This is a genomic window from Gardnerella sp. 2492 (genome assembly GCF_050320365.1).
Classification (GTDB): Bacteria; Actinomycetota; Actinomycetes; order Actinomycetales; family Bifidobacteriaceae; genus Bifidobacterium.
The window spans coordinates 1,326,444-1,384,114 of the sequence record NZ_CP186952.1 but is presented as its reverse complement, the minus strand read 5'-3'; the positions used below and the strand labels follow the sequence as shown (position 1 = coordinate 1,384,114).

Here is a 57,671-nt window from a genome sequence, read left to right as displayed (position 1 = left end):
ATCTGTGTTCACAGACGCAAGTGAACTGGCAAATTTGATTGCAGATTCCGCAGAATCCACAATCGATACCACAATGATGCCGGTAGCTACATCCCTACCATGCATGACCGTTACGGGTGCAATTGGGTGTTAGCAGCTACTGATTAAGGAGGCAAAAATGAAACTTACCAAAGCTATTACCGCATTGTGTTCCATTGCACTAGTTTTTAGTGGCTCAGCAGTTGCTACTGCAGATGAGCAGAAAACTCCAGTAATAAATCGCATAGAAAATATCCCTCTCTCATTTAACCGAATTACAGACAACCCATCCCAAATCCCTGCTTTCGCAGGAGGTGACCTAAAAGGAATAAAAACTAGTTCAGTTACTATCCCTAATAAAGGAACAGTAACTGTAACAATCAACTACGAGACAGGAACAGTTATTGCTTCTAACTATGACGGAACGATAAAAGTTTTTTCAGGTGAAGAGCTAGTAAGTCAACTATCCAATACAATGAAAAATCTTGACGATGAACAACGCTCCTACCTCCTAGCTAGTGCACAATCTAGGATTTCGAAATCAGATGTGTGCCCTTATCTAGTTAGCGCAGTTGGGACTTTACATGCTAGCGCTTGGCAATTTGCATTAGCGCTTGTTGGAGTAAATCCGGCAATAGCCGTATTAGTAGCCCTAGGAGAAGGCTTCTTTTGGACATGGGTTTCTACCCACTGTTAAGCAGGAGGAACAGGAATGCCTACTTGGTTAGTGTTTCTTATAGTGTCTCTTACTAGTTTTACTATTGGAGGAATACTAGGACACCGAACGCTCAAGCGTGATTACGACAAAGAAAACGAGCGTGTGAATAAATCTCTGTAAATAAGATTTCCTGTGATATAATTTTCTGCTAATGAGCCCAGATGCTTACTATTCCAACTACTTAGCAGTTATTTATTATATAATTCATGTGAAATTGCATGTCAAGAGCAGGCAGGTGTTTCCTGTCTGCTCTTTTGCTTGGTATTTTCAAGTTATTCAGGTAGCCTATCCTCATACATGAGCGTTAATTCGCCATAAACTTGACCCCAGTTTCTAAGTGGCATAGTCCATTTTTTCGTAGCTTCAAAAGTAGATAGATGCAAAGCCTTCAATAACGCTTGTGAGCTTGGAAAAACGCTCCTTTGGCGATTTAATTTGCGATAAGTTGCATTAAGACTTTCAATTGCATTCGTAGTATAGATAACCTTACGAACATCAGCTGAAAACTTAAAGATAGGCGTTATAACATCCCAATCTCTTTCCCAGCGTTTCATGGCATTGGGATATTTAGTCGACCACTTTTCTGTCACATAATCTCGATTTTTGCGCCCCTGTTCTTCGTTTGCCGCATTGTAGATTGTCTTTAGATCTTTAGAAAATTCTTTTCTGTCCTTATCTGCCACATATTTCAGAGTGTTTCGGACTTGATGAGCTATACAACGTTGGTATTCAGTGTTAGGAAAAGCTGTAGATATAGCTTCACGAATGCCGGCCAGTCCGTCAGCACATATGATCATCACGTCTTTTACGCCCCGATTTTTTAGGCTGTTCAAGACCGATAACCAGTACTTTGCACTCTCATTTTCACCAACTTCTATGCTTAGAACATCTTTCTTGCCATTACAGCCGATGCCTAAAATGACGTAGGCTGCAAGTTTGCGTATTATTCCATTTTCTCGTACAGAATAGTGAATTGCATCAATAAAAAATACCGGATAAATCTCATCTAATGGTCGATTTTGCCATTCTTCTATTTGTGGTAGCAGCTTGTCCGTTACGTCAGATATGAAACCTTCTGATACTTCAAATCCATAAATATCCATCAATGTATCTGAAATTTGCCTTGTTGTCATCCCTTTGGCATACATTGAGATGATTTTTTGATCAATTTCTGATATGTCTTTTTGGCGTTTCTTTACTAACTGTGGCTCAAATGTGGATTTACGATCCTGCGGAACTTCTATGCACATGGAACCATAGCTTGTGTTTACTGTCTTTTCTTTGTAGCCGTTTCGATAATCTTCTGAGTTGCTACGTTCCGATTTCTCGTATCCTAGATGATTATCCATTTCAGCTTCCAGCATCTCTTTTGATTGTTCCGCCTAATAGATCTTTTAGTGCATCTTGAATATCTTTTGCCGTTTTAATTTCGTATTCTTGGAGAAGTCCTTGGATGATTTTCCGCTTCCCTTCAGTCATTTTCACTTTGTGGATGTTTTCTTTTTTGCTTCTTGCCATTTTTTCGGCCTCCTTTAATTAGTTTATATCGCAGGAGTACCTATTGGAATCTTTCATCTGCTTTTTACAGAAATTATTTCACATACTCAAGAAAACGTTTAACTTATCTTTAACAGCATGACAAAAACGAATCGTTTAGGGTCTGCTGTTTCAGGAGAGATCCTAGTTTCATCTTCCGTGTCCTCTGTGCGGGTTGGTGGTACGGTTTTGGTTTAGTATTTTCGCACTTCTTCTAAGTTCCTCGGCGCGTTCTTTTATCTGACTGCCTATATCTTCACGCGTTTTGGCTGTGCTTGTGTTTGTAGTAGTTTTGCTACTTTTTCTGCTAGCCGTGTTTGCATCGAGAGTGTACAATATTTTGTGTAAACACAAAAAAGAGTATAAAAAAAGAAGCCACTAGTTGTATAATTAATCTACCAAAACAAATTAACAAAGGAGTGACTTCTAAATGGATTTTAACACAGAATTGACAAAAAGACTATTACAAGGTGACAATATTAATCACTTATTAAAAGAAGCGATTGAAAATGGGATTAATCAATTACTTCAAGTTGAATTAACAGAGCATTTAAACTACCCTAAACATTCTGTAGAGGGATATAACACCGGAAATTCAAGAAATGGTGGCTATAATCGTAAAATTTATTCAGAATATGGTATTTTAAATATCCATATTCCACGAGATCGTAACGGAGAATTCGAGCAAAAAATTATTAAAGCTTATAAAAGAAATTCCGAAAAATTAGAAGAGGTTATTATTAAACTTTATTCTAAAGGCTTTACTAACCGTGAAATTGCAGAGTGTATCGAAGATATTTACGGTCATCACTATAGCCCTACTACCGTAACAAATATTACAAAACAAGTTGAAGACTCTGTTAAAGAATTTCATCAAAGAAAAGTTCAATCTCGTTATGCAGTGATTTATGCTGATGCAACGTATGTTCATTTAAGAAGAGCTACTGTTCAAAAGGAAGCTGTTCACTTTTTAGTAGGAATTACTCCAGAAGGCAGTAAAGAAATTCTTGATTATGCAATCTATCCTACTGAATCTGCTGAACACTATAAAGAAATGTTGGAATCATTGAAACAAAGAGGATTACAAGAAGTTTTACTATTTATTACAGATGGACTTAGTGGGGTTAAGACTGCTCTTTTAAGCGTGTTTCCTAACGCAAAATATCAAACTTGTTGGGTTCATTTAATCCGACAATTACAAAAGAAGGTAAGAGTTGAAGATAAAAGAGAATTAGTAGATTCACTTAAGAAAGTTTATCAATCAAACAATAAAGAAGATGCAGAGAAAAAATTAAACGAATTTCTAGAAAACATACACAAACGTTATCCTAAAGTCTGTGCAAGTATTGATTCAGTTTATGACGATTTATTAGTCTTTTTTGACTTCCCTAAACAAATTCGTCAAAGTATTTATACGACTAATTTAATTGAAAGTCTCAATAAGCAACTAAAAAAACGATTAAAAGCAAAGGAACAGTTTCCAGCAGAGGATAGTTTAAATCGTTATCTAGGAGTATTTTGTATTGAACAAAATGAATTATCTAAAGAAAGAATTCATAGAGGATTTGGATTAGCGTCTTATGACCTGCACGAAAAATTCGAAATCCAATAATATTTGCTTTTCGTAGAAAAGCAAATATTATTGGATTGATAGCTTGATTGACAACTAGTGGAGTTTACACAAAATTCTTGACACTGCCTTTGCATCTTAAACACATACTCAGTTTCTCCCTCATACGGTACAGGAAAGTTTCTAAACTCCTATTTCCTAACTTCTAGCTGGGTGCAAAGTGTGTGCACTTTTTAACGTTAACATCCTGTGCACTCGACCCTAGAACGTTGATATGTTCCCTCAAACAGCAAAATCGCACTCAAAAACCGCAAGAACCCAGCCTAAAGCCGCCATACGCTAAACCTTTTAACGATAACCCTCGCTAAGCCTTGCTACACAAGGGCAAAAATGCACCCACCTAATCAGCCCTTGACATCAATACGACAGTCTCCACGTGATGGGTGTTGGGATATATGTCAAATGCGCGTAAAGATTGAACGCTGTAACCAAGCTCCTTAAACGTGCCAACATCGCGAGCAAGACTAGTAGGATCGCAAGCGACATACACAACGCTTCTTGCTCCAGACTTCGCAATCTGTTTACAAACTTGAGCTTTAGCACCAGCGCGCGGAGGATCTAACACAACAACATCTGGATGCGCAAATCGACGCACAATCTTAGACGACTTACTCGCCTTAAACACCTGCGATTCAAGCGTTTGCGCAACATCGCCTTCAAGCGCTTCAACAACATCCCTGCTAAGACCTGCGCGCCCAATGTTTCGCCTTGCATTCTTTACAGCAATCGGCGCGCCCTCAATGCTAAGAACGCGAGCTGGCTCTGCAGAACCAAAAGCGCCAGAACCATCAACATCTCCGCCAACATTAGCCAAAGTCGCAAGCGGAATCGTAAACAAACCCGAACCAGAATACAAATCCCACAAAACAGTATTCTTAGTGCGACCACCAAGCGCAGAACGAACTAATCCCAAAACATAGTTCACTAAATGCTCTGGAGCTGCACGATGAATCTGCCAAAAACCGCGCGCATCAACATCGTAATCAAAAGTACGCATACGAGACGAATCACCATCAACCGCAACGCGCACGCGCTCACGCAACAAAGCCGAGCCTGCAATCAGCTCATCATTTACTATAAGCGCATAATTTTCGCCAATCGCACTAAGAAGCGCAGACTTATCATTAAAATCCAAACCCTCAACTCGAGGCTCTGGAACAGCAAGGCGAATTTGCGCATTTGGCGAGAAAGAACGATTCCACAAATCCAAAGAATCCGCAACTGCTAAAACAGAGCGCGATGCAAGTGGCATAGTATCAATCGCAATGCGATCATGCGACTCGCGCTTACGCATAGACAATCGCCCTTCATCATCCGCAACCAACTCCATGCGCGTACGCCAATTAAATCCGTTAAGCTCCTCATCCCCCGGAATGCGCTCAACGCTAACATCGCTATCCACAAGATCCATATGCGCTAAACGCTGGAATTGATTGGCAATCACGGAAGCCTTCCAACGAATCTGCCCAGGCAAAGAAACGTGAATTAAATCTGCGCCACCAACTCCGCCGCCCTGAGCCAAAGGGCCAGCAAGCTTCCATTGCGGCTCCACACGATCCGCGCTAGGCTCCAAAACTTCCACAACTTCGCCAGTGAAAAAGTGCGCTTTTGCACGCATCGGCTCATCCATGCGCACAACAACCAGCTCACCAGGTAACGCAAATCGCACGAATACAACACGTCCGTCAAGATGACCTACGCATCTACCTTGATCCGCATATCTCTCGATTCGCATCGTCACTTGCATAAACTACCCCTTAATTTTGCGTTTTGTTAAGCTGATTCTCTAACGCTTATTTTAGTTAATCTGATTTACTTCGCTAGAATTTACTTCGCTCTGCTCTACTTCACTCTGCTCTACTTCACGATTTTTATGATGAAGTCGCATAAACGGCGTTGCAATAATCAAGTAAGAAACCCAGATCGCGAGCGCCCAGAACGGCAATCCCATAATCAAACGTACAGTACCAAGCCACACAACGTGATTCGTTAAGTATAATGGCACTTGCAAAACTAGTCTCAGCGCAAAAACACCAATCCACAATGCTGTAACATACATGTACGCTCGTTTAAGTGGCTTATAATCAAGCCATTCGTGAAGCCACTTGCCAAAATTTTCCGTAGGAATTTTACGAATCGATTCGATTACAAGACCCAACGCCGGCACACGAACAATCAGCGAAATCGCAAGAAGTACACCGTAAACAGCGTTTGTAATAAAGCCCATCATGTAGTAGTCGCGTGCTTGATGACTAGTCCAAGCCCAAATAAGACAAATACCAACTGAAACAAGTCCGCTTAACGCGCCCATAATCGATTGGCGTTGAATAAGTCGCGCCACCACTTGCAAAACTGCAAGAGTAGCCGATGCAATAACTGTTGTTTGCACATTGTGCGTTACAACAAAGCAGACAACAAACAGCAAACCTGGCAGCATTGATTCGATCACGCCTCGAACGCCGCCCATGGATTCGATTACAGAAAACTCATTATCTTTTGCTCCGATAGAAGCTAGAGAAGCCAATCCTGAGCGTTTTTTGGTTTGCTCAGAATTTGTATTTTGAGACTTTCGCAATTTTTGAGACTCTTGCGACTCTTGCGAAGATTCTTTTTGAGATTTCTGTAAAGACTCTGATGAATCCATGCACTTAACTTTCTACTATTTCAACTGCTACTTGTTAGAAATTTACTATCTCTTTACTGATGCACTACCAGCATTGACAGCTTCGCAAATATATTAAATTTACTGCTATATACTGCTAAATTTACTGCTATCGCACTTCAGAGAACATTGGACCACGACTCAAAGTAGTTTTTACATCCACTTGTTGGTCATATCCCAAAGGTCTATCATCTTTCTTTAACGCATCGGAAGTGTTTACTTCAGAATCATTATCTCCTGCATCTTCTGATTTTTGAGCTTCTTCTGCGTTCTGCTGCGCAACTTTTTCTTCTTTAGTAACAGGATCATGCATAGGTATTAAATCGCGTGGAGCCAATGGCTCATCACCTCGACGCACAATAATGGAAGCAAACCAGGAATTAAGTTGAAGAACTTCCTTATTATCTTCCATTGATTCAGTTGCTGCAGGACCAGAGAAAACGCCACGAAGCATCCAACGAGGACCGTCTACACCTACTATGCGAGTATTAACGATTTTATCCCCCACCTTAATAGGTAGAATCAGCTCAGTTCCAAAAACACCCTGCTTTTCTTTAGCTTGCTCATTTCCAGAAAGCAAATCCGCGCGCACATCATCCCAAATTCCAGCAGATTTTGGAGCAGCAAAAGCTTCAAATTCTACGCTTGAAGATCCATAAGTAACAGTAGCGCCTAAAACTTGGTTGTTTTCATTACTCTTTTTTATACGCAACTCAATGCCGTTGAAATACGGGATTTCAATTGAACCAAAATCAAGATAATCATCATCTTTTGGAGCGTTCTCATCTTCGCAATCCCATGGACCTATTTTAATATTCGCATTACTATTAGCTTTATTATTTTCTTCAGAAATCGCAAGAGTTGCGTCTTCGTCTACGCCTTTTCCATATTCAGTTTTTTCTACTGACTTAAGTTTATCCTTATTCTCATTTTTTGCTACTTTATCTGTAGCAGCATGCGAACCATGCTTTGCGCTGAACCATCCCATTGTTCCTCATTTCTTTTACGCTATAAGCTCTTATCTTTTTATAATCTCGTTATAGATAAGAAACATTCGTTCTCTTATAGCTCATCCTGTCACGATACTCAACGTTTCAAGACTACCACTCGTATCACACTATATGCGAATGTACGAGATGATTAATTACTGTTGATACTCGTATTAGCTTACGTAATTTCTATACTTAATATATACATTTACTTTGCGATACTAATAGTGAAATAATTTATATAAAACTGCATTTAATTTATTTTTTAGTATCTTCATTGTATTAGACAGAATATTTTATACTTAACGGAGCGTGATCAGACCATCGCGCATCGTAACTTTCAGCACGATCAATTACGAATCCGCACGCACTTTCCGCGATTTCAGGAGTTGCGAACTGGTAGTCTAATCTCCAGCCAACGTTATTATCGAAAGCCTTGCCGCGCTGACTCCACCAAGTGTACGGTCCTTGAATATCTCCTGCAAGCATGCGCATAACGTCAACAAACTCGTACTCGTTAATCCATTTGTCCATATACGCACGCTCTTCTGGCAAGAATCCTGCACTTTTTTCATTAGCCTTCGCGTTTTTAATATCTAACGGCGTGTGAGCAATATTAAAGTCGCCGCACAAAATCGCTTGATTTCCGCCACTTGCCGCATAGTCTCGAAGCTCCCCCAAACGTATAAGCATTGTGTCTAAAAAGCGGAATTTTTGCTGCATTTTTTGCGGATCATCTACATTTCCAGCATGAACATACACAGAGGCAATAGTAATTTCATACCCTTCAGGGGTACGCACGTCAGTTTCAACCCATCGCCCAGAATCAACATCCTCACTTAAGCCAGGCAAACCGTAGCGTTTTTCAACTACAGGAAGAGACGTAACTAACGCTACTCCAGCTCGACCTTTCACACGGCAAACTTCATTTGTATAAGTAAAATTATCGCTTTCTGTAGGATTTTCTATATTTTCAGACGCGCGATATCCCATTTCTATTTTTGTCATAATTGGGTCGATTGCATCCTGCGGAGCGCGCACTTCTTGCATACACCAAACGTCTGGAGTATGCGCGTCAGACCAGTCAAGCATACCTTTGCGCTCAGCTGCACGAATACCGTTTAAATTCGAGGTCGTAATTGTAATCATGAACCCAACTCTAATATGCGCACAACACAAATATAAAAGAATACAATTTAGTAAATAAATCAACTGTTATATAAAACTCTTAGAACGCATTGACCCCCACTATGCAATGCACAGCAGGGGTCAAGCGGTATGTCCTTAAGAATGTTAAATCGACGAAATTAACGAGCGTAGTATTCGACGACGTACTGGATGTTGACTTCAACTGGAATCTGATCGACTTCCGGCTTACGAGTCAAGGTAGCCTTCAAGGAGGCAAGATTCACATCGAGATAACCAGGAACTGCTGGCAAAACGTCACGATGAACGCCTTCAGCAGCCATCTGGAATGGTACCATGGTCTGGCTCTTAGCACGAACCTGAATGGTCTGTCCTGGCTTTACGCGGTAAGATGGACGATCTACAAGATTGCCATCAACCAAAATGTGGCGATGTACAACAAACTGACGAGCCTGAGCGGTAGTGCGAGCAAATCCTGCACGCAAAACCAAAGCATCAAGACGAGTTTCCAAATCGGTGAGCATTGCATCACCGGTCTGACCTGCAGTGTGCGTACCCTTCTCGTAAGCTGCACGAAGCTGCTTCTCAGAAAGGCCGTACTGTGCGCGCAGACGCTGCTTCTCACGAAGACGTACTGCATAATCGGACTCTGTGCGACGACGAGTACGTCCATGCTCACCTGGAGCATATGGGCGCTTCTCGAAAATGCGCTGAGCCTTTGGGGTCAGAGCGATGCCGAGGGCGCGAGAAAGACGCACCTGACGGCGAGAACGCTGAATATTAGTCATTGCTAATCCTTTATATTCTGTCGTTATCTGAACGGAACGCGAGCAAATGCAAAATCGTAATAGATTATAGATTCCTCACGCTGAGCCGGCCTCTCCAGTGCTTCCTCGTGTACCAACACACGAACGCGAAAAACTAAGTATTACAAAACACTTACTCTACGCGCCGACCCACTGATGGGCTAAGGCTCCAGATGATGCATACGAAAGTAGGCATCGTTTCTGATTCTACACTTCGGCCAGAATAAAATAGATATTTATACTCTAACTATTTGATTTCGCAAATAAGCAAAATCAGAAAATAAGAAGACTATAAACTTAAACTTCCTTCTCGCATAGTGTATACACAGTCAGCACAATTCGCAGCATCAATATCATGCGTAACCATAAGCACAGCGGAACCTTTTAAAGCAGCTTCTTGAAGAATCTTGATAACAACTTTTGTATTATCACTATCTAAATCACCTGTAGGCTCATCTAATATGAGTAATTTTGGATTATTAATAATTGCGCGAGCAATCATAACTCGACGCATTTCTCCTCCGGAAAGTTCTTTAGGATAGCACCAAAGTAAGTCTGCTACATTAAGTCTTTTTAGTAGTGCACTTACTTTATCTATTATTTCTTCTTCAGATTTTACCGCGCTTTTAGCAATCTGTAACGAAAGTAGTATGTTATCGCAGACTGTAAGACTTGGAAGAAGCGTAGCACTTTGTGTTACAAAACCAATATTTTCAGCACGCAATTTAGAAACTTCATCATCTTTTAAATTAGGAGACGAAATTTCAAATCCGCAAACATTTATACTTCCTCTTGTAGGTTTTAATAAACCAGCAATAAGATTAAGCAGCGTAGATTTTCCATTACCAGATCTTCCAACAATAGCCGCAAAATCTCCTGATTTAAGTGAAAAAGTTACGTCATTTACTGCAGCAAATTTGCGTTTTCTGCGCATAAACTCTCTAGTAACATTCTTTACTTTCAAAACTTCTTCACACATAAATCACTCGCCTTCTCTAAGCGTAATATACGTTTCGTTCATAGCAATTCGCAATGTTGTGAACAAAGAAGCCGCAAAAACAGTTACGAGAGATAACGCAATACTTAAAATAAGCAAAGTGATAATAGGCAGTGCAGTTATTTCAAGATATGGAAGCTGCAACTGTTGTGAGATCAAAGTACTATATGGGAAAAGTATTAAAGAAGCACAAGATACTCCTATAATTCCGCCTGCAAATCCTACTACTGTAGACTCTCTAATTACCATAGTTAGTAACATTCTACGAGTTAGTCCTAGTATGCGAAGAGAAGCAAACTCTTTTTTACGCTCGTTCACAGCGGAAGAAAATACTGCTATTAGCACTAATATTCCAACAACCCAAAATACGATAACTAAAATTGATACGGTTCGTATGAACACCCCAATATTTGCTTGAGTTGTTGCTGTTATGCCTCCAGGAAAAACTGTACCTATACTTGGCAATCCTGTTGCTTTTTTAATATTTTCTGCTACTTGCTTAGGAGTATAACCTTTTTTCACTTTGACTAATACTGCTGAAATAACTTTTCGCACGTATTGCTTTGGTATAGCAGTGTGACCAACTTTGGCTGAATACTCAACTACTTGCGGTATGCTCTGTCTACTTACAAACACTGAGTTATCTAAACTCGTTCCAGTTTTTGCAAGCTGAGCAGAAACAGGCCAACTATGCCCAAATAAGCGTATTTTGTGATCGTATGATACTACTACATTAGCTCCAGCAATCATCTCACCTTGCTGCAAAGTCTTTTTGTGTTGAGAGTAAATCCATGGGCCGATTACAAAATCTGAATTTGGATCAAATCCTATGATTTGCAACTTTTCTGCACAGCATCCTGCAGATAGTGAGGAAATATATGTTTGTCCGCTAGCTTTTTGTACACCTTCAGCTTTACGAACCATGTTTTCAATGTTGTTCGTAAAATAAAATGTGCTAGATCCGCCATTGGTTAGTAGCGCTTCTGCTTTCAGATTTGTCCCATGTGGAATTACCATAATATCCGCACCGAGACGTTCTTTCATGCTATTTAAACCTTGTGAAAGGTTCATAGAAAGTAATGAGCCGCCGAAAAATATTGCCGCAAGGCATGCTGTAACTATTATTAGAGCAGCAGTTTTAAGTGGCTTGCTTGCAAGATTTTTAAGCGGCAGCTTTCGTAATGTAACAGTTCGCATAATATTCGTTTATAGTTAGCGATATATGTTGCAATCGCTGTAATGGTTGTAATTATTACAACCATTACAGGATGAAATTTTTAGCGGTCAGTAGACTTCAAATCAAGGTATACTGCAACTGCTGCAAATACTGCAGCTAGAACTGCTAAGAGAATTAATGTTGGTCGGGTTACAGAATTGCAAGGCATCATTGGGTTCTTGCATACACCAATTAAGCATGTAGGAACTGCCATAACAAGTAATGCGTTAATTATAACGGCAATATTTAAGCCTATACGTACGCTTTCTTTTACTAATAGAGAAATCAATCCAAGAACTGCAATAACAATTCCAATACCTAGTGCTGCTCTTCCCGTGTAGTGGCATGCCATAGGTTGCATCATCATGGACATTTTGTGCATACCGCCAGATTGGCATGGTTTTGCGAATGTCAATGGCGATATAGCAATAAGAATTCCCAAAATAATCTCTGGAACTGATGCAAATAACTTGTTTTTCATAATAAATACCTCATTAAATGTATGTTATTAATTTTTTTGTGCCACATTTTCTTTAATGCCACACGTCCTACAGCACTCGTTTTGCAAGCGCCAAGTCTTCGTTAAATCTTTATTTTGTGCATACGAAAACCAATAACAATTCAGTACTCGTCATAGCTTCCCCCATAAAACTTTCTGAAGTTATGTTTTCGTTTACTTTTACATTTTTTCTTATAGTGCGATATAAAACAAGTCTTGAATATTTTGTTTTCGTGTATATAATTGCGGCGATAATTATAACAATATTACGAATAATAATTTATGCAATTTTTAATAATTGCAAATTATTTTATGTATAAGTAGCATAAAATAAAATATTTTACAATTTCTCTATAGGCGCAATACGAAGCATTAAGCGTTTCACGCCATCGGAACCAAAATCAACAGTAATAATAGAGTTACGTCCTTTATCTTGAGTTGCAAGAACTGTTCCTAATCCGTAAGTATCATGTGTGATTTTGTCTCCGATTTGAAAATCTTGAATGTTGAGATTGTTGTCTTTATCCACGGAACCAGTACCTTTAGAAGAAGATAGAGAAGAAAATGCAGAACTTGACTTTTTGCCAGATTTTTCTGCAGATATTGCGGTAATTTTGCGCGTTTTTACTTCACTAGATTTAGACCACTTAGATCTAGAACCGTAAGAAGAACCGTAGGAAGAGCCGTAAGAAGAGCCGTAAGAAGAACCGTAAGATTTATTGTAGTTATTAGACTTTCTAGAACCGTACGATTTACTAGAACTGTACGAACTTCCGCCGAAAGTTGTTTTTTTGCCAAAAGCATCACTAAAATCATCATCCCAGCTATCAAAATCACTATCAAAATCATCGCTGAAATCGTCATCAAAATCGCTATGCTTACGCAAACGACCACCTAAACGCTCAACATCCGATTCACGACGCTTCCAATCAATCAAATTATCTGGGATTTCATCCAAAAATTGGCTTGGCAACATATCTTGAGCTTGACCCCATTGAGATCTTACAGAAGCGCGAGTTACATATAATTTCTGCTTCGCGCGCGTAATACCAACGTACGCAAGCCTACGCTCTTCACAAAGCTCATCTTCGTCATCCAATGCACGAGAATGCGGAAAAGTACCCTGCTCCATTCCAGTTAAAAACACAACCGGATATTCCAAACCTTTAGCAGTATGCAAAGTCATCAAAGTAACTTTACCAGTATTCTCATTCTCACCAGGCAATTGATCAGAATCAGCTACGAGAGCAGTAGTTTCAAGGAATCCAGCAACATTAGCATCCGGAGTATTTTGTTCATATTCAGCAGCAACAGACTGCAACTGCGACAAATTATCAACTCTTGAAGCATCCTGAGGATCTTCAGAACGTTGCAAATCCGCTAATAAACCACTTTCTTGTAAAATACTTGCTATTACTTCAGAAGGCTTAGAATAATTGTCTTGCATACATAACATCAGATTATGCATTAACTCACGAAACTCTTTGAGTTTGCTTAGAGTTCTAGTTGATACTCCTTCAATTGATTCCAAATGTTCTAAAGCCTGCCAGAAGCTCACTTCATGACTTTGCGCATACATAGTAAGAATAGATTCTGCGCGAGGACCAAGTCCGCGTTTTGGAACGTTCAAAATTCGGCGCATATTAACGTCATCATCCGGATTTGCCATAGACTGCAAGTATGCGAGCGCATCCTTTACTTCGCGACGTTCGTAAAACTTAGTTCCACCAACCAGCTGATACGGCAATCCTGCCTTAACAAGTGCGTCTTCTAACGAACGCGACTGCGCATTAGCACGATACATAATTGCCATATCAGAGTACGCAATGCCTTCCTCTCCTGCTAATCGCGCTATTTCCTTAGCAACCCAAGCTGCTTCTTGTTGAGCGTTGTCAGCTGCGTAACCAGTAATTGCAGACCCCTCGCCTAACGCTGTCCACAATTTTTTAGGCTTTCGAGACTTGTTGTGAGAAATAACAGCATTTGCAGCATCCAAAATTGTTTGAGTAGATCGATAATTTTGCTCAAGCATAATAGTTTTGGCGTTAGGAAAATCTTTCTCAAAATCTTGAATATTGCGGATATCTGCTCCACGAAAAGCGTAAATTGACTGGTCTGAGTCTCCTACGACTGTGATAGAAGCGGGTGCATCAATATTATCTTGCGACATCACTTGCTGTTTTACGTCAACTCCAGCAAGCTCTCGAATAAGCTCATATTGAGCATGATTAGTATCCTGATATTCGTCTACTAAAATATAGCGGAACTTATGACGATAATATTTAGCAGCTTCTGGCACTTCGCGCATGAGTTGCACAGTTCGCATAATTAAATCATCAAAATCAACAGCATTTGCTTGAGCTAAGCGATGCTGATACTCTGCGTAAATTGTGGCATAAACAGCATCATAATTACCAGCGTGCGCAATTTGTTGACCTGCAACACCTGGCTTGTAATCGTTTGCATACATATCAAGCTGCTCGCGCCAACTAATTAAACTATTTTTGCAATCTGAAATTTTGCTTAAAATATTGCGAGGAGTAAAACGTTTAATATCAACGTTTAACTCTGTGGCAATAATTTTTACTAAACGCTCGCAATCTGCAGTATCGTAAATAGAAAAGCCTGGTTTTAAGCCAATATTTTCGCCTGATTTTCGTAATATTTTTACGCATGCAGAGTGAAATGTTGAAACCCACATTGTGTTAGCGCAGTTTCCGATAAGATTTGCTAATCGTTCACGCATTTCTAAAGCTGCTTTGTTTGTAAATGTAATTGCAAGAATTTGGCTTGGCCACACGCCTTCTTTGCTTAGAATCCAGGCGATTCTGCGCGTAAGAACTCGTGTTTTTCCACTTCCTGCACCTGCTCCGATTAGTAAAGCTGGACCATCGTACTTAACTGCCTGTAATTGTTGAGGGTTTAATCCATTAAGTAGAGTGCTTTCATCTGCAGTAATATTTGGAAGATCATAGTAATGCGAAGTTGTTTCTGTAGGAGCAGTAGACGCAGCCTGAGCAGGACTTTCATCGTAAACTATGTTTTGATTATTTGCTAAGCTTTCCGCACTATTCTTAGCACTAGCAGAAATATTGGATTCATCATCTACAGGATTACCCAATAAATCACTAACATAGCCATAATTACTCATACTGCACTCTCCATTACCACTTAAAGCAAAACTCTCCCCCACATTCTGCTTTTACACGCATTTAATATGGTTTACCACATGGCTGAGTCGTTTCTATAAAATTGTGTCATAAGTCTGGGTAAGCTTAAGCATACTGCAAATTAAACATGTTACAGCAAAGTTTAAATAGCGAAACTGTATATGCTAAGAAAGGGCACATTGTGCAAGAACTAGAAGAACGCATTCGCAAAGACGGTATCGTAAAACCTGGCAATGTCTTAAAAGTGGACGCTTTTTTGAACCATCAATGCGACGTGACTTTGTTTGATCACATGGGTGCTTCCTGGGCTGAACATTTTAAAAATGCAAATATTACAAAAATTCTAACTATTGAAGCGTCTGGAATTGGTATTGCATGCGTAGTAGCAAGGCATTTTGGTAATGTTTCTGTAGTTTTTGCTAAAAAAGCTCAGTCTATAAATCTTGACGGTGACCAATATGTTTCTACTGTTTTCTCGTTCACAAAGCAGCGCGAGTTTCCTGTAATAGTGTCTCGCAAATATTTGAGTTCTGAAGATCGTGTACTAATTTTGGATGATTTTTTGGCTAACGGAAACGCTTTGCAAGGTTTAATAGATATTTGTAAACATGCTGGCGCTACTGTAGCAGGAATTGGAATCGCAATAGAAAAGGGCTTCCAGGGCGGCGGTGACGTTTTGCGCAAAGCTGGATATGATTTGGATTCTCTTGCTATTGTTGATTCAATGAACCCAGCAGACGGATCTATTTCCTTCCGTGAACAATGAAATCAGCACACACAAAAGCAATAAAAGCAGTAAAAACAGTAAAAGCTTGGAGCACAATTTTAAATACAGCGTGGAAAATTATGTTCGCAAGTACACAAGCGCAAAATGAGAATTTATTATAAAAATTTAATATAAAAACTTATTATAAAAAATATTGAAAATGTGAAAAAAACGAGAAGAATTTTTGTAGATTCTCGTTTTTACTGAAGAATACGATAGAGTAGTTCGGTTGGCATACTGCAATACACATTGCAATAAACAATTGATTAGGTGGCTAAACATATGACTGAAGTGGTGATTGCGAGCGCTGCACGTACACCTATTGGTAAATTCGGCGGCAGCTTATCTTCGCTTTCCTCAGTTGATTTAGGAACTATCGCAGCTAAAGCTGCAATAGAACGCGCTGGACTAACTGGCAGCGACGTAGATCAAGCTATTTTTGGAAACGTATTGCAGGCTGGTAGTGGGCAAAATGTAGCTAGGCAAATCGCATTACGTGCAGGTTTAGACACTTCCAGCTGTGCTATGACAATTAACGAAGTATGTGGATCTGGATTAAAAGCAGTACGCTTAGCACAAGCTGCAATAGTAATGGGCGATGCGCAAGTAGTAGTAGCTGGCGGCACAGAAAGCATGAGCAACGTTCCATTTTACGCAAACAACGCGCGATTTAATGGACACAAATACGGAAATTTTGCGCTTGTTGACGGCTTACAACGCGACGGCTTAAACGACGCTTTTACAGGTGACGCAATGGGAGTTACTGCAGAAAACGTTGCAGCGAAATTTGGTATTACTCGCAAAGCGCAAGATATTTTCGCACTAAAATCTCACCAAAAAGCTGTAGCAGCATGGGAAAAAGGCGAATTTAATGCAGAAATCGTTCCAGTAAAATTGGATGACGGCACAATCGTATCTAAAGATGAACATCCAAGAGCTGACACGTCTTTAGAACGTTTAGCAAAACTTCGTACACTTTTTAAAACTTCAGATGAATCAGATAATTCTCACGTATCAACAGTAACAGCTGGAAATGCAAGCGGAATAAACGACGGTGCCGCAGCACTCGTGCTAATGAGCAAAGACTACGCTACTGAACACAAAATCGAGTATCTTGCAGAAATAGTGGGATTTGCAGAAGGCGGAATCGACCCAGATTTAATGGGTTATGCTCCGAAACACGTTATGGAACGAATGCTAAATTCTACTGAAAGTAACGTTAAAAACATTGATTTATTTGAGATCAATGAAGCATTCGCCGCACAAAGTATTGCAGTTTCTGAACAACTTCATATTGACGAATCAAAACTAAACGTTAGAGGCGGCGCAATCGCATTAGGACATCCACTTGGAGCTAGCGGAGCAAGAATCTTAACTACGCTAATATATGCTTTACGCGATCGAAAGCAGCAAAATGGCGTTGCTGCATTATGCGTAGGCGGCGGAATTGGAGTCGCAATGCAAATTAGGATGAACAACCTTCAGCAACATGCGTAGTCAACACAAATCATTGGGGTGATTTCAAATGACTGCTTTTCGTGAATTAAGCGTAGAACAGCGCATAAAAACTTTACAAAATGAAGGAAAAATAAACGAAACTGAAGCAGATTTGTTGCTTAAACAGCTTGCGCAAAGTTCTGACGCTACAATTCCAGCAGACGTTGCGAATCATATGATTGAAAATCAGATTGGAAAGTACACTCTTCCAGTTGGCATTGTGCGTGGGCTGATTGTAAACGGCGAAAAACGCGACATTCTTGTGGCTACAGAAGAGCCGTCCGTAATTGCGGCTGCATGCAACGGAGCGCGGATTGCTGCAACAAACGTTGTGGAGCAGAATGCTGCAACAAGCGTTGTGGAGCAGAATGCTGTAACAAGCGTTAAAAACTGCGTTATTGCAAACGAAGCAGAATGCGGAAATTTTGAAGCAGAATGCGGGATTAACGAAACAGAATGCGGGATTATTGCGCACTCACCACAATACGTAACAACTGCACAAATAATTTTTGAAGACGCGGATTCAAGCGTGGCAGCGCGTTTGAATGAAATTGTTGAAGATAATGAAAAGGTAGAAGATCTGCTACGCATTGCAAACGAATCACACCCATCAATGGTTAAAAGGGGTGGCGGCGCGCGAAAATGCCGCGATTCAGCTTTTAACGGCTTCGCCAAACTGGAAATTGACGTAGACACATGCGATGCAATGGGAGCAAACACCGTGAACACTATGGGCGAAGCCGTAAAAGCCCAGCTGGAAAGCTGGCTCGGCGTAGAGGCGCTTGCGGCGATTCTTACCAACACAAGCCGCGTTGCTACCACGGCACAAGTGCGCATACCTGTTGAAGCGCTAGCATCCAGGCGGCTTGAAGAATCTGAACGCGAGGATGAAGGGAAGCGCCTCGCACGCCGAATCGCGGCATTAAGCGCGCTAGCCGCCAGCGATCCGGCACGCGCCGCCACGCACAACAAAGGAATCCTAAACGGCATTTTAGGAGCCGCGCTCGCGTCAGGAAATGATACGCGAGCGCTAGAAGCCGCAGCGCATGCGTGGGCGGCGCGTACCGGTCGCTACCTACCACTATCAACTTGGAAAATCGAAACACTAAACGAACAAACCATACTCAGTGGTCGTATTGAAATTCCGCTACAAATAGGCATTGTTGGCGGATCAATCTCCTCTCTTCCAATGGCAAAACTCGCGATCAAAATAGGCAAATATAAGAACGCAAACGATTTTAGAAACACTCTTGCAGCACTCGGCTTAGTACAAAATCTCGCGGCTCTTCTAGCACTAGCAGGCCCCGGTATTCAAGCAGGTCACATGAAGCTGCAGTCGTCAAATCTTGCTATAGCTGCAGGAGCAAAAGACGCAGAAATAGCTGAAATTTCACATAATATTCTGCAACTTGATCCTGCAGAACGAACTATACAAAATGCCGTGCAACTGCTTAAAAAATTACGAGAATCAAAACAAAATTAAGAAACTTGATAAAAACTTGATGGAAATTTGAGGAAAATGAATACTACAAATAATACTGAAACGTCACCACTTACAGAAGTCGATTCACCACTTACAGTCGGCATAGATCACATCTCTTTTGCAACACCTCATTACTACCTTAATCTTGCAGAACTAGCAGAACACCGAGGAATTGACCCTAATAAATTCACAATCGGTATCGGTCAAAGCGAGCAGGCAGTTCCACCAAATCATCAAGACATCGTAACTCTCGCAGCTCAAGCCGCACTCCCCCTTATGCCTCATATCGACAGCAATCGCCTAAAAATGCTAATCGTCGGCACAGAAAGCGGTATAGATGCAAGCAAATCTAGTGCTTTGTACGTTCATAAACTGCTAAAACTTACGCCTTGGGTTCGTTGCATTGAAGTAAAAGAAGCATGTTACGGCGGTACTGCAGCTCTTATGATGGCCTGCGACTACGTGCGCGCACATGCCGATTTGCAACCGCAAGTACTTGTTATAGCATCCGATATTGCACGCTACGGACTTTCTACTCCTGGCGAAGTAACTCAGGGCGCTGGAGCTGTGGCAATGCTGATAAGCGCAAATCCACATGTGCTAGAAATTAACGACGATAGCGTTGTAAAATCTGCTGATATTCAAGACTTTTGGAGACCTGTTTATCAGGATACTGCTCTTGCTCGCGGAAAATTCTCAACCGAACAGTACATACAGTTCTTCTGCGACGTGTGGCAAAAGTACTCTGCACAAAATAATTGCGATTTCAACGATTTTGCAGCTATGTGCTTCCACTTGCCATATACAAAAATGGGTTTGAAAGCTCTTAACACAGCTATGGATTCTTGCAATTTCGGTAGCGTTTATGAAGCATCACGCGAGCGCTTGCTTTCGAATTACGAAACTAGTACGAAATACAGTCGTCGTGTTGGAAATATTTATACTGGTTCCTTGTATTTAGGTTTGCTATCTTTGCTTGAGTTAGATGGAAAATACGGTTGCGATAATGAAACTAACTCGCTTAAAGAAGGCGATAAGATTGGCCTATTTTCTTACGGTTCCGGCGCTGTTGGCGAGTTCTTTAGCGGCAAACTTGTGCCAGGATTTAGGGATTCACTTTTAACTAAAGAACATGCGAATATGCTTGATTCACGCAAACGCTTAAGTGTTGATGAGTATGAAGATATGTTTTCTAGCGTTGCACCTTACACTCCGGAAGATTTCGTAAGTAGCAAATCTTACCGCGAATGTGCACACTTCTTCTTAGACGGCATCTCATCTCAAGAGCGCCACTACTATGCTCGCTAATCTGCAGATAGTAATTTATTTTCTATGTGTTGATTGCTTTCAGATAAAGCTTTGCTAAGAGCGCAATCAACCCTCTACAAATATCTAACAAAATCAAACATTAACAAATCAAAAATTGCACAAAAACACTCACAAAAACGAAGAATTACAACCAGTTTTACGCCGATTTCAAACAGAACATTTATATAACAGAAAATTTAAATAGTCGTACATGCCGCACATTAAAATGAACACCGTTAATTCAATAACGAAGGTCTTATCGTAATAATTTGCATAAAAATCGCAAGATTACGTATTTGTCAATTTGCAAATTTTGCGCATGAAGATCTTTACTCAAGGGAGAACCCACATGACAGTCAAGATTGGTATTAACGGTTTCGGTCGTATCGGTCGTCTCGCATTCCGTCGTATTTTTGAGCTTCAAGCTCGTGGCGGCCAGGCCGGTGATATCGAAGTCGCAGCCATCAACGATCTGACCACTCCTTCCATGCTTGCTTACTTGCTTAAGTACGACAGCACGCATGGCACTTTCCGCCACGATGACGGCACTCCAGTTGAGGTAACCTCCACCGAAGATGCCATCGTAGTAGATGGCAAGACCTATAAGGTTTACGCAGAAAAAGACGCAAACAATATTCCATGGGTTAAGAACGATGGTGTTGAATTCGTACTCGAATGCACCGGCTTCTACACTTCTGCTGAAAAGTCCCAGGCTCACTTGAACGCTGGAGCTAAGAAGGTTCTTATCTCTGCTCCTGCTAAGGACGAGACCACCCCAACCGTTGTGTTCGGCGTAAATCACGAAATCTTGAAGGCCTCTGACAACATTGTGTCCGCAGGCTCCTGCACAACCAATTCCATGGCCGCCATGGTAAAGCTCTTGCAGGATAACTGGGGCATCAAGTCCGGCTTCATGACTACCATCCACGCTTACACCGGAACTCAGATGATTCTCGATGGCCCACGCGGCTCCAAGCCACGCAACAACCGTTCTGCAGCTTGCAACACCATCGAGCACTCCACCGGTGCTGCTAAGGCAATCGGCAAGGTTGTTCCAGAAGTTAACGGTAAACTTCAGGGTCACGCACAGCGTATTCAGGTTCCAGATGGCTCCGTTACCGAGTTGACAACCGTTCTTGAGAAGCCAGCTACCGCTGAAGAAATCAACGAAGCTTTCAAGAAGGCATTTGAGAACTGCGAATACTTCGGCTACAACGCTGACAGCATCGTGTCTTCTGACATCATCGGCGACACCCACGGTGGCGTTTTTGATCCAACTCAGACCGATGTGAACACTGTTGATGGTGTAACTTTGGCTCGTACCGTCACCTTCTATGACAACGAGTACGGTTTCACTTCTAACATGATTCGCACTCTCCTTTACTTCGCTGAAATCTCTGAGTGATTTCTAAGAAGAAAGTCAGAATCAATCTGATTTTTGCGAAAATTTAATTAAACCCCTTGTTGCGCTTAAGCTAGCATCTAAAATAACGGATACTAATAAGCTAAGCGTTCAAGGGGTTTATTTTTAGACTTTCAGATTTTATGTACTTTAAGTCAACAGTCGGTATAGCATATCATGTAATGAAATATAAGCATCATAAAAGTAGCAAAAGTCAGGGGAAATCAAAATGAGTAAAAAACATGCAGCAACAGGTAAAGCAACTCCAGCTATTGCACAACTAGAAAATGCAGGCATCACATTCCGAATAGCAGAATATGATCACGATGCCGATCATATGGATGAAGGCTACGGAATTGAAGCAGCAGAAAAACTTGGTGTAAGCGCAGCTCAAGTATGCAAAACACTTATGGTAGACACCGGAGAAAAACGAGTAGTCGGAATCGTACCTGTAAACGGAAGACTTAATATGAAAGCAATTGCTGGCGCTGTTCACGCGAAAAAAGCAAGCATGACAAGCCCAGAAGTTGCGCAACGAGAAAGCGGTTACGTAGTTGGAGGCATCTCCCCATTTGGGCAGCGAACTCAGCATGAAACTGTACTAGACTCAAGCGTTATGCAGTTTAGTGAGATTCTTGTATCTGGAGGTAAGCGCGGACTTGACGTTGTATTAAATCCTCAAGATATAGTATCGCTGCTAAATGCAACTGTTGCAGACATCGCAGCGTAATCGTAAAAATACAAACTAACGTCTCGGCAACGTGAGATAATCCCTAAGGTTGTTAATTCATCGTTAAGGAGTTCCATTATGGGTATGCGTGGACGTAAGCGCAAGGCGCGTCGCAAAAAGGCAGCAAATCACGGCAAAAGACCAAATGCCTGAGTTGTAGATTTGCCTATACATACTGTAAAGCCCGCTTTTACTGCGGGCTTTTTATTTTATACACAATTTTATATTAGGCTGAATCGTAGGCTGCTTGAGACATTAACGCAGAACGCAATCTGCACGAGTGTCCCAAAACAAGCAGAATGAGACACTAACGCAGAACGCAAACTGCACGAGTGTCCCAAAACAAGCAGAATGAGACACTAACGCAGAACGCAAACTGCAGCCACGTTCTATTTTTAATCCATAAGCCGCATTCCAATAATTAGCAATTAGTTTAATTATCGGAATTATAATCAGCTAACTCATTTTTAAGCTGTGTACGAGCGCGACTTAAACGGCTCATAACAGTACCAATCTTCACTCCCTGCTCTTTAGCGATCTGCTTATAAGATTTGCCATTAATTACAGCCTCAATAAAAACTTCTCTACGCTCCTTTGGCAAAGTTTTCAGCGCTGCCATAATTTCTTTAGGAGCAAATCTCTCCAAATATTCTTGTTCTGCAGAAAGCAAACCACTTGGAGCATGATTCGAAGCCTCATAAATATCCCAATCGTTATACTCACCAGTAGCATCATTTGCTCGCTGAGGACGACGCTTCGCCTTGGCATACTGATTAAAATACAAGTTACGCTCAATCCTACTAATCCACGCCCCAAAGTTGGTGCCAGGTTGGAAAGTAGAAAACGACTTAAACGCACGCTCAAAAGTATCTTGTACTAAATCTTGCGCATCTTGAGTATTATTCGTTAATCTTTTTGCTTGAGAATAAAGAGAATCAACTTGATCTGCAGAAAGCTGCTCAAATTGCTCATAAAGACTCTGCTGAGACGCAGTTCTACTTGCTACAGACATACGCAATTCGCGTAAGTTTCCCACATTTGCAGAATCATGTTGCTCACTCATAAAAACTATGATACTCGAAAAGCACCATACTTAATTAAGTTCACTATTGCAGATATTTGTAAATACTATTTACAAATACTATTTACAAATACATTTAACAGACTATTACATCCTCTTACAGATCACAGTGTGCCATAAACCGATGTTGAGGTAATATTGTGACTATGCCGACACATATAAAAGAACTTTTAAACGCTTTAGAAGAAGCTCCAACGCAAGCAGAAAACACTACTCTTGCAGAATCGTGGCTACTCGGATTTGATACCGAGACAACAGGCGCAATAATTGGCAAAGATGCCATAGTATCCGCAACCTTAGTATTACGAGACCCTAACGCAGGCCACAGCAAAGATGCTATATCTACTTGGTTAATCAACCCTCATCAACCAATGAATCCAAAAGCAAGTGAAGTAAACGGTTTTACTGACTCTTATTTGCAAAAAAACGGATTAGAACCAACAGAAGAACTAGAAATACTAGCTTTCGCAATAAGTAAAGCTCAATCTAAAAACATTCCACTTCTTGCATACAACGCTCCATTTGATGTAAAAATGCTGCAGCATGATCTTAAAAACTGGAATCTTAAATCATTGAAAGAACGTCCAGAAAGTTCCGTAAGTACTTTACAAAGTGGTGAAGTTCTTACAGTTGATCCTCTAGTAATAGATCGCGCTGTTTCTCGCCGTTCAGGAAAAAGAACTCTTACCATGACAACACAATTCTACGGCGTAGAGCCAATAGGTAACTTCCACGATGCTACTGCAGATACTGTTGCAGCAGTTGATCTTATAAAGCCTATTACTAAACTACATGAAGAACTCGCTCGAATGCCACTTAGTGAGATTATGAGCTGGCAACGAAACGCGTACAACCAGTGGAAAAATAGTTTTAACGATTGGCTTGTATCCATTGGAAAAGAGCCAATTAATGGTAGTTGGTTATGAATATAGTACAAGTAAATTGACAGATTTGAACGAAATCTGACCTGCACTTCAACTACACTAAATACATACAATTTTACGGATTTGGTAAGGAATAGTAACATATGATTCACTCAACGCTATCTTTAGCTGAAGCAAGTGAAATTCTACAGAAGCATAATTTACTTCGCGAAATGATTCAGCAGCAAACGAGCGTATCTGAGGAAGAAGTAAAAAAAGATACTACTCATTGCAAAACTGAAATTTGGTCCCTTGACGCTAATGCTTTTACTAAAGTAGATCTGCACAAGCCGTTTGCTCATGCGACTTACGATACGCGCGATATTAAACCTGGTACTTTACTTTTTATTAAAGGCAATTTTAAATCTGAATACCTTTTAGATGCAGATAGTAAAGGACTTGCAGCATACGTTGCTGAACAAAGTTACGCAAATTACACTAGCGCAATCGGCCTAATCGTTACAGACGCTCGTAAAGCAATGAGTATTCTTGCTGCAGCATTCTTCGGAAATCCGCAACAAAAACTTACTATTGTTGGAATTACTGGAACTAAAGGCAAAACAACTACAGCATACTTTACTCACGCTATTCTTAGTGCTTATTCTCACGGAAAAGCAGCACTGTTTTCTTCAGTAGACAATTGCGTTGACGGAAAAAATTATGTGGAATCGAATTTGACAACTCCGGAAAGTTTCGACGCGTTCTGCATGATGCGCGAGGCCGTTGATAGCGGTATGAAGTATCTTGTTATGGAAGTTTCCTCACAAGCATACAAAGTAAATCGCGTATACGGTCTTAAGTTTGATGTTGCTGCATTTTTGAACATCAGTCCTGATCACATTAGTCCTATAGAACACCCAACTTTTGAAGACTACTTGTATTGCAAGCGACAAATTATTGCAAATACCAAGCGTTTAGTATTAAACGCAGATACGGATCACGCAGATCTTCTATTACAAGATGCAAAACGTAATAATGTTCACGTCACAACCATCTCTCGCATAAAGAAAGAAGATATAGAAGACGTAGACGAAACTTGCGAAGAAACTGAACGCACTTGCGAAAATTATCCAAAACTTCTAACTCCTGATTATCTTGCAGTTCCTTCAGAAGATAGTGAAGCTCATTGCATAGCTGTTATCGATAGCAATGATGAAGATTGCTGCGAAGAACACGAAAAAGAAGCACAATACTCTATGATTGACACATTCTCGCTGTCAATTGCTGGAGATTTTAATTATGAAAACGCTTTAGCAGCCATAGCTATTGCAGGCGAATTAGGCGTTAATCAGAATACAGATTTACAAGCTTTGCATGCTATTGAAAAAGTTGAAATTTCTGGACGCATGGAAGTTTTTGAAGATACTCACTCAAATACGATTGCAGTTGTTGACTATGCGCACAATTATATTTCTACAAAATCTGTTATTGACTTTGTAGAAGAACGTTACGGAAAAGAGAATCCTAGAATAACGCTTGTAACAGGCTCAACAGGAGATAAAGCCGTAGATCGTCGTAAAGATATTGTTAACGCAGCACAGAATCGTATAGCTCAGTTTATTTTCACTACTGAAGATACAGATACTGAAGACGTGATGCATATTTGCGAGGATATGCAAAGTTATGTTACGAACACGAATGTTTCTTCACGCATTATCATCGACAGAGCAGAAGCTATTGAATACGCTTATAAAGATGCTATTAAAAATACGCAAGAAGAAGGAAGATTAAACGTTCTTCTTGCTATTGGAAAAGGTGACGAACGTTGGATTAAATCCAAGAGGAAGCATTTACCTTACGAAGGTGATTCGTTTATAGTAAAACGTCTTTTTGGATTGTAATAAACTGCTAAATAATGCTTAAGTAGCAATTAAATAGCACTTAAACAGCTTTTTAAATAACGCAACAAAATAGATAGAACAAACAAATAAAAGCAAAATTAGAAACAACAATAAAGAAGGTAGTAATGACTAACCAAAAATTCCAATCTGTACTTCTCGGAAGTGAGATTAACACTTATGGTATGGCTCGAGCATTCCATGAAGCATACGGCATTACTTCCATTGCCTTTGCGCATTTCCAGCTTTCCGCCACAAAATTTAGCAAGATTGTTGATGTGCGTCTTGTTCCAGGATTTGGCGAAATGCCTACGTTCCTAAATACTTTGGTTGAGTTTGCTAAAAATTGGAAGCAGGAACATCCTGATATCAAACTTCTGCTAATACCTTGCGGAGACGCGTATGCGAATATGATAACCCAGTACAGTGATGAGTTGCATAAGTATTACGAATTCCACGCGTTATCGAAAGAACTTAACCGTCAGTTAAGTCTTAAAAGCTCTTTCTATAAGACTTGCGAACAGTATAACCTTCCTCATCCAAAAACTTTAGTAGTAAACGCTGAAGAAGTTGCGGCCGGCGCATACAAAAATCTACCTTTCAAATTCCCTATTGCAATGAAGCCAGCAGACAGTGCTGAATGGGTTGATATTAATTTTGAAGGTCGTAAGAAAGCGTTTATTATAGATACGCCTGAAGAGCTTGATACGCTTATTAAACGCTCGTACAAGGCTGGCTACACTGGCGAAATGATTTTGCAAGATTTTATTCCTGGTGACGACAGTCACATGCGTGTACTTAATGCTTACGTTGACAGCGATCATCATGTTCGCATGATGTTCTTAGGTCATCCTCTGCTGGAAGACCCAACGCCAGAAGCAGTAGGTAATTATGCTGCAATTCTTCCAGATTATAATGAGGAAATTTTCCGCAATATTAAAGCATTTTTGGAAGATATTAACTATGTTGGTATAGCTAATTTTGATATGAAATATGATGAGCGCGACGGAAAGTATAAGCTTTTTGAAATCAACTTGCGTCAAGGTCGTTCTAGTTACTTCGTTACACTAAATGGCTTTAATCTTGCTAAATATTTCGTAGAAGATTTGATCGAGCATAAGCCTTTTGATGGAAATACTGTATTTGGACGCGGAGAAAAGCTGTGGATGGGAATTCCGCTATCAATTTTCCGCCGTTACGTGGTAGAAAGCGATGAAAAGAAGCGTTGCTTTGATATGATTCGCCATGGCAATTGGGGAACTACGCTAGAATATAAGAAAGATCTGAACCTGCTACGTTGGTTAATGCTTCGCCACATGTTTTCTATTTACAAGAAGCGTTATGCAGAATACTTCCGCACTAAAGCGTGAAAATAGGCGATACGCAGCTTACGAAGGGATTATGTTGTAATGAAACGACCGTTTTTTGCTGTACTTGGTGGCATGGGTACATTGGCGACGGAAAGTTATATTCGTTTACTTAACAAAGAGACGCACGCTCATAATGACCAAGAATTTTTAGATTATGTAGTGTTTAACGATGCATCTGTTCCAGATAGGACAGCGTACATTGTTGGCGACTCATCTGAAAGTCCCTTCCCTGCTCTTGCTGACGATATTGCTAAAGCGACGGCAATTGGAGCATCGTTTATTGTGCTTACTTGCAACACCGCGCACTATTTTTACGATAAGTTTCAGGAACTTACAAACGTACCAATAATGCACATGCCACGCGGTGCTGTAGCAGAAGTTGCTAAGCGTTATCCAAAATCTAAATGCAATAGAATCGGCTTTTTGGGCACTTCTGGCTCTCGTAAAGCAGGCGTATATCAGCACGCTATTGAAGAAGCAGGATACACATTTGTGGCACCAGATGACGAATTACAGCAGCGTATTACTTCGCTTATTTATGATGATGTAAAAGGTACAGGCGAACTTGATTTACATCGCTACGAGTCAGTATTAAGCGACATGCTTGACCCTTCAGGAACCTGCAATTGTGACGCTCTTATTCTAGGATGCACAGAATTAAGCGTTCTCAATGAAGCTTTCCCACTTCCGCAAATTCCAATAGTTGACGCGCAGGCAGTGTTAGTAAAAAACACTGTAGAAAAAGCTAAGTCTCTTAGAATTAAGTAACAAACAGATAACTTAATTCGCAGACTCGTCAATATTTGGGTGAATTGGCACTCGCTGCTCTTTTGGCTTTTTTAAGTCAGGATTTACACTCTCAACAAGCATTGTGCGCGCATCTCCTGCAGTTACAAAACTACCGCAAATAAGAACTCCGTGACCATAGCCCACACCAAGCTCATCGTCTTCATCAACCAGATTCACAGCCGTTTGAATAGCATCCGGAAGTTCGTCAACACGAATCACACGATCCCTGCCGAATACGCCTACAGCAATTTTTTCGAGATCTTCAGGTTCCATTACACGATCACGCCAAGAATTGCGTGTAACAATAATTTTCGTCAAAACAGGCTCAAGAACACCCAAATATTCTTCAACCTGTTTGTCTGCCATCATCGACACAACTCCAATAAGCTGCTCAAAATGATAGTTTTCTTCAATAGTTTCACGAAGAGACTCAGCAGCGTTAACGTTGTGACCACCGTCAATAATAATAGTCGGCGAAGTACGAACCTGCTCAATACGGCCTGGAACCTTAACTTGACTTAAAGCCTCAGCAACCAAATCGCCATCCAAAGCGCCGTTTACAGGAAGAACAACTTCCGCAGCAGCTAGAGCAGCCAAAGCATTATGCGCCTGATGTTTACCAAACTTATCAATCGGCACATCTTCATAAGTGCCCATCGGTGTACGCAAAGTAGCAACTTGTCCTCCAACTGCAGGTGTTCTAGAAACTACTTCAAGCTCTCCGTCACCGTAGGAAGAATCACGCAACAATGTAGCATGATTACGCTCTGCAACTTCCTTAATAATCGGCAAAACCTTTTCTTCATGAGGCTGAGGACCTAAAATCACCGTACAATTTGGCTTAATAATTCCGGCTTTAGTGCGCGCAATTTCTTCAACAGTGTTTCCAAGCCACTGCATGTGATCCATATCCACTGGGCCAATAATTGCAGCATCAGCGTTCATAACGTTAGTTGCATCCCACTCGCCGCCCATTCCGACTTCCATAACAGCAACGTCAACAGGAGCGTCCGCAAAAGCCCAAATTGCCATGGATGTAAGCACTTCAAAGAAGCTCATTTTCGGCTTACCATCAGCCTCCATACGAGCATCAACCATGTCAATAATGTCTTTCATCTGATCCCAAACGTCCACAAAATCATCGTCACTGATTTCCTGGCCGTCAATCATAATTCGCTCGTTTATGCGTTCCAAATGCGGAGAAGTATAAAGACCAGTACGCAAACCGTATGCTCGACAAATCGACTCAGCCATGCGAGCAGTAGAACCCTTACCGTTCGTGCCAGTTATGTGAATAACATGCATAGATTTTTCTGGATGGCCGAGAATATCAAGAATTAAGCGCATCCTATCTAAATCGAGATTAGTTTTATTATGTTCAGGGGCACGACTCATAATATTTCGCTCAATATCGATAATTCTTTCGCCGTTTATGTTTGGATTTTCCATAGACATAAATCCGCACTCCCCCTTAGTTTTTATACGCACGTACACTCGTTTTTCCAACTCTCTAGATTAGTTGATACCAACAACTAAATGCGTATAAGTCAATAAGATACGACTTTTTACTATATAAACACGCATTTGCTGCCATTTGTAAATTGCTTATAAAATCTCAGTTTTTTCTAAATAAAAACTCGCATAAGTATGTAAATCAGACTATGTTAGTGGTTATTGACTATCCGAATACGAAAAAGAGTTAAGGAGTCCTCAAAATGGCAGAAACTACGCCAACAGAACATGGCGAAAAGCTGAAAGCTGACGGTACACAAAAAGTTGAAGATCGAGTAAATAATCGCTCTCTTAGACCAAACAGTGATTCTTTCAAAGATTTTATGACAAGCAACTGGGATAATCAGGAGCCAGAAGTAAAGCCGCTCGAATCCAGCAAGTATATTCCTGCACGTTTAGAGGCATTAGGCAAACGTTTCCCAGGAGAACGCTTAGTAATTCCTGCAGGACAGCCAAAAGTGCGTAATAACGACTGCGATTACGCTTTTAGACCAGACACTACCTTTGCTTACTACACTGGATTAGGACAAGACTATGAAGCCGGTGCCGTACTTGTTATGGAACCTGTTAGCGAAGAAAGCGAAGAAGCTAAATCTGGTAAAACGCATGTTCCTGAACTTTTCGTAGCGCCACGAGCTGATAATAGCACAGACGGTTTCTACAAAGATCCTCACTACGGAGAATATTGGGTTGGCCCACGCGCAGGATTGAAAGAACTTAAAGCTATGACTGGCATTGAAACGCGCGATATTGCAGAACTTGATGATGCTCTTGCAAAGAACGTAAGCGACGATGCAAACGAGGAAGGCGTACACGTACGCATCATTCGAGAAACAGATCCTGAACTTACTGCAAAAGTTGAAGCAATGCGTGAAGCTAGCGGATTTACCGACGAAGACGCAAACACATCTTCCGATGATAAACTGCACGAATTTGCTGCAGAAGCACGTATGCTTAAGGACGATTACGAAATTCGCGAAATGCGCAAGGCTATTGCTGCAACAAAACAAGGTTTTGACCGCATGCTTACACGCTTGCCACATGCTCTCGGCAAGGAACATTCCGAGAGAATGATTGAAGGCGCATTTAACTCTGTTGCTCGTGAGGAAGGCAACGAAGTTGGTTACGATACGATTGTGGCATCCGGAAAACATGCGCCAATTTTGCACTGGATGCGAAACACTGGCGTAGTTTCTGACGGCGACTTGCTGCTTATTGATGCTGGCGTAGAAGTAAACAGTCTCTATACTGCTGACATTACGAGAACCTTCCCAACAAATGGTAAATTTACTGATTTGCAAAAGAAGCTTTACCAGTGCGTTCTTGACGCTCAGCAAGCCGGTTTCGAGGCAGCTAAACCTGGCGCAACTTACTCTGATATTCACCATGCATGCATGCGCGTATTAGCTGAGCACTTGCACGAGTGGGGTATTTTGAAAGTAAGTGTCGAAGAATCCCTTTCTCCGGAAGGTCAGCAGCATCGTCGCTGGCATGCGTGTGGTGTAGCTCACCATCTTGGTTTGGATGTGCATGATTGTGCACAGGCACGTTATGAGTCTTATCAGGGCGCAAAGATTACACCAGGAATGATTTTTACAATCGAACCAGGCTTGTACTTTGCAGCTAACGATTTACTTCTTCCTGAAGAAATGCGCGGAATCGGTATTCGTATTGAAGACGACGTTTTAATGACAGAAAACGGTCCAGAATGGCTTTCTATCGATATTCCAAAACAGATTGATGACGTAGAAGCTTGGATGGCCGAACGTGCTAAAAAAGATGATATTTTTGAGAATTAAATATTAAAATTATTAAATCAAAAAATTAGATCATAGAATATAAATAAAAATTAAAATAAAATTAAAATATAAATAAAAATAACCGTTTAAGTAACGGCAAACTGCAACGACTTTGGAGAATTTGCAATAAGCAACATAACTCCAAAGTCGTTGTAATATAAAAAGTGATATAAATCACAATAAAGTTAAAACGCTGTTAGCACAACAAAAATTTAGTATTTACAACGTTCTTAAATCTCAATAATGCACATAAAACTTCATTTTAACGCGCGTGACAATAATACTTGTTATATACTTGTCATATACAAATTTATGTTATGAAACTGGTTGCGTAAAAAAAATACAAAAGGGTACTTAAAATGCGCGATAATCCAGTTTTAATGCACTGACGTGCTTGAATGAAAGGAAAATCATGACTAAACCAATTGTTCTATCACTCGGTGAACTCTTATGGGATTTACTTCCTCAAGGAAAAAGAGTTGGTGGAGCACCGGCAAACTTCGCGTATCATGCACAATGCAACGGAGCAGAAAGCTACGTGGTAAGCGCAGTAGGCCAAGATGAGCTAGGCGACGAGCTAGTAGAAGAGGTAAGTAAAGCAGGAATTCACGCTATTTTACAAAGAAACGCATGGCCTACAAGTACAGTAGACGTAGCTTTACGAAACGGTATACCAGAGTACACAATCGTAAGAAATATAGCATGGGATCACATAATCTACACTCGTGAACTTATTGACTTAGTAGAACGTGCAGACGCTGTATGTTTCGGCACACTAAGCTTAAGATCTCAAGAAACTCACGATACTATTCTTGAGCTTTTAAAGCATACAAAACAAGGTTGCATGAAATTCTTCGACATTAATATTCGAAGCGACCACTACTCTAAAGATTTGATTGACGCATTGCTTAAAGAAGCAACCGTATTCAAACTTAATGACTCCGAGCTTCTATTACTTCGCGACATGTATAACATTCGCGACACTTCTGACGAAGAAGCGTGCCGCTGGTTCCAAACTCATTATGGTTTGGATTACGTGATATTAACAGGCGGATCTACTTTCAGCACTATTATTACTAAAACTGAAGATAGTTCAACATTCCCAACTCCACATGTAGAAGTGAACGATACTGTTGGTGCAGGAGACTCATTCTCTGGAACGTTTGCAGCACAAATTCTTTCGGGAGAATCTTTAAAGAATGCTCATCGTGCCGCAATAAACACTGCAGCTTACGTTTGCACGCAAGCTGGAGCTTGGCCAAAGTATCCTGATCAAATTCCTGATTACTTAGCACAAGCAGGACTGTAAAGCGGGAAGTATTCTGAAACTAACGCTTGAAATTAAATAACGCCACTTCGTTAATGAAGTGGCGTTATTTTTATCGTGGGGCCTCAGGGGCTTGAACCCTGGACCGACGGATTATGAGTCCGTTGCTCTAACCGACTGAGCTAAAGCCCCACGCTGAGAAAACTCAGCAACGACTAGATTAGCACATACACATAAAAGTTGCCAACCTAGTGAGTCGAACTTGTGAAAAACAATTTTCACACAGTCTATACGAAAGCAAAAGAACTATTACAGACGACGTGCAGACGCGAAATTATCTAATGCTCCTGTTGCTCTCAACGCTAAGTATATAAACCACACAAGCACTCCAGAAAGCAGTACGCCGCTTATAAGCTCCGTAATCATATGAATCGTAATATATGAAGAAGCCTTAGCCTGATACTTAGTGAAGCATAAGAAAACACCATACTCAAAAGCAACAAGCAATCCGGAAATAACGCTTAAAGTCAAGTTAAATTTACGATATTTAAAAATTAAGAACGCAATTTCTGCAAATACGCCTTGCAATAATGCAGAAATAATCGTGTCCCTAATACTAAAAGGAGAACCGAGTAAAACTTGTACAAGTGCGCCGACAACATTCACATACACTGCAGAACCAGGTTTACGAATAAGAAGTACTGCAAGAGTTCCAGATAAATACCACACACCGTGAGTAATACTTGCAAAACCAGGAAGAACAGCTGCATTAAGCGTACGAATTAGTGGAATAAACACCATTCCATAGCCGAAAAGAATTACACCGAACACGGCTGCAAGAGCGGATCCCAATGCAATATCTGCCGTACGCCACTTAAGATTCGTTATAACAGTAGGTTCGTTAGTTGCTGACTCTTTAGAATCAGATACGCTTATAGCATTATCTGAATTATTCGATAAATTATTCGCTGAATTATCTGATGAATTGCGTTCAGAATTAATAATATTGCTCATTTGAGATCCTTTTATCTCCATTGCTGCGCATTGTATACTAATTGGCTTTCAGCCAGCGATATTCCCTGACCTACGCAGCCCGGGCGAGAACACCAACGAGCTACTCTACCATTTAATTTACAAAAACACGCCTTTTATTAAAGCAGGAGATATTAAGGAAAGTTATATCCTGTTATACACTTTCGAAATGTATGTACAACAGAATATAACTTTCACTCAAACGCTACTAACGTACCTTACGCAACTAATTAATCAACTCTTGTGCATAATTACTTAAAGATAATTACTTAAAAATAATCTACGCACATATTTTGGTCGATTATTTTTTAGTAAACGTAGCAAACTTAGCAAACGCAGAACACGCAATTGCAGCGGCAGCCAATATTAAGAAAGTAATTGCAGCAAAAGCAATATTAATACCAGTATTACTTAATACTTTCTTTTTATTAGCAACTGCATTATTTACTACTGTTATTTCGGTCCAAGCAACTTGATTGCCTTTCTCGTCAACCAAAACAACCGTATGCTTTCCTGAGTATCCAGCTGGGAACTGAGCGTCGAATTGAGGCTTGCCATTAACCATGCGGACAGTCACAAACTTTGAACCATCAGCACCCTTAAGCAGGCGTGGAGACGAGTAAATGTACGCGTATGCATAAACTACTCCATCACGTTGCAAACGCTCGGTGAACTCGCTGTTTACAACATTAATTCTCACAGCGTTAACAACACCTGCAGTTGCAACGTTATTGTTACCAATGCTAAGAGTTCCCTTTAGTTCTGGGTTAAGCTGCTGGACTGTTTGTGGAGCAGCAGGCACAGGAGTGGATTCTGCTGGCTTTGCTGGCGCAGGCTGCTCAGACTTAGCCGGTGCAGACTGTTCAAACTTAGACAGCTCAGTCTGTTCGGACTTAGCCGGTGCAGACTGTTCAGCTTGAGTTTCAGTCTTAGTCTGATCCGGATTAGTCTGACCTGGCTTAGTCTGACCTGGCTTAGTCTGATCCGGCTTAGCTGGAGTTTCATGCTCAGATGGCTGAGGCTGAGGAGCAGGTGCCGGAGACGGTGTTGGTGCAGGCGTTACCGGACCAGGAGCAGGTGGCTGAGGTGTAGGATTCACAGGACCAGGACCAGGCTTAGGCGCAGGATTCTTTTCTGCATTAAGCAACACTGCAGTCGAAAGAGCAGCAACCTTGTATGTTCCGTCTTCAGAAACACTAGCCTCTTGAGCTTTGTCATTGACTTTGCCATCAGCAACAAGAGCAGAATACTTTCCTGCTGGAATCTTTACTTGAGTTTCAGCATTATTAGCATTGAATACTACAACGTATTGCTTATCTGCATCTTTAAGCGTGTAAGCAATTACACCATCAGGAGTGCCATCAATCATATTCATGTTCTTGTTAATTGTTGCATAATCAAAATCACGAAGAGATTTAATGCTCTTGCGTAGCTTCAACAATCCCTTGAAATAGTTCACGGAATCAGACTTGTCAGCAGCGCGATTCCAATCAAGAGCATTGACTACATCGCCCTTATTATAGCTATTACCTTCTCCGTTCTTAGTTCTTAAGAATTCCTGACCAAGTTGAATAAATGGCATGCCACGAGAAAGCAAAATCATTGAATTTGCAAGCTTTACTCGCTTCATGCGCATATCTTCAGTGTCTTGAGGCGCAGAAACCTTTAGCTTATCGTACAACGACAAGTTATCGTGAGCTTCAACATACTGAACTACTTGTCCTGCATCAGCAAAATGCGTTTCAGCATTACTATTCGAGCACTTAATAGTACTTGTGCCAAATTGGCAACCGAGCAAATTATGCTCAAGCAGAGCCTTAGTATCTTTACTAGTATTGCCATTGACAAAACCAGTACCCTTAGCATCGAATACAGAACCTTTCATAGAATCACGGAAGGAATCGTTAAAGAACGCTACTCCTGGAATCTTATAAGCATTTGGTTGAATAGTAGACTCGCTCTTAGGAAGCAGTTCATTCATATCCCAGCCTTCGCCGAGCACAATAATTGAAGGATCAATCTTATTAAGCTCAGCACGCACTTCTTGCATAGTCTTCAGGTCAATTAAACCCATCAAATCAAATCGGAAGCCGTCGAGGTTGTAATGCGTAGCCCAATACTTTACAGAATCCAAAATATACTTGCGCATCATTTGACGCTCAGAAGCAGTATCATTACCGCATCCAGAGTTACCATTCAGAGCGCCATCCTTATAACGGAAGTAGTATCCAGGAACTGTCTTGTTAAATGAATGCTTTTGTACGTCATAAACATGGTTGTAAACCACGTCCATAATCACACGCAAACCAGCCTTATGAAGGCCAGTAATCATTTGCTTAGCTTCCTTAACTCTTGCTGTTGGATCAGCAGGATCCGTAGAGTAAGATCCTTCAGGAACATTGTAGTTTTGCGGATCATAGCCCCAGTTTTGAGCGCCTTGCTGACCGTAACCCAAGTTACCTGCTTCATTCACAGAACCAAAATCATACATTGGCATGATTTGTACGTGAGTGACACCAAGCGACTTCAAATAATCAAAGCCAGAAACATTCTGCTTATCTTTAGCCTTAGTGCCTTCTTCTACTACGCCAAGATACTTGCCGCGATGAGCATCGCTAATACCAGAGTTTGGATTGATTGAGAAGTCACGAACATCCATTTCTGCAATTGTTGCGTCACTTGGATTCGTAAACTTTGGCATACGATTTCCAGCGCTACCAGCGTCTTTATCTGCTAATACAACAGAACGCTCACCGTTTACTACTGCAGCTTTAGCATAAGGATCAGCAGAAACATTCACTGTACCATCAGCAAAATGAACTTCATATGCGTAAGCTGTATTAGCTTTGTCGCCATCAAGCTTTGCAGACCATACACCATGATCTTCTGCTTTCATAGCTGTTTCTTTGTCGTTTTCAGCTTTTTCAGCAGTCGACTTATAAGTAATCAGCTTTACTTCAGTTGCTGTTGGAGCCCAAAGCTTGAAAGTAGTTGAAGAAGGAGAATACACAGCACCTAAATCATTGCCAGCATAAGCGTATTTCTTATCGAATTCATCGGTACGAATTACACTAGCACCAGTTTTTGAGGAAGCAGAAAGCTTAATACCTGTAGCTAATCCCTTAATACTCAACTCATACTTATGCTTAATATTAAGGTCATTCTTGGTTTCGATAGTAATCTCTGAACCATTAGCTTTAGCAGAAGCAATTTCAACTTTCTTGGCAGGATTTTCGCTAGTATCCAAAAGTGTTACGTCAGAGTCTTTTACAGAAGATACATCTCCAGATACTTTTACAGCTAACTTCTTTAAGCCAGCAATATCAGCAGACATCACGTGAGCTGTAAGTTGTGGCATAGTAGCGTTTAAGTATACTTTCATGTCATCTTGCATTAACCAGACTTCAACGCTACCCTTGCTTGGATCGTTTGAATCTAGCTTAATCGCATTGTTTGGAATACTGCGATCGCTAGGATCTTGTTTATCCCAAGCGTTATTTGGCGTAGACTTTCTAACTTTGAAGCCAACACTGTCAATACCGCCATCATTCTTAGCAGTAAAGGTTGCAACTTTGCCATAATCATCATGCGAAGTGAAGTAACGAGCAGTACCACCGGTTCCGTCGTTCCAAGTCCACATGTTCCAGCCTTCATAATCGCCAGCATTCCTGCGATAATGAACAGTTACCTTTAACTCTTTTGGCTTACTCTTAAGATTGTCTGGAGCAGTGAACTTAGTGCTATCGCTAGTGTCTTTTTCATTAGGATTTGTCCAAGTTCCGCCTGTTACCCAAGCTTCAGCAAGACCACTTGCACAGTTTTCAATAGCACGATCGCCACCGTCTTTATTCCAATCTTTTGTAGTAGTAATAAAGGAAAGTGACTTGTTTTCAAAAGCTCCATCAACTGTAGTTTCAAAAACTTTGCCGAAAGAATCCGTGCCAGTGAACTTATGCCAAGCTCCAGGTAAATCTTTACCATCTTTGTCTTTGCCCCACAACCAAATTACAATATCGCGATTATCACCCGCTTTTTGCTTATAGTGGATGCGAACAGTAGTCTTTGGCTCATATTTTACTGGGCAAGGATTTACTCCAGCACTACCCTTGTGATCTTGAGCTACATACGAATCAGTGTGAGCTGGAATCTTAAAGTTATTATTATCTCCTTCGTGATACCAGTAGTTTTCACCATTATTAAACACTGCTTCATAAGCTTTGCCATTGGTTGTAATCGTCTTCTTATACCAACCATCGCAAGCCTTGCTCATCTCATCGCCAGGAGATTGAGTCCAGGTTGAGCCTCTGATGCCATAGTGAACGTATACTTTCTTATCTTTAAACTTTTTGTCTGGCTTAAAGTAAATAGTTGTTGTGGGATCTTCTGGCATGCCTGCATCAGGCTTTTCTACACCATATTGAGGATCAGACGCGTCTGCAGCAGAGCCTTTTGGATGCTTGGATTTTGTGGCATTAACGTGCAATGCTACTGCTTCGCGAGCGCCAATCTTGGTTTTAACTTCACCTTTTGCAACTTTAACAGTCTTAGAGCAGTCACCTGCAGCGTACACATTGCAATACTCGCCATCAGGCAAATCAGTCTTATAAGAAACTTCTTTTTCGTCAAGCGAATTGTTGATTGCTAAGAAGCCCTTCTTTTCGCGGCTAAAAGCAACGTTGTTATCGCCATCATCCTGCCAATTTGTGACTTTCGCACCTTGTACAGCATTGTAGAATCCAATCATTCCACGAATTGAAGTCCAACGCTGAGTGCACTGCCAATTGGAATCCTTGCCACAAGTCACATCCGAAACAGAAATATCAGTTGCACCAGGAGCACCATCATCATTCTTATCGAACTTGTATCCGGAATACACGTTTGGAGTGCCGTATGGCCATGCAAGCATGAATGCGTTTGCTAAAGCGTAACGACGACCATCTTTATACGTAAGTACACTGTTACCGCGCTCAGTATCCCAGTTCGTAACGAAAATAGCAGCTTTATTGCTTGCAATCATGCCGTCTTGAATTTTGTTCAACGGCTTGCTTGCCTTCATCAGCGAGCCTTTGAAGTTTTGCTTAAGCTGGTAAGAGTAGCCAAACTCGTTGACTTCGCCTTCATTCAAATGTGCAGCAGGCTGAATTTGTGCAGCTTCTGAAGAGTTGCCAATTGTTTCCTGCATCCACCAGATGTCATTAATCTTTTTGCTATCTTCAACACTTTCGTTGTATTGCTTTATAGCAGAAGCTTTAATACCTCTCATATCATCTGGAGAAATATGCTTTACAGCATCCACACGGAAACCTGCAACACCGAGTTTCAACAAATCTGCAAAATACTTGCCTAAAACTTGCTGAACATGAGGCTTAGAAGTATCTAAATCAAGTAAGCCTACAAGTCTGTTATTCCACACATCCTCAGCTTTAGTGTAGTCTTTAATGTTTTCGGTGCTCTTATGGAAATCGTCTTTAGTGTATCCAGCGTCTGTAAAAGTCTGAGTAGACACATCATACTTACTTCCACCAACGCCAACTTTATCTCTATTATCGGCTCCAGCCATGTGATTAATTACAGCATCAGCAATAATTCCAACACCTGCAACTTTGCAAGTTTTAATCATCTGCTTAAACTCAGCTTTAGTGCCAAGCTTAGAATTTAAGCTATAGCTCACAGGCTGATAAGAAGTCCACCAAGCTTTACCTTTAATATGATCCTGAGAAGGCGAAATTTGCACATACTTCACACCTTCAGGACCGTAAGTATCAGTGCACTCTTGAGCAATACTATTCCAATTCTGCTGAAAAGCAGTAACAATAACACCCTTGCCATTAAGTGTTACATTATTAGAAGTTTCTTTGCTATTGCTAGACTCCCCGCTAGTCACAGCATTTGCGCCACTTGTAACAGCAAAACCAGTTACAAGCATTGCAACAGACGCAGCAATAGAAACAATCTTCGATGCAAGATGTCGATGACGAGCCATCAGTATCCTTTCCTCCATTGGCACCAACACTCTTCTTCATTGGTTATGTTGGCAGTATGTATGCACGTTAATAAGACTGCTACTACAATGTTCTCAGTCATTATCCATCAGACCATCATTGAGCCTGAAACTTGCAATTAAATCAAATATATTGTCACCAAATACGACTTAATCAACAAATTATGCACTACATGCAAGAAGCGATTATAACACTTTTTTATATAGCATAAAGCCGCATAAATAATGCGTGTCGCATAACGCAAGAAATAAAAATAAAAAACGCCGCATAGAAAACTACGCGGCGAAATTTGTACCCCCTAAGAGAGTCGAACTCTTGTTGTCAGATTGAAAGTCTGGTGTCCTAACCGTTAGACGAAGGGGGCTTCGAACCAAACCATATAATCTTAACACTACTAAACTTACAGCACAACTTGCGCGTGTCGTAATATTCAAAAGATAAATAGATTATAAAAGAATGTAAAGTCAGTTACCTAGAAACATAAGTAAAATCGTGAATAAACCTACCTGCATCAATGCCCTTACGTTCAAAATTCGTTAAAACCCTACCATCAAACCTATGCGACTCCAAAAACTCGGCATGCGGCAAAACAGCAGCATCTTCAGCATTACCTTTACCAACATGCTCAGTAGGCAAACTCACGCGCAAATCTCCAACATTAACAAAATCGTTTCTAGAATCCATAATCTCATGAACATGCAAAGCGTAATCTTCAATATCAGTTGCGATTCTCCACGCTCCACCATCAACAAGAGCACGATTAACTGAATCCGCAAGAGCTTTCTGCACAATTCTGCGCTTATGATGACGCATTTTAGGCCAAGGATCAGGGAAGAAAGTCCAAACTTCAGAAACAACTTTAGAATCACATGCAGCCAAAAAATCAGGCGCATTAACCTGTGCTATACGAATATTATGCAAATCCTGTTTTCCAGCTAAAAGCATAGTGTGCGCAACACCTGGATCATAAACTTCCAGCGCAAGAAAATTAGTATCAGGATTAGCAGCCGCAGCAGCAACAATATTTTCACCCTGTCCTGAACCAATCTCAACTATAAGAGGATTATTATTACCCCAATTTTTAAAAATCCACTCAGAATTAATGCGCAAACCTGGCATACAGCGCAAAGAACCATCTTTATCAGAAATATTTAATAAATATTGACTAGAATAACGTTCCTTAGCTCGCTCTAGACGAGCGTCAAGACGAGCAGACCTTCTAACAAAAGATAAAATTACCCTATTTGCGCTATTACCAACTTCAGACTCGTTAACTTCCAACTCGTTCATTTCAGAATCACTCACTTTAACCTGCTACACACTTTTATTAAATATTTTAATTTTATTAAATACTCCAACTCATCGTATGCTATCAAATGAACGCAACTTAGCAGCAGCAGTCAAATAATACACACTTCACAAACGAATTTGAAAGATTATCACTTCAGTTCGTAGAGTTATAATTTTTACCGTAAATCCATGAATTATAAAAATCCATAAAAGAAAGGCCAAGAATGACTGTTCTTGTCACTGGCGGATGCGGCTACATTGGAGCACACGTAGTTCACGCATTGCACGAAGCTAAGCAAAACGTCGTCGTAGTAGACGATTTAAGCTACGGAAAACCTACGAGAATCGAAAATGCTCGACTTTATGGCATGGATATCTCCTCACCAGATGCAGGAAAACGACTTGCGCAAATAATGAAAGATGAGCATGTTGACTCAGTAATACACTTTGCTGCTAGAAAACAAGTCGGAGAGTCCGTAGAAAAGCCACTTTGGTACTATCAGCAAAATATCAACGGCATGCTGAATGTACTTGAAGGAATGCGCGAAAGCGACGTTAAAAAGCTAGTATTTTCATCTTCCGCTGCAACTTACGGAATTCCTCCTGTTGAAGTAGTTCCAGAAGATGTGGTTCCAATGCTTCCAATCAATCCTTACGGACAAACTAAGCTTTTTGGAGAATGGATGGCGCGAGCATGCGAACACACTTACGGAATTCGCTTCTGCGCATTACGTTACTTTAACGTTGCAGGTTGCGGACCGGTTGAATTGGAAGATCCTGCTATTTTAAACTTGATTCCAATGCTTCTTGAGCGTTTGCAACGCGGAAAAGCTCCTGCTATTTTTGGTGACGACTACCCTACACCTGACGGCACATGCATCCGCGATTATATTCACGTTTCTGATTTAGCAGATGCGCACATAGCAGCTCTTACGTACTTAGATCGCGACGAACGCAAATACGATGCTTTTAATGTTGGAACTGGCAAAGGCACTTCAGTACGCGAAATCGTCGATGAAGTTCGAGAAGTTACTGGCTTGCCGTTTAAGGAAACTGTATTAGATCGTAGAGCTGGAGACCCTCCACAACTTATTGGTAGCACAAAGCGAATCAATGAGGAAATGGGCTGGCATGCTCGCTACGATGTGAAGGATATTGTTAAATCCGCATGGGCTGCTTGGCAGGCAAATCCTGAACATCATATTGATGTTGATTCATGGAAGCAGCTTGACTAGCTTACTTGACTAGCTTATAAAATAAAGAAACGCGCGACAAAAACTGCCGCGCGTTTTTTGTTTATTTACTTGTGGCTCCGAGCGGGATCGATCCGCTGACCTAGCGATTTTCAGTCGCTCGCTCTACCAACTGAGCTACAGAGCCATGATGAATAAAAAACCCGGCGAACCGGGCCTTTACTAATCGCGACCCCGGCCGGACTTGAACCGGTGACCTCCGCCGTGACAGGGCGGCGCTCTAACCAACTGAGCTACGGGGCCGTGGCGCGTTCTCTTGAACGGCCGAGTCACTATCTTACAGAATCCTCGCCAAAAAGCAAGTGCCGGGCGTGTCCGGCGTGTTGCCGCACAAAATCAAGCCATTATTCAAGCTCAGCAGCTCCAGTGCAAAGCTGATAATACTCGCCACGTTTTGCCAATAATTCCTCATGCGATCCACGTTCAATAATCTGGCCATGATCAAGCACCATAATCACATCTGCATTACGAACAGTAGACAGCCTATGCGCAATTACAAACACCGTGCGCCCTTCCATCAACGAATCCATACCATGCTGCACTAAAGCCTCAGTGTGCGTATCAATTGACGAAGTCGCCTCATCCAAAATTAAAACAGGAGGATTTTCTACAGCAGCACGCGCAATTGCAATAAGCTGTTTCTGGCCTTGAGAAAGCCCCTCTCCAGCGTTATTAAGCTGCGTCTGATATGCATCAGGAAGATTAGAAATAAACGCGTGAGCATGAGCCAATTTTGCAGCTTCTATACACTCCTCATCGCTAGCATCAAGACGACCGTAACGGATATTATCCATAATGCTTCCGGTGAATAAATTAACATCCTGCAAAACAATTCCTATAGCATGACGCAAATCAGTTTTTTGAATATCTCTCACATCAATGCCATCATACAAAATTTGACCGTCGTTAATATCGTAAAAACGCGTTAGCAGATTTGCAATAGTAGTTTTGCCAGCTCCCGTAGCACCAACAAGCGCAACTTTTTGCCCAGGTTTCGCAAACCACGTAATATCATGCAAAACAGGTTTTTTATCATCGTAACCAAACACAACATCCGTAAAACGTACGTCTCCACGAAGCAGAGTATATCGTCCGTCTTTAGAAGTACGAGCATCCCTTTTAGCGTGACAAACAACTTCCTGCGCCATCTCACTTAATTTCTGCGCGCGCACAACTGCCTTAGTGCCGTTATCTTCTTCCTCACGCTTCCATGCCCAATAGACATTATCTTCTTCAACTTTTTCATCAACTTCTTCAACTACTTCGAAGTTGGAATTAGAAGCAATTTCAACATAATTCTTATTTACACGCACTTTCACTAAACGTACAGTACCGGCATCAATTTCAGGTTCTTCGTCAAGAAGCGAGAAAATTCGAGACGCTCCAGCAATAGCCATCATAAGCGAATTCATTTGCATCGTAATTTCGCCAATAGGGTTTATAAAAGCGCGAGAAAGAGTTAGCAAAGATATAAGCATACCAAGCGTTAAAGTGCCAGATCCTGCGAGTCCTAAAGTAGGGAAACCTGCCGAAGCAGCCCATGCTCCAAGTAGCGCAATTAATACGTAAAGTAAGTAGCTTGCATTGCTTATTACAGGCATTACGTTATTCGCATAAGAATTTGCGCTTGCTGAAATTTTTTGTACTTTTTCTACGCAATCATCTAATTTTTCAATCGTAGCTGCTTCATGATTAAAAATTTTAATAACTTTGCTTCCAGTTGCAGATTCTTCAACAAACTTATTCAACTCACCTAAGGCGCTCTGAAATTGTTCAAAAAGATATCCTGAACGTTTAAGCATAAATTTTACTAAATAAAGAAGCACTGCAGTAAACACAGCGACGAAAGCTGCTACAGGAAGCGAAATCCACATAATAGACACAAACGCGGCAATAATAGACATTAGAGACGCAAAAGAATCAGGAAACGCCCACGAAATAGCTTCGCGCAAAACTTCCGTATCGTTCGTATAGCGACTCATAATATCGCCGTAACCCTGAGTATCTAAGTATTTAAGCGAAAGTTTTTGCTGCTTCTTAAACATAGAATCTCTTAAATCGCGCATAACACTTTCAGAAATATTTGCTACAAGTCTGCTCCACAACCAGCAGCAAAATATTCCAATCACATACACGCTTGCCATAAGAATTATCATGCGCACAAGCGGCATCCAATCTGGATTTTGTTTGCCAACAAGTGGCAGAATATACGCATCAACTAACGATTGCAAGAACATTGCACATGCAGCCTGAACAACAGAACTTACAATAATTGCAGATACGATCACAAAAACTTTTGCACGATAAACAAATACGCAAGAAAATAGACGCTTAAGTACTTTCCAATTTATTGCGTACTTTTTTGTTTCTTCTACTGAAGATTTAGAAGAAGACTGATTTATTTTATTGCTACTCATTTATTCAGCTCCTTCTTCCGCAACTTCCGCGACTTCCGCAACTTCCGTACTATTTTCTGTTTTAGATACGCTACTTTTTTCTTGAGAAATAGCCATATTTCTGTAAATTTCACAAGATTTAATTAACTCATCGTGAGTGCCTTCTGCAACAACGCAGCCATTTTTAAGAACAACAATAATATCCGCATGCTCAATTGAAGAGACACGCTGAGCCACAATAATTTGCGTAGAATCAGGCATAAACTTTTTCAAACCCTCGCGAATCTTACGATCTGTTTTCATATCAACCGCACTCATTGAATCGTCGAGGATTAAAATTTTCGGTTTCCTTAAAAGCGCGCGAGCAATACACAAACGTTGTCTTTGCCCACCAGAAACATTCTTACCACCCTGCTCAATATGCGTATTATAACCATCTGGAAACTCATTAATAAAATCGTCCGCGCAAGCAATTTTGCAAGCCGCACGCAAATCATTATCACTGGCATCTGCACTACCCCAGCGAAGATTTTCTGCAATTGTGCCACTAAACAGAATATTTTTTTGTAAAACAACTCCTACTTCTTCGCGCAATTTTGCAGAATCGTAATCACAAATATTCGCACCACCTACAAAAAGCGTACCGGAAGTTACATCGTAAAGTCTTGCAATTAGTTGCACAAGACTTGATTTTCCAGAACCAGTTGCACCCACAATTCCAACAGTTGCACCCGACGGAATCGATATATTTATATCGTGTAAAATTTCCTGATCTGTTGTAGTAGATTTATTCTCATCATCTGTTTTCGCATAGCGCAACGAAACATGCTCAAAACGAACAGAAGAGTCAGAAAGCTTAGCAAGAGGTTTATCTGAAATTTTCTCAGTATTTTTAGATTGCAACACATTCGCAATACGATGCACTGAAGCACGTGCAGTTACTGCCATAACAAAAACTGCAACCAAATTCGCGAGCGCAAATAAAATTTGCAAAGCGTACACAACAAGCGCTGCAAGATCTCCAGTAGTTAAACCAAACGCAGGATTATTTCCAGAAGCCACTATCTCGTGTGAAGCCATCCAAGCGATAAGCAACATACCCGTATAAAAACACAAGTTAAACAGCGGAATACTGAAATTTAATACATACTCCGCTCTAAGAAAATGCGCATAAATTTTACGCGAGATACGCATAAAACGACTGTTTTCATAATCTTCTCGTACATAAGATTTTACAACACGTATATTATGCAAATTTTCACCCACATGGTTATTCATTTCATCAACCATGCGGTAAATTCGCATAAAAGCAGGAGCCACAATAGCGGCTCCGACAGCACCAATAACAGCCACAGTCGGAACAAACGCAAGAAATACCCAAGAAATTGCTGGGCTAATTGAAAAAGTAAACCACCAGGCGGCCGCAATAATCACAACGCTACGAACGCCAGAACGAATAATCAGTTGGTAAGCAAACTGCACATTCGAAACATCACTCGTCATACGAGTCACAATCGTACCTGTAGAAAATTTATCTAAATCAGAAAAACTTAAAGCTTGCAGACGCGAAAAAATATTATGTCGCAAATTCCTTCCAAAACCTGCGCTAGAATGTGCGCAACAAATTCCCGAAATAACGCCAGCAATCATAGAAAATGCTGCAAAAAGAAGAAGCTGCAAACCGTAATACAAAACGGCACTGTCCGATTTACGCATAATTCCAAAATCAATAAGATTTGACATTACTGAAGGAATTATAATTTGCATAGCCGCTTCAAAAATAATAGCAGCAGACGTAATTGCGCCAAGCAAACGGTAACGTTTTAGGGAAACGGAAAGTGTACGAATCGCATGAGGAGCACGAGTAGCAAAAGCGCGATTCTTTTCTTGCTTTGACGAATTCTGCGTAGACTTCTTTGCCATGCTTCCCCTACTCTAATTTGATATTTCTACGCTCAATAATATCACTTTCGAATATATGTTCCGCAAGATTAATAACGCATAACGCGCACGCAAGTACGCTACGTTTCATAAGCTACTATGACGCGTCACCTTCGCCTTGTGCACGGTCTTTTCCGTAAATAGACGGAATAAAACGCTCCTGATCGTGAAGTTTATCCCAGATTACAGGAGGATCGCTTGGATTTTCCAATGATTTCGGAACGTCAATAATTCGCTGATTACTAGAGCCGCGGAATTGCAAAAGCGAATCGTGTAAATCTTTCATATAACGGCCATCAACAAGAATATCAATATAACGCAGAAGCTCAAGCTTATCGGGTGTCTCCCCTTTGCGCACAAGCTCTTCCCAAGTGTATCCAGTCCAACTCCAAATATCTTTAGTATGACCAAATTCGCTTCTAATACGCTTGCAAAGAGGCAGTAAAATGCCAGTATTTAGCAGCGGCTCACCGCCAAGCAAGGTTAATCCTTGCACATAAGGCTGTGACAAATCTTCCATAATTTGATCTTCAAGCTTTTGCGTATAAGGATGCCCTGCGCGAAAATCCCAAATCGACTCGTTATAGCACTCAACGCAATGGAACGGACAGCCGGAAACGTAAAGCGAGCAGCGAATACCCTCTCCGTCTGTCATCAAAAAACGCTTGTAATCGGCGACCATCCCCTGGCTCATGCGCTCACTAGACCACTGGCCTGCGCGAGGATTATTGGAAAGAGAGGTAGGAATCCACGGCCCACGGTTCGCGTCATTCGGCGCAAAATCGTGTAAAGTAATGCGAGCCATATCCCACCCCCTTCAAAATTAAATAAGCAACTTAACTAAATAAACTACTAAATAAACTACTAAATTTGCGCAAATAAAAGAAATCCAGCCGTCAGAAAGAGTAATCACAAAACGTAATACATTTCTAACGGCCAGATTATCGCCAAATAACAAACGCAATAAACACTATCTGTACATAAGTTTATTTAGCAGGTTACTTAGCAGATTATTTAGTATTTAGCAGATTATTTTGTTTCCTCGTACCATTCGCGAGACTCACCGTTGTTAAGAGTCACATGGCCAGTTTCACCAGACATGTGCTTTACGCGGTGAGCAATCTCCTCGTGACGTCCGTGAACCATTGGACGCTGAACAGGATTACCCAAGTATCCGCAAGTACGCTTAGTAACATTGCACTTATCCGGATCACTATTGCCGCACTCTGGGCAACGGAAACCTTCCTTAGTTGGCTCAAAATCGCCCTGGAATCCGCAAACGAAGCAATGATCAATTGGAGTATTCGTACCCAAGTAGCCAATGCCAATCTTATAAGCGTAATCCCAAACAGCTTCCAAAGCCTTAGGATTTGCCTGCAAGCATGGGAACTCGCAGTAGTTAATAAAGCCGCCGGAAGCAAGATATGGGAAGTCAACCTCGTAGCGAAGCTTCTCCATAGGAGTTGGCTGCAACCAAACCGGATAATGGAAGGAATTAGTGTAGAAGTCGTGATCGGTTACACCTTCAATGCGGCCGAACTTCTGACGATCCATGCGGTTAAAGCGGTCAGTCAAAGACTCAGCAGGAGTCGAGTAAACGGAATAGTGGTAGCCTTCAGCCTTCGACCACTGCTGGCAAAGCTGATTCATGCGACGAACCAAAGAAAGCGCAAACTCTTTGCCTTCCTCATTCCAGCTGTGATCTTGCATCCAATCCTTGCCGAAGAACACTGCAGTAGTCTCATACAAGCCAATGTAGCCGAGAGAAACAGTTGCGCGCTCATTACGGAACAACTGATCAACGCTCTCGTTAGCTTCCAAACGACCAAAAGCACCGTAGCGGAACAGTGTTGGAGCGTTCACAGGAGTTGCCTGCTTGCAACGCATAATGCGGAATCGCAAAGCCTGGTGAGCTACTTCCATACGCTCGTCGAAAAGCTTCCAGAAGCGAGTCACATCTCCGTGAGATTCAAGAGCAATACGTGGCATGTTAACAGTTACAACGCCAAGATTCATACGGCCATCTTCAACGTCCTTACCAGTTTTTGGATCAATCCAACCCTGAAGGAACGAACGGCAACCCATAGGAGCCTTGAATGAACCGGTAATCTTAACAATATTCTCGTAGAATACAACGTCCGGATACATGCGCTTAGTAGAGCACTCAAGCGCAAGCTGCTTCAAATCGTAGTTCGGATCTCCTGGATCTGCGTTAACACCGTGCTTAATAGTAAACACAAGTTTAGGGAAGATAGCAGTATGACGATCTTTGCCGAGTCCGCGAATACGATTCAGCAAAATAGCGCGCTGAATTTCGCGAGCAAACCAAGACGTACCAAGACCAAAACCGACGGTTACGAACGGAGTCTGGCCGTTGGAAACGCGGTTGGAATTGATTTGATATTCCATTGTTTGCATAGCGTCGTAAATAGCCTTACGCGTCATAATTTTTGCGTAAATTTCACGAATCTGATCAAGCTCGCTCAAGTTTTCATCAAAAGGAGTGTCAGCTGGAAGAGGATCTCTATCCAAGCAGTGAAGATTCTTAGGTTCCTGAGCCTTTAAGCCGTCAATCATATCTTTTGCGACTTGAATTGGAGTGGAATCAGGGATCATGGCTTTTGCCATAGCAAGATTCTTGTCGTAATCGCACGTAGCATAACGTTCAAGCATTTCGTCTGCACGATTAACTGTTTGACCGCCGTACTGCGCTCCAGCAATATCTTTAATAATCTGCGTAACCTGAGTTGCAGCGGTACCAATAGACTTTGGGCTGTCCATCATTGCGTTACCAAGAGCAAATCCCTTAGCAAGCATATCGCCAAAATCAGGAAGTGAGCAGTTGCTCATGCAAGTAAATGGCGAATAATCAGCGTCGTGGAAGTGAATATCACCCTTCATATGTGCATTAGAAACTGCGTGAGGAAGCATAGAAAACGCAGAAGCCTTAGAAACAGCGCCTGCAAGAAGATCGCGCTGAGTTGCGTAAACGTTGGAATCCTTATTTGCATTCTCGCGTACAAGCGTTTCGTCTCTGTTCACAAGGCGATTAACAGCTTCGTTAATATCTGTAGCCTTAGCGCGGTCAATATCGCGGTTCAAGCGATAGCTAGTGTAGCAGCGAGCAACCTCGTAAAGATGGTTCTCAATAAGACTGTGCTCAACCAAAGTCTGAATATCTTCGATTTTTGCAGGGCCATTGTAGCGATCTTGAATTTCAGCTTCAATATGATCTGAAATATCGCGAATCATCTGCTCTTCTTGCGGACCGACTTCCTTGCCCAAGTCCTTAAAAGCAGCCTTGATGGCCATGATGATGTTCATAGAATCGAAGTCAACGACGCGGCCATCGCGCTTTTCTACAAGCACACGCGAAACTGGGGCTTCTTCTACGCCATCATCCTTACGAATTGCTGCGTTATCAACATCAGTTTCTTCCAAAACCTGCATCGGACAGACCTTTCTAATACTTACCTTTTCTTAAAGTTCTCTCGTTGCAAATTATTTGAATAATTCGCAACGACTCGCTCTACTATAGCCCAAGTCATGCACAATATCTAGGGGAAAGTAGGAATATAACAACCTACATATAGTGATTTAATTCACTTTCGCGATTTTTGAGGCGTGTCCTGGTGTGTCGTAATTACTAAACAATAAATTCACTCAATACACGCCGTTATATATGCGCACTTCTTGACGCTTTGATATATTGAGTCACGTGGAACAGATAGCTTTTCAGCATGCACAGGAATTCGGATTCCAACCAGGAGACATTGTGCAACAATGGCTCTGGGACGACGATGTGGACGAAACAATTTGCGAAAGCATCGAAAAGCTCACTGGTGAAGAACTGGTGGACGAAGACTACGATGCTGCTGTTGATGGCGTGATTATTTGGTGGCGAGACGGTGACGACGAAGACGAACTCGCAGATACCATTATGGATGCCACGAATATGCTTGATGATGACGCACCTATGTGGGTGCTAACACCGAAGCCAGGTAGAGAAGGCTCCCCAAGTTCTAGCACAGTACAGTCTGCAGCGAAAACAGCAGGAATGAACGCCGCTACCCCATTAACCGTAAGCGCTGATTGGAATGGAGTCCAATTACGTGCTTTCGGCAAAGGCCAAGGCAAGTAACGTTTTTAACACGATTGAGACAAATATAACGAATTTGGGTCAAAAAGCGTTATATTTGTCTCATCAATGATGCAAATATAACCGAAAACAGGCAAAAAACGTTAGATTTGCATCACGAATGATACAAATCTAACAAATCTAGAACAAAGCCACTAAGACAAGTTACATCGTTTACGTAGATTAGCTGCGATCACGCCTGTGACCATTGCCGCGAATGCTGCCGCGACCATCATTGTGTCCTCTTCCTCTACCGTGTCCTCTGCTTCTTCCTCTACCTCTGCGCTTTGGCTGCTCTGGCTCTGGCATACTCCAGTTTTCCTGCAATTCAGCTACTTCCCCAACAATCTCATCCAAAACAGGTGAAGCTGGATTCACATCCTCAGTTTTAGCATTAATTCCTGCACGACGAAGCATCATATGCGCAGCACGCTTCTGATTCGGGAGCACAAGAGTCACAACATCGCCTTCCTCACCAGCGCGAGCTGTACGCCCAGAACGATGCAAGAAAGACTTAGGATCTTCAGGCGGCTCAGTCTGCACTACAAGCGCAACATCACTAATATCAATGCCACGCGCGGCAACATCTGTAGCAACAAGCACTCGTACTAAGCCTTCCGCGAAAACAGACAAATGACGATCGCGCTGATTCTGCGACAAATTACCCTGCAAATCAACCGCAGGAATACCCTGCTGAATTAATTTCTTAGCCATATTCTTTGCCTGGAACTTTGTGCGAGTAAAGAATATTGCGCGTTTCTTTCCAGAAGCAAGCTTTCGCAACACCTCATACTTATCTCCAGAAGATACTGCGAAAATATGATGAGTCATTGTATCAACTTGCGAATCTGCATCATCAACAGCATGAACAACAGCATTCGGAAGGAAACGATTTACAAGCGTAGAAACCTGCTTGTCAAGTGTCGCAGAAAACAGCATGCGCTGACCATCAGGCTGAACTTGCTCAAGAAGACGCGTAACAGCAGGCAAAAAGCCCATATCAGCCATCTCATCTGCCTCATCGAGCACACTAACTGCAACTTTTTCAAGAGTCAACGCACCCTGACGTAACAAATCCTCCAAACGTCCAGGGCAAGCCAATACAATTTGCGCACCCTGCTTAAGCTGAGAAATTTGACGCCTGTAGCTCACTCCACCATATACAGTCACAGTACGCATACCGTAAGCTGCAGCAAGAGGAGCAATAACATCATCAATCTGATGTACAAGCTCTCGCGTTGGAGCCAAAATCATGGCATGCGGAGCAGGAACAGCATCATCTACCCTATTGCGCCTGTTTTTACCAGAGTGAATCAAATCAACAAAACTATCTGCTAAACGAGCTACGAGCGGAATAGCAAATGCGAGAGTCTTACCACTTCCAGTACGTCCACGACCTAAAATATTTGCTCCACGCAAAGAGTCTGGAAGAGTCGCTTGCTGAATTGGGAATGCGGTAGTTTTACCGTCAGAGCGTAACACTTCTACTAACGGCTCCGGAACACCGAGTTGCGCAAATGTAACATCATCACTGTAGTTTTCGCGCGATTCTATTGCAGAATCTGGTATAACAATCTCGTTTTGTGAAATCTGCTTTTTTTCTAACTCGTTAAAGCTTCTAGAGTCACGAAACTCACGAAACTCACGATAGTCACGAGACTCACGATAGTCACGAATAGAACGAGATTCTTTATTTTTATTTTTATAGGATTTTTTAGTTTTACTTATCTTCCCGAATTCATCAGCTTTTTCAACATTCCTTGCTTTAGAATCCTTACTAAACTTCCCAAACTTACCGAAGTGCTTAAGATTCTTAGAATCCTTACTATTCTTAGAATCCTTAGAATTTTTAATATTCTTAGAATTCTTGCTATTATTAGCATTCTTAGAATTCTTAGCATTCCTAACATTCTTAGCTCCGCGCTTTTTGGCGGACGCAGCATTATGAGTATGCGGCACAATAGCCTTTCGTAAATTACTTTTATATTTGACTACGCGTAATTTCTACAAAGTCACGAACTAACTGAGCCTAACACACGCCCCGCACAAGCAGTCGCGCTCAAACGGTATAGTCGTAACGCGGTTCGGGGTGCGCTAGGTCGCTGAGATTATACCCGTTAAACCTGATCTAGGTAGTACTAGCGAAGGGAAAATCATGGAAACGTTGAACACAGGAAATACTTCAAAAAATTCGCAATCTAGCGGCAATTCCATAACAAATTTCGATAGAGATTTTTCTGCAAAAGCACGCAAGCGCATGTTCATAGAAGACGTGAAAAATTGCATAGAACGCATGCGCTCTGCCAAACCGCTTACACACTGCGTTACGAATAACATAGTTCAAGAACTTACTTCTAATGTTCTACTCGCTGCCGGAGCAACGCCTATTATGGTGTGCGATCCTGAAGAAACAGAGCAACTTGCGCAAATTGCTTCAGGAGTACTGGTTAATGTTGGAACATTTAGAAAAAATTACACAGATACTTCTATTAACGCTGCAATACGCGGCTGCAAAAAGTCTGGTACGACGTGGGTTTTAGATCCTGTTGGAGTTGGATTAGGAGCGCTTACTTCAAGAATTAATTTCGTAAAAAATATTATTACAGAAAATCCTACTGTTATTCGCGCAAACGCTGCGGAAATTTTAGCTTTAGCTGGCGAAAAGGGAGATATGCGCGGAGTCGACTCACTAGACAGCGTAAATTCTGCACTACCAGCAGCCAGGAAATTAGCAAAACAACACGGCAGTGTAGTAGCAATTTCTGGAGAACAAGACGCAATATATGCTCACGGATGCCTTGCGCGCGTTTCAGGCGGCTCTGAAATAATGCAAAAAGTAGTAGGAACAGGATGCGCTCTAGGGGCTCTTGTAGCAGCATACGTTGGTACAAACCCATCTTGTCCACTTGCTGCTACAGTAGCGGCTCACGCGCACGCTGCAGCAGCAGGAAGCTACGCGTGCTCCGAAAATGCTGGAATCAATGCTGGAATCAATGCGAAAGGAAACGCGGAAATCAATCCTGGAACTTTCCGCACACTTTGGATTGACGCACTTTCGAAACTAAGCGCAGATGAAATATTAAATCTTGCAAGCATAGATTTCACAGTAGAACCAGTAGATTGGACACTTTACTTAGTAACAGACCCTAGAATGGGCAATCGTACCGAAGAAGAAGTTGCGTTAGAATCAATCGAAGGCGGCGTAACGGTAGTTCAATTAAGAGACAAATATTCTGACGATGATGTCATATCTAAAAAAGCTCTTAAAATGCGCGAAACTTTAATAAACGCAGGGCATGGAGACGTACCAATTTTTATAGATGACCATGTTGAGTGTGCAGCAAAACTTGGATTCAATCTGCACGTAGGTCAAAAAGATACGCCGTTTGTTGAAGCAAGAAAAGCACTTCCAGCAGAATGGATGATGGGGCTTTCTTGTGCTCGCCCGGATTTGATGGAAAAAGTGTACAGAGAGTGCAAAGAAAGCGATATGCCTTTGCCAGATGTGATTGGCATTGGCGCTGCTTTCACTACTCACACTAAGGCTCACGACGTGCCTCCGCTTGGAGTTGATGGCGTAAACGAAGTTGCGAAAGTTGCACACGCTGCTGGAGTAAAAACTCTTGCTATTGGCGGAATTCATGAGAATACAGTGTTTCCTATACGCGGACTAAAACTTGACGGCGTGTGCACGGTGTCAGCGCTTATGTGCGCAGAGAAACCGGGAGAAGTTGCGGCGGAATTAAAAAGCGTAATCACAAGGTGATTTTGATTTATAGAGCGAATAACCACGCCGACACGCTCCAAACACGAGACAGTGCTCTCGCGATTGGAGCAAATTACGAAGATAAACCCTCCAAATACGAGACGGCGCTCTCGCGATTGGAGCAAAAAGTAAGGTAGACAGCTCCAATTACGAGAACCATCTCTCGGGATTGGAGCAGATGACGTAAATAAACCCTCCAAAAGCGAGACAGTGCTCTCACGATTGGAGCAAAACACAGACAATAACCCTCCAAAAGCGAGACAGTTCTCTCACGATTGGAGCAAAACACGCACCGACACGCTCCAAAGGCGGGCGCGACGACATGCTTGAGCGCGCATTAATAATTTTGGCAGTTAATAGAAAATGTATATAACATCGGTTGATTTGATGTTCTCGACAGTTTTGCCTCATATTCTGTCGATTTCACCAAACAATTATGTGTTTTCGACAAAATCACACTGATTTTTGTTTATTTCACCAAACAATTATGTGTTTTAGACAATTTCGGATTGCGTTTTGTCGATAATATCGGACGATTATGTGTTTTAGACAAATTTGTAATTAATCGATTAAGCCCGTTTGTGACGTAATAGTAATTGCTGTTGCTCTTGAACTGTGTTAGCTAGATTTGAAACAATACCGCTTGTAATACTGACTTACGATACTTTCCATAAACAAGCATTCCCTAAAAACCCAGCCACACGATAAGCGAAACATTTAAACGATAGTAGAAAAACAAAAAAGCTTTCGGCTTGTAAAACCCCTAGTAGTTAAACAAGCCGAAAGCACACACTCAACAAGCAAACCCACCAACTAGCATCACTTACTACTGCGAAGAAAGAAAATTAGCAAAACAATAGTAAACAAAAACCAGCAAGAAAGAATGCTATGGCGTGAAGCCCTACACTCCACGCCACACACTATTGAGTGAAAATTAGAACACTAGCCACGCGCGCAACCAGCACACACGTTCAAAACGTTAACAGTCACGCGCGAAGCTAGAATCTGCTTAGTGGCGGACCTTACGGACAGCAGCACCCATACCAGCAAGAACAGAAGCAGCCAAAGCAGTCAAAGCAATAGCAGCACCGGTCTTAGGAAGGTTCTTACCAGCCTTATCCTTACCCTTCTCAACAGTAATCTTACCCTGCTTATCAGCCTTCTTATCAGCAGCAGCAGCGGCAGCACCATTAGCGGCACCCTTAGCAGCAGCGGCAGCAGCAGGACCAAACTTACCAGACTGAGCATCACGATAAAGCTGCTGAGCATCAGCAAAACCAGGGAAAGTCTTATCCAAAGGATCCATAGCTACAACAACTGGAAGCTTAGTAACATCGACACCAAACGCAGCAGCCACATTCACAGCAGCCTTGTAAGCATCATAAGCCTTCTGAGCCTCAGCATTAGCAGCATCGAAAGCAGCCTGCTTCTCAGCATACTTAGCAGCAGCAGCCTCAAAAGTATTCTCAGTGAAAGTCTTCTTAGCCTTAGCACGATCTAAACGATCATTAAGATCCTTGTACTCCTTAGAAGTCTTATCACCAGCGAACAAGTCAACAGCTTTCTGAGCAGCATCAACCTCAGCCTGAGCAGCCTCATCAGCCTTCTTAGCCTTAGCAGCCTCCTCATAAGCCTTCTGAGCCTCAGCCTTAGCAGCAGCATTCTTCACGCGAGCAGCATCATAAGCAGCAGCCTTAACCATAACATCAGCCTTAGCAGCATCAGCATCCTTCACAGAACCTGGCTGAGTTGGGGTAGTAGGATCATGCTTTGGTGGATTCTGCTCACTACCACTGGCCTGGCAACCAAGATTCGTCAAATGAATCTTAGCAAGATCAAGCTTATCCTGGGCTGCAGATACTGCATCCTCAGCCTTCTGAGCAGCCTCATCAGCCTGCTTGGTGGCTAAACCTTCAAGAGCAGCCTTGAATGAATCCTTAGTAGCAGTTCCGTAAGTAACGGTTCCATTACCATCACCTACTGTAACATCATCTGGAACAGCAGTAGCAGCAGGGAAAGTCTTATTATCACCCTTATTATCATTGATGTTCTTCAAAGCCTCATTAAGCTTCTTTACAGACTTAGTTAATTCAGACCTAGCTGCATCCTTATCCTCAGCATCAGTATATGCTGCTTCCTTAGCCTTAACATCCTTAAGAGCTTCCTTATAGGCGTTCACAAGACCGGTAGCCTTGTCAAGCTTCTTATGAGCAGCAGTCTTAGTATCACCTGCGAGAACGCTATTAGCCTGTGCTGTAGCCAAAGCAGCCTTGGCATCATTAACATTATCCTGAGCAGTAGCGCACTTCTCGGCCTTTGGATCCTTAGCAGGCTCAGCAGCGAAAGCTGGGGCGGCGAAAGCCATACCGGAGAGGAGGGTGGCGCCAGCAGCGAATGCGGCGATAGCCTTCTTATTCAACATAATAGTATCCTTTTCTTCTTCTCCTGTCCGCTAGGAGACGGACAGAATAAATTTGCACAGAACTTGAGTTCTATACAGTCACCAAACTCAGTTGCCTGTTTTTGATAACTGCAATTAACATACCCCCCCCCCCGTTTGAAAAAGTCAAGAGGCAACATAAGCATCACTACAGTAAAATATACGAAAATCTGCTAAAGAAAATACGATAATCCAACTATATACTGTAAAAAGTATTGTTATAAGTAGTTTTTTACTATAAAAAATACGTTTTTAAGAAAT

At 41.6% G+C, this 57,671-nt stretch carries 38 protein-coding genes, 4 tRNA genes, 2 pseudogenes and 1 riboswitch (1 of these 45 only partly in view); of the genes and pseudogenes, 19 read left to right on the top strand and 25 right to left on the bottom strand.

The annotated features are described in order from the left end of the window. Positions 1-133: the 3' portion of a hypothetical protein gene (locus ACPFYS_RS05420; protein WP_157754341.1), read on the top strand. The gene continues 38 nt to the left of window position 1, outside the view; only the last 133 of its 171 coding nucleotides appear in the window; its start codon lies beyond the left edge, outside the window; the stop codon is at positions 131-133. Between the two features lie 24 nt (positions 134-157). Continuing rightward, positions 158-715: a hypothetical protein gene (locus ACPFYS_RS05415; protein ID WP_427876494.1), complete on the top strand. Its 558-nt coding sequence runs from the start codon at positions 158-160 to the stop codon at positions 713-715. Positions 716-1,008: 293 nt separating this feature from the next. Here ACPFYS_RS05415 and ACPFYS_RS05410 read toward each other — a convergent pair. Continuing rightward, positions 1,009-2,215 (bottom strand): annotated as a pseudogene (locus tag ACPFYS_RS05410) (IS256 family transposase). A gap of 487 nt (positions 2,216-2,702) precedes the next feature. Here ACPFYS_RS05410 and ACPFYS_RS05405 point away from each other — a divergent pair. Beyond that, on the top strand, positions 2,703-3,884 hold the full coding sequence (locus ACPFYS_RS05405) for an IS256 family transposase (RefSeq protein WP_004126753.1): 1,182 nt from the start codon (positions 2,703-2,705) through the stop codon (positions 3,882-3,884). A 358-nt stretch (positions 3,885-4,242) separates the two neighbouring features. Here the strand turns inward: ACPFYS_RS05405 and ACPFYS_RS05400 are convergent, their stop codons facing one another. The 9 genes and pseudogenes from ACPFYS_RS05400 to ACPFYS_RS05360 all read right to left on the bottom strand — a co-directional run bounded on the left by ACPFYS_RS05400 (position 4,243) and on the right by ACPFYS_RS05360 (position 15,368). Beyond that, positions 4,243-5,649 carry a class I SAM-dependent RNA methyltransferase gene (locus ACPFYS_RS05400; RefSeq protein ID WP_427876492.1) on the bottom strand — a complete coding sequence of 469 codons (1,407 nt, stop codon included), beginning with the start codon at positions 5,647-5,649 and terminating at the stop codon, positions 4,243-4,245. 51 nt (positions 5,650-5,700) lie between these two features. Beyond that, the gene (locus ACPFYS_RS05395; protein WP_427876489.1) at positions 5,701-6,546 is read right to left on the bottom strand and encodes a DUF3159 domain-containing protein; all 846 of its coding nucleotides are present in this window, start codon (positions 6,544-6,546) and stop codon (positions 5,701-5,703) included. A gap of 127 nt (positions 6,547-6,673) precedes the next feature. Beyond that, the gene (locus tag ACPFYS_RS05390) at positions 6,674-7,552 is read right to left on the bottom strand and encodes a DUF3710 domain-containing protein (RefSeq protein ID WP_427876488.1); all 879 of its coding nucleotides are present in this window, start codon (positions 7,550-7,552) and stop codon (positions 6,674-6,676) included. Between the two features lie 283 nt (positions 7,553-7,835). Then, positions 7,836-8,702, bottom strand: coding sequence for an exodeoxyribonuclease III (locus ACPFYS_RS05385; protein ID WP_427876486.1), 867 nt, complete (start codon positions 8,700-8,702; stop codon positions 7,836-7,838). Between the two features lie 158 nt (positions 8,703-8,860). Then, positions 8,861-9,487 (bottom strand): 30S ribosomal protein S4, encoded by a 627-nt coding sequence (rpsD, locus tag ACPFYS_RS05380; RefSeq protein ID WP_004113375.1) that lies wholly within the window; start codon positions 9,485-9,487, stop codon positions 8,861-8,863. A 307-nt stretch (positions 9,488-9,794) separates the two neighbouring features. Then, positions 9,795-10,373: pseudogene (locus ACPFYS_RS05375) on the bottom strand (ABC transporter ATP-binding protein); the annotation flags it as partial. A gap of 114 nt (positions 10,374-10,487) precedes the next feature. Further along, positions 10,488-11,699, bottom strand: coding sequence for an ABC transporter permease (locus ACPFYS_RS05370; RefSeq protein WP_427876484.1), 1,212 nt, complete (start codon positions 11,697-11,699; stop codon positions 10,488-10,490). An 80-nt stretch (positions 11,700-11,779) separates the two neighbouring features. Beyond that, the gene (locus tag ACPFYS_RS05365) at positions 11,780-12,199 is read right to left on the bottom strand and encodes a DUF4418 family protein (RefSeq protein WP_427876482.1); all 420 of its coding nucleotides are present in this window, start codon (positions 12,197-12,199) and stop codon (positions 11,780-11,782) included. A gap of 358 nt (positions 12,200-12,557) precedes the next feature. Further along, positions 12,558-15,368: an ATP-dependent helicase gene (locus tag ACPFYS_RS05360; protein ID WP_427876481.1), complete on the bottom strand. Its 2,811-nt coding sequence runs from the start codon at positions 15,366-15,368 to the stop codon at positions 12,558-12,560. A 200-nt stretch (positions 15,369-15,568) separates the two neighbouring features. Between ACPFYS_RS05360 and ACPFYS_RS05355 the strand changes: the two genes are divergently transcribed. The 7 genes from ACPFYS_RS05355 to ACPFYS_RS05325 all read left to right on the top strand — a co-directional run bounded on the left by ACPFYS_RS05355 (position 15,569) and on the right by ACPFYS_RS05325 (position 22,726). Then, positions 15,569-16,153, top strand: coding sequence for a xanthine phosphoribosyltransferase (locus ACPFYS_RS05355; RefSeq protein ID WP_427877674.1), 585 nt, complete (start codon positions 15,569-15,571; stop codon positions 16,151-16,153). 282 nt (positions 16,154-16,435) lie between these two features. Continuing rightward, a complete protein-coding gene (locus ACPFYS_RS05350) occupies positions 16,436-17,650 on the top strand; it encodes an acetyl-CoA C-acyltransferase (protein ID WP_427876479.1) in 1,215 nt (404 codons plus the stop codon). A 28-nt stretch (positions 17,651-17,678) separates the two neighbouring features. Next, entirely contained in the window at positions 17,679-19,133 is a 1,455-nt protein-coding gene (locus ACPFYS_RS05345; protein WP_427876478.1) for a hydroxymethylglutaryl-CoA reductase, degradative, read from the top strand. Between the two features lie 36 nt (positions 19,134-19,169). Further along, positions 19,170-20,441: a hydroxymethylglutaryl-CoA synthase gene (locus tag ACPFYS_RS05340; RefSeq protein ID WP_427876476.1), complete on the top strand. Its 1,272-nt coding sequence runs from the start codon at positions 19,170-19,172 to the stop codon at positions 20,439-20,441. 349 nt (positions 20,442-20,790) lie between these two features. Next, the gene (gene gap, locus ACPFYS_RS05335) at positions 20,791-21,846 is read left to right on the top strand and encodes a type I glyceraldehyde-3-phosphate dehydrogenase (RefSeq protein WP_427876474.1); all 1,056 of its coding nucleotides are present in this window, start codon (positions 20,791-20,793) and stop codon (positions 21,844-21,846) included. A 226-nt stretch (positions 21,847-22,072) separates the two neighbouring features. Further along, positions 22,073-22,573 carry a Cys-tRNA(Pro) deacylase gene (ybaK, locus tag ACPFYS_RS05330; RefSeq protein ID WP_427876472.1) on the top strand — a complete coding sequence of 167 codons (501 nt, stop codon included), beginning with the start codon at positions 22,073-22,075 and terminating at the stop codon, positions 22,571-22,573. A gap of 78 nt (positions 22,574-22,651) precedes the next feature. Continuing rightward, positions 22,652-22,726: a 50S ribosomal protein bL37 gene (locus ACPFYS_RS05325; RefSeq protein WP_369803150.1), complete on the top strand. Its 75-nt coding sequence runs from the start codon at positions 22,652-22,654 to the stop codon at positions 22,724-22,726. A 280-nt stretch (positions 22,727-23,006) separates the two neighbouring features. Here ACPFYS_RS05325 and ACPFYS_RS05320 read toward each other — a convergent pair whose 3' ends face one another. Further along, positions 23,007-23,585 carry a sigma-70 family RNA polymerase sigma factor gene (locus ACPFYS_RS05320; protein WP_427877673.1) on the bottom strand — a complete coding sequence of 193 codons (579 nt, stop codon included), beginning with the start codon at positions 23,583-23,585 and terminating at the stop codon, positions 23,007-23,009. A gap of 215 nt (positions 23,586-23,800) precedes the next feature. On the opposite strand from ACPFYS_RS05320, the gene ACPFYS_RS05315 reads away from it, so the two are divergent. From ACPFYS_RS05315 to ACPFYS_RS05300, 4 genes are all read left to right on the top strand, one after another. Then, complete coding sequence (locus ACPFYS_RS05315; RefSeq protein ID WP_427877672.1) at positions 23,801-24,580, top strand: exonuclease domain-containing protein; 780 nt, start codon at positions 23,801-23,803, stop codon at positions 24,578-24,580. A 101-nt stretch (positions 24,581-24,681) separates the two neighbouring features. Continuing rightward, positions 24,682-26,418 (top strand): UDP-N-acetylmuramoyl-L-alanyl-D-glutamate--2,6-diaminopimelate ligase, encoded by a 1,737-nt coding sequence (locus ACPFYS_RS05310; protein WP_427876470.1) that lies wholly within the window; start codon positions 24,682-24,684, stop codon positions 26,416-26,418. A gap of 125 nt (positions 26,419-26,543) precedes the next feature. Further along, positions 26,544-27,785, top strand: coding sequence for a carboxylate--amine ligase (locus ACPFYS_RS05305; protein WP_427876468.1), 1,242 nt, complete (start codon positions 26,544-26,546; stop codon positions 27,783-27,785). A gap of 39 nt (positions 27,786-27,824) precedes the next feature. After that, positions 27,825-28,553 (top strand): aspartate/glutamate racemase family protein, encoded by a 729-nt coding sequence (locus ACPFYS_RS05300; protein WP_427876466.1) that lies wholly within the window; start codon positions 27,825-27,827, stop codon positions 28,551-28,553. A 12-nt stretch (positions 28,554-28,565) separates the two neighbouring features. Here the strand turns inward: ACPFYS_RS05300 and ACPFYS_RS05295 are convergent, their stop codons facing one another. Then, entirely contained in the window at positions 28,566-30,029 is a 1,464-nt protein-coding gene (locus ACPFYS_RS05295; RefSeq protein ID WP_427876464.1) for a bifunctional folylpolyglutamate synthase/dihydrofolate synthase, read from the bottom strand. A 260-nt stretch (positions 30,030-30,289) separates the two neighbouring features. Between ACPFYS_RS05295 and ACPFYS_RS05290 the strand changes: the two genes are divergently transcribed. Both ACPFYS_RS05290 and ACPFYS_RS05285 read left to right on the top strand, forming a co-directional pair. Then, positions 30,290-31,885 (top strand): aminopeptidase P family protein, encoded by a 1,596-nt coding sequence (locus ACPFYS_RS05290; protein ID WP_427876462.1) that lies wholly within the window; start codon positions 30,290-30,292, stop codon positions 31,883-31,885. A 412-nt stretch (positions 31,886-32,297) separates the two neighbouring features. Next, positions 32,298-33,194, top strand: a complete 897-nt coding sequence (locus ACPFYS_RS05285; protein WP_427876460.1) for a carbohydrate kinase family protein — start codon at positions 32,298-32,300, stop codon at positions 33,192-33,194. 76 nt (positions 33,195-33,270) lie between these two features. Here the strand turns inward: ACPFYS_RS05285 and ACPFYS_RS05280 are convergent. From ACPFYS_RS05280 to trmB, 5 genes are all read right to left on the bottom strand, one after another. Continuing rightward, positions 33,271-33,344: transfer RNA gene (locus tag ACPFYS_RS05280), tRNA-Ile, on the bottom strand. A 117-nt stretch (positions 33,345-33,461) separates the two neighbouring features. After that, positions 33,462-34,166 (bottom strand): ECF transporter S component, encoded by a 705-nt coding sequence (locus tag ACPFYS_RS05275; protein ID WP_427876458.1) that lies wholly within the window; start codon positions 34,164-34,166, stop codon positions 33,462-33,464. A gap of 319 nt (positions 34,167-34,485) precedes the next feature. Next, a complete protein-coding gene (gene pulA, locus ACPFYS_RS05270) occupies positions 34,486-40,167 on the bottom strand; it encodes a type I pullulanase (RefSeq protein WP_427876456.1) in 5,682 nt (1,893 codons plus the stop codon). Positions 40,168-40,478: 311 nt separating this feature from the next. Continuing rightward, positions 40,479-40,550, bottom strand: a tRNA-Glu gene (locus ACPFYS_RS05265). A 104-nt stretch (positions 40,551-40,654) separates the two neighbouring features. Further along, complete coding sequence (gene trmB / locus ACPFYS_RS05260) at positions 40,655-41,476, bottom strand: tRNA (guanosine(46)-N7)-methyltransferase TrmB (RefSeq protein ID WP_427877671.1); 822 nt, start codon at positions 41,474-41,476, stop codon at positions 40,655-40,657. 224 nt (positions 41,477-41,700) lie between these two features. On the opposite strand from trmB, the gene galE reads away from it, so the two are divergent. Continuing rightward, a complete protein-coding gene (galE, locus tag ACPFYS_RS05255) occupies positions 41,701-42,711 on the top strand; it encodes a UDP-glucose 4-epimerase GalE (protein WP_427876454.1) in 1,011 nt (336 codons plus the stop codon). A gap of 72 nt (positions 42,712-42,783) precedes the next feature. Here galE and ACPFYS_RS05250 read toward each other — a convergent pair. The 6 genes from ACPFYS_RS05250 to nrdD all read right to left on the bottom strand — a co-directional run bounded on the left by ACPFYS_RS05250 (position 42,784) and on the right by nrdD (position 50,516). Next, positions 42,784-42,856: transfer RNA gene (locus ACPFYS_RS05250), tRNA-Phe, on the bottom strand. A gap of 42 nt (positions 42,857-42,898) precedes the next feature. Further along, positions 42,899-42,972: transfer RNA gene (locus tag ACPFYS_RS05245), tRNA-Asp, on the bottom strand. Positions 42,973-43,073: 101 nt separating this feature from the next. Next, positions 43,074-45,146, bottom strand: a complete 2,073-nt coding sequence (locus ACPFYS_RS05240; protein WP_427876453.1) for an ABC transporter ATP-binding protein — start codon at positions 45,144-45,146, stop codon at positions 43,074-43,076. Continuing rightward, positions 45,147-47,048 carry an ABC transporter ATP-binding protein gene (locus ACPFYS_RS05235; protein WP_427876451.1) on the bottom strand — a complete coding sequence of 634 codons (1,902 nt, stop codon included), beginning with the start codon at positions 47,046-47,048 and terminating at the stop codon, positions 45,147-45,149. Positions 47,049-47,163: 115 nt separating this feature from the next. Further along, positions 47,164-47,871, bottom strand: a complete 708-nt coding sequence (gene nrdG, locus ACPFYS_RS05230; protein ID WP_427876449.1) for an anaerobic ribonucleoside-triphosphate reductase activating protein — start codon at positions 47,869-47,871, stop codon at positions 47,164-47,166. Between the two features lie 224 nt (positions 47,872-48,095). Next, positions 48,096-50,516, bottom strand: a complete 2,421-nt coding sequence (gene nrdD / locus ACPFYS_RS05225; protein ID WP_427876447.1) for an anaerobic ribonucleoside-triphosphate reductase — start codon at positions 50,514-50,516, stop codon at positions 48,096-48,098. 268 nt (positions 50,517-50,784) lie between these two features. Between nrdD and ACPFYS_RS05220 the strand changes: the two genes are divergently transcribed. Continuing rightward, positions 50,785-51,207 carry a DUF3052 domain-containing protein gene (locus ACPFYS_RS05220; protein WP_427876445.1) on the top strand — a complete coding sequence of 141 codons (423 nt, stop codon included), beginning with the start codon at positions 50,785-50,787 and terminating at the stop codon, positions 51,205-51,207. 180 nt (positions 51,208-51,387) lie between these two features. Here the strand turns inward: ACPFYS_RS05220 and ACPFYS_RS05215 are convergent, their stop codons facing one another. Continuing rightward, complete coding sequence (locus ACPFYS_RS05215; protein ID WP_427876443.1) at positions 51,388-53,163, bottom strand: DEAD/DEAH box helicase; 1,776 nt, start codon at positions 53,161-53,163, stop codon at positions 51,388-51,390. A gap of 116 nt (positions 53,164-53,279) precedes the next feature. After that, positions 53,280-53,372, top strand: a riboswitch (TPP riboswitch). Between ACPFYS_RS05215 and thiM the strand changes: the two genes are divergently transcribed. Beyond that, positions 53,360-54,970, top strand: a complete 1,611-nt coding sequence (gene thiM, locus ACPFYS_RS05210; protein WP_427876441.1) for a hydroxyethylthiazole kinase — start codon at positions 53,360-53,362, stop codon at positions 54,968-54,970. It overlaps the preceding riboswitch by 13 nt. Positions 54,971-55,979: 1,009 nt before the next feature. Here the strand turns inward: thiM and ACPFYS_RS05205 are convergent. Continuing rightward, entirely contained in the window at positions 55,980-57,392 is a 1,413-nt protein-coding gene (locus tag ACPFYS_RS05205; RefSeq protein WP_427876439.1) for a hypothetical protein, read from the bottom strand. Positions 57,393-57,671: the final 279 nt, after the last annotated feature.

What these genes read in the sequence shown, in the direction of transcription:
- ACPFYS_RS05415 (WP_427876494.1), top strand. Translation starts at nt 158, where the DNA reads ATGAAACTTACCAAAGCTATTACCGCATTGTGTTCCATTGCACTAGTT.
- ACPFYS_RS05275 (WP_427876458.1), bottom strand. Translation starts at nt 34,166, where the DNA reads ATGAGCAATATTATTAATTCTGAACGCAATTCATCAGATAATTCAGCG.
- ACPFYS_RS05320 (WP_427877673.1), bottom strand. Translation starts at nt 23,585, where the DNA reads ATGTCTGTAGCAAGTAGAACTGCGTCTCAGCAGAGTCTTTATGAGCAA.
- ACPFYS_RS05350 (WP_427876479.1), top strand. Translation starts at nt 16,436, where the DNA reads ATGACTGAAGTGGTGATTGCGAGCGCTGCACGTACACCTATTGGTAAA.
- trmB (WP_427877671.1), bottom strand. Translation starts at nt 41,476, where the DNA reads ATGAACGAGTTGGAAGTTAACGAGTCTGAAGTTGGTAATAGCGCAAAT.
- ACPFYS_RS05305 (WP_427876468.1), top strand. Translation starts at nt 26,544, where the DNA reads ATGACTAACCAAAAATTCCAATCTGTACTTCTCGGAAGTGAGATTAAC.
- ACPFYS_RS05240 (WP_427876453.1), bottom strand. Translation starts at nt 45,146, where the DNA reads ATGAGTAGCAATAAAATAAATCAGTCTTCTTCTAAATCTTCAGTAGAA.
- nrdG (WP_427876449.1), bottom strand. Translation starts at nt 47,871, where the DNA reads ATGGCTCGCATTACTTTACACGATTTTGCGCCGAATGACGCGAACCGT.
- ACPFYS_RS05360 (WP_427876481.1), bottom strand. Translation starts at nt 15,368, where the DNA reads ATGAGTAATTATGGCTATGTTAGTGATTTATTGGGTAATCCTGTAGAT.
- ACPFYS_RS05205 (WP_427876439.1), bottom strand. Translation starts at nt 57,392, where the DNA reads ATGTTGAATAAGAAGGCTATCGCCGCATTCGCTGCTGGCGCCACCCTC.
- ACPFYS_RS05295 (WP_427876464.1), bottom strand. Translation starts at nt 30,029, where the DNA reads ATGTCTATGGAAAATCCAAACATAAACGGCGAAAGAATTATCGATATT.
- ACPFYS_RS05235 (WP_427876451.1), bottom strand. Translation starts at nt 47,048, where the DNA reads ATGGCAAAGAAGTCTACGCAGAATTCGTCAAAGCAAGAAAAGAATCGC.
- ACPFYS_RS05385 (WP_427876486.1), bottom strand. Translation starts at nt 8,702, where the DNA reads ATGATTACAATTACGACCTCGAATTTAAACGGTATTCGTGCAGCTGAG.
- rpsD (WP_004113375.1), bottom strand. Translation starts at nt 9,487, where the DNA reads ATGACTAATATTCAGCGTTCTCGCCGTCAGGTGCGTCTTTCTCGCGCC.
- ybaK (WP_427876472.1), top strand. Translation starts at nt 22,073, where the DNA reads ATGAGTAAAAAACATGCAGCAACAGGTAAAGCAACTCCAGCTATTGCA.
- galE (WP_427876454.1), top strand. Translation starts at nt 41,701, where the DNA reads ATGACTGTTCTTGTCACTGGCGGATGCGGCTACATTGGAGCACACGTA.
- nrdD (WP_427876447.1), bottom strand. Translation starts at nt 50,516, where the DNA reads ATGCAGGTTTTGGAAGAAACTGATGTTGATAACGCAGCAATTCGTAAG.
- ACPFYS_RS05390 (WP_427876488.1), bottom strand. Translation starts at nt 7,552, where the DNA reads ATGGGATGGTTCAGCGCAAAGCATGGTTCGCATGCTGCTACAGATAAA.
- pulA (WP_427876456.1), bottom strand. Translation starts at nt 40,167, where the DNA reads ATGGCTCGTCATCGACATCTTGCATCGAAGATTGTTTCTATTGCTGCG.
- ACPFYS_RS05405 (WP_004126753.1), top strand. Translation starts at nt 2,703, where the DNA reads ATGGATTTTAACACAGAATTGACAAAAAGACTATTACAAGGTGACAAT.
- ACPFYS_RS05300 (WP_427876466.1), top strand. Translation starts at nt 27,825, where the DNA reads ATGAAACGACCGTTTTTTGCTGTACTTGGTGGCATGGGTACATTGGCG.
- ACPFYS_RS05340 (WP_427876476.1), top strand. Translation starts at nt 19,170, where the DNA reads ATGAATACTACAAATAATACTGAAACGTCACCACTTACAGAAGTCGAT.
- ACPFYS_RS05400 (WP_427876492.1), bottom strand. Translation starts at nt 5,649, where the DNA reads ATGCAAGTGACGATGCGAATCGAGAGATATGCGGATCAAGGTAGATGC.
- ACPFYS_RS05395 (WP_427876489.1), bottom strand. Translation starts at nt 6,546, where the DNA reads ATGGATTCATCAGAGTCTTTACAGAAATCTCAAAAAGAATCTTCGCAA.
- thiM (WP_427876441.1), top strand. Translation starts at nt 53,360, where the DNA reads ATGGAAACGTTGAACACAGGAAATACTTCAAAAAATTCGCAATCTAGC.
- ACPFYS_RS05370 (WP_427876484.1), bottom strand. Translation starts at nt 11,699, where the DNA reads ATGCGAACTGTTACATTACGAAAGCTGCCGCTTAAAAATCTTGCAAGC.
- ACPFYS_RS05365 (WP_427876482.1), bottom strand. Translation starts at nt 12,199, where the DNA reads ATGAAAAACAAGTTATTTGCATCAGTTCCAGAGATTATTTTGGGAATT.
- gap (WP_427876474.1), top strand. Translation starts at nt 20,791, where the DNA reads ATGACAGTCAAGATTGGTATTAACGGTTTCGGTCGTATCGGTCGTCTC.
- ACPFYS_RS05285 (WP_427876460.1), top strand. Translation starts at nt 32,298, where the DNA reads ATGACTAAACCAATTGTTCTATCACTCGGTGAACTCTTATGGGATTTA.
- ACPFYS_RS05310 (WP_427876470.1), top strand. Translation starts at nt 24,682, where the DNA reads ATGATTCACTCAACGCTATCTTTAGCTGAAGCAAGTGAAATTCTACAG.
- ACPFYS_RS05290 (WP_427876462.1), top strand. Translation starts at nt 30,290, where the DNA reads ATGGCAGAAACTACGCCAACAGAACATGGCGAAAAGCTGAAAGCTGAC.
- ACPFYS_RS05345 (WP_427876478.1), top strand. Translation starts at nt 17,679, where the DNA reads ATGACTGCTTTTCGTGAATTAAGCGTAGAACAGCGCATAAAAACTTTA.
- ACPFYS_RS05315 (WP_427877672.1), top strand. Translation starts at nt 23,801, where the DNA reads ATGCCGACACATATAAAAGAACTTTTAAACGCTTTAGAAGAAGCTCCA.